The 55,947-nt window shown below is 60.8% G+C and carries 55 protein-coding genes and 3 pseudogenes (1 of these 58 running past the window's edge); 23 read left to right on the top strand and 35 right to left on the bottom strand.

Annotated features, from left to right (window positions below):
* A protein-coding gene (locus B5P46_RS19830; protein ID WP_129420202.1) for a hypothetical protein crosses the window boundary here: on the top strand, window positions 1-397 show its final stretch. It extends 416 nt beyond the left edge of the window; 397 of the gene's 813 nt are visible here — the last part of the coding sequence; the start codon falls outside the window, past its left edge; its stop codon occupies window positions 395-397.
* A gap of 242 nt (window positions 398-639) precedes the next feature.
* Here the strand turns inward: B5P46_RS19830 and B5P46_RS19820 are convergent, their stop codons facing one another.
* The gene (locus tag B5P46_RS19820; protein ID WP_129420201.1) at window positions 640-1,107 is read right to left on the bottom strand and encodes an Lrp/AsnC family transcriptional regulator; all 468 of its coding nucleotides are present in this window, start codon (window positions 1,105-1,107) and stop codon (window positions 640-642) included.
* 124 nt (window positions 1,108-1,231) lie between these two features.
* On the opposite strand from B5P46_RS19820, the gene B5P46_RS19815 reads away from it, so the two are divergent.
* From B5P46_RS19815 to B5P46_RS19805, 4 genes are all read left to right on the top strand, one after another.
* Complete coding sequence (locus B5P46_RS19815; RefSeq protein WP_129420200.1) at window positions 1,232-2,443, top strand: argininosuccinate synthase; 1,212 nt, start codon at window positions 1,232-1,234, stop codon at window positions 2,441-2,443.
* Window positions 2,444-2,762: 319 nt separating this feature from the next.
* Complete coding sequence (locus B5P46_RS34510; RefSeq protein ID WP_164986516.1) at window positions 2,763-2,936, top strand: hypothetical protein; 174 nt, start codon at window positions 2,763-2,765, stop codon at window positions 2,934-2,936.
* Between the two features lie 39 nt (window positions 2,937-2,975).
* Entirely contained in the window at window positions 2,976-3,197 is a 222-nt protein-coding gene (locus tag B5P46_RS34960; protein WP_245456199.1) for a hypothetical protein, read from the top strand.
* Between the two features lie 37 nt (window positions 3,198-3,234).
* Window positions 3,235-4,011 carry a phosphodiester glycosidase family protein gene (locus tag B5P46_RS19805; RefSeq protein ID WP_129420533.1) on the top strand — a complete coding sequence of 259 codons (777 nt, stop codon included), beginning with the start codon at window positions 3,235-3,237 and terminating at the stop codon, window positions 4,009-4,011.
* Between the two features lie 57 nt (window positions 4,012-4,068).
* On the opposite strand, the gene B5P46_RS19800 is transcribed toward B5P46_RS19805, so the two are convergent.
* From B5P46_RS19800 to B5P46_RS19790, 3 genes are all read right to left on the bottom strand, one after another.
* A complete protein-coding gene (locus B5P46_RS19800; protein ID WP_129420199.1) occupies window positions 4,069-4,665 on the bottom strand; it encodes a demethoxyubiquinone hydroxylase family protein in 597 nt (198 codons plus the stop codon).
* Window positions 4,666-4,806: 141 nt separating this feature from the next.
* Window positions 4,807-6,687, bottom strand: a complete 1,881-nt coding sequence (locus B5P46_RS19795; protein ID WP_129420198.1) for an ABC transporter ATP-binding protein — start codon at window positions 6,685-6,687, stop codon at window positions 4,807-4,809.
* A 170-nt stretch (window positions 6,688-6,857) separates the two neighbouring features.
* Complete coding sequence (locus B5P46_RS19790) at window positions 6,858-7,424, bottom strand: YybH family protein (protein ID WP_129420197.1); 567 nt, start codon at window positions 7,422-7,424, stop codon at window positions 6,858-6,860.
* Between the two features lie 89 nt (window positions 7,425-7,513).
* On the opposite strand from B5P46_RS19790, the gene B5P46_RS19785 reads away from it, so the two are divergent.
* A complete protein-coding gene (locus tag B5P46_RS19785; protein ID WP_129420196.1) occupies window positions 7,514-8,518 on the top strand; it encodes a LysR family transcriptional regulator in 1,005 nt (334 codons plus the stop codon).
* 106 nt (window positions 8,519-8,624) lie between these two features.
* On the top strand, window positions 8,625-9,026 hold the full coding sequence (locus tag B5P46_RS19780; protein ID WP_129420195.1) for a GFA family protein: 402 nt from the start codon (window positions 8,625-8,627) through the stop codon (window positions 9,024-9,026).
* An 80-nt stretch (window positions 9,027-9,106) separates the two neighbouring features.
* On the opposite strand, the gene B5P46_RS19775 is transcribed toward B5P46_RS19780, so the two are convergent.
* Window positions 9,107-9,580, bottom strand: coding sequence for a VOC family protein (locus B5P46_RS19775; protein ID WP_129420194.1), 474 nt, complete (start codon window positions 9,578-9,580; stop codon window positions 9,107-9,109).
* Between the two features lie 140 nt (window positions 9,581-9,720).
* Between B5P46_RS19775 and B5P46_RS19770 the strand changes: the two genes are divergently transcribed.
* Both B5P46_RS19770 and B5P46_RS19765 read left to right on the top strand, forming a co-directional pair.
* On the top strand, window positions 9,721-10,296 hold the full coding sequence (locus B5P46_RS19770; protein WP_129420193.1) for a nucleotidyltransferase family protein: 576 nt from the start codon (window positions 9,721-9,723) through the stop codon (window positions 10,294-10,296).
* Between the two features lie 167 nt (window positions 10,297-10,463).
* Window positions 10,464-11,065 (top strand): annotated as a pseudogene (locus tag B5P46_RS19765) (histidine phosphatase family protein).
* 234 nt (window positions 11,066-11,299) lie between these two features.
* On the opposite strand, the gene B5P46_RS19760 reads toward B5P46_RS19765, so the two are convergent.
* Together B5P46_RS19760 and B5P46_RS19755 are read right to left on the bottom strand one after the other, a co-directional pair.
* On the bottom strand, window positions 11,300-12,304 hold the full coding sequence (locus B5P46_RS19760) for a carbon-nitrogen hydrolase family protein (protein ID WP_129420192.1): 1,005 nt from the start codon (window positions 12,302-12,304) through the stop codon (window positions 11,300-11,302).
* A 220-nt stretch (window positions 12,305-12,524) separates the two neighbouring features.
* Window positions 12,525-12,917, bottom strand: a complete 393-nt coding sequence (locus B5P46_RS19755; protein ID WP_432431479.1) for a VOC family protein — start codon at window positions 12,915-12,917, stop codon at window positions 12,525-12,527.
* Window positions 12,918-13,108: 191 nt separating this feature from the next.
* On the opposite strand from B5P46_RS19755, the gene B5P46_RS19750 reads away from it, so the two are divergent.
* Both B5P46_RS19750 and dapB read left to right on the top strand, forming a co-directional pair.
* A complete protein-coding gene (locus B5P46_RS19750) occupies window positions 13,109-13,324 on the top strand; it encodes a hypothetical protein (RefSeq protein WP_018074418.1) in 216 nt (71 codons plus the stop codon).
* Window positions 13,325-13,454: 130 nt separating this feature from the next.
* A complete protein-coding gene (gene dapB / locus B5P46_RS19745; protein ID WP_129420190.1) occupies window positions 13,455-14,225 on the top strand; it encodes a 4-hydroxy-tetrahydrodipicolinate reductase in 771 nt (256 codons plus the stop codon).
* A 9-nt stretch (window positions 14,226-14,234) separates the two neighbouring features.
* Here the strand turns inward: dapB and B5P46_RS19740 are convergent, their stop codons facing one another.
* From B5P46_RS19740 to B5P46_RS19730, 3 genes are all read right to left on the bottom strand, one after another.
* Window positions 14,235-15,155, bottom strand: a complete 921-nt coding sequence (locus tag B5P46_RS19740) for an ornithine cyclodeaminase family protein (RefSeq protein ID WP_129420189.1) — start codon at window positions 15,153-15,155, stop codon at window positions 14,235-14,237.
* 99 nt (window positions 15,156-15,254) lie between these two features.
* Complete coding sequence (locus B5P46_RS19735; protein WP_129420188.1) at window positions 15,255-15,761, bottom strand: GNAT family N-acetyltransferase; 507 nt, start codon at window positions 15,759-15,761, stop codon at window positions 15,255-15,257.
* A 132-nt stretch (window positions 15,762-15,893) separates the two neighbouring features.
* Window positions 15,894-16,364 (bottom strand): hypothetical protein, encoded by a 471-nt coding sequence (locus tag B5P46_RS19730; protein ID WP_129420187.1) that lies wholly within the window; start codon window positions 16,362-16,364, stop codon window positions 15,894-15,896.
* 298 nt (window positions 16,365-16,662) lie between these two features.
* On the opposite strand from B5P46_RS19730, the gene B5P46_RS19725 reads away from it, so the two are divergent.
* The gene (locus B5P46_RS19725; RefSeq protein WP_129420186.1) at window positions 16,663-18,066 is read left to right on the top strand and encodes a pyridoxal phosphate-dependent decarboxylase family protein; all 1,404 of its coding nucleotides are present in this window, start codon (window positions 16,663-16,665) and stop codon (window positions 18,064-18,066) included.
* 77 nt (window positions 18,067-18,143) lie between these two features.
* Complete coding sequence (locus tag B5P46_RS19720) at window positions 18,144-18,464, top strand: low molecular weight protein tyrosine phosphatase family protein (RefSeq protein WP_129420185.1); 321 nt, start codon at window positions 18,144-18,146, stop codon at window positions 18,462-18,464.
* Between the two features lie 106 nt (window positions 18,465-18,570).
* Here the strand turns inward: B5P46_RS19720 and B5P46_RS19715 are convergent, their stop codons facing one another.
* Window positions 18,571-19,047, bottom strand: coding sequence for a GNAT family N-acetyltransferase (locus B5P46_RS19715; RefSeq protein ID WP_129420184.1), 477 nt, complete (start codon window positions 19,045-19,047; stop codon window positions 18,571-18,573).
* Between the two features lie 154 nt (window positions 19,048-19,201).
* Between B5P46_RS19715 and B5P46_RS19710 the strand changes: the two genes are divergently transcribed.
* A complete protein-coding gene (locus B5P46_RS19710; RefSeq protein ID WP_129420183.1) occupies window positions 19,202-19,987 on the top strand; it encodes a class I SAM-dependent methyltransferase in 786 nt (261 codons plus the stop codon).
* A gap of 243 nt (window positions 19,988-20,230) precedes the next feature.
* Here the strand turns inward: B5P46_RS19710 and B5P46_RS19705 are convergent, their stop codons facing one another.
* Together B5P46_RS19705 and B5P46_RS19700 are read right to left on the bottom strand one after the other, a co-directional pair.
* Window positions 20,231-20,653, bottom strand: coding sequence for a TIGR02594 family protein (locus tag B5P46_RS19705; protein WP_129420182.1), 423 nt, complete (start codon window positions 20,651-20,653; stop codon window positions 20,231-20,233).
* Between the two features lie 500 nt (window positions 20,654-21,153).
* A complete protein-coding gene (locus tag B5P46_RS19700; RefSeq protein WP_129420181.1) occupies window positions 21,154-22,329 on the bottom strand; it encodes an MFS transporter in 1,176 nt (391 codons plus the stop codon).
* A gap of 433 nt (window positions 22,330-22,762) precedes the next feature.
* Here B5P46_RS19700 and B5P46_RS19695 point away from each other — a divergent pair, with 433 nt between their 5' ends.
* Window positions 22,763-23,185 carry a hypothetical protein gene (locus B5P46_RS19695; protein WP_129420180.1) on the top strand — a complete coding sequence of 141 codons (423 nt, stop codon included), beginning with the start codon at window positions 22,763-22,765 and terminating at the stop codon, window positions 23,183-23,185.
* 186 nt (window positions 23,186-23,371) lie between these two features.
* Entirely contained in the window at window positions 23,372-25,273 is a 1,902-nt protein-coding gene (locus tag B5P46_RS19690; protein ID WP_129420179.1) for a potassium transporter Kup, read from the top strand.
* 74 nt (window positions 25,274-25,347) lie between these two features.
* Here B5P46_RS19690 and B5P46_RS19685 read toward each other — a convergent pair whose 3' ends face one another.
* Complete coding sequence (locus B5P46_RS19685; RefSeq protein ID WP_129420178.1) at window positions 25,348-26,928, bottom strand: Na+/H+ antiporter; 1,581 nt, start codon at window positions 26,926-26,928, stop codon at window positions 25,348-25,350.
* Window positions 26,929-27,272: 344 nt separating this feature from the next.
* On the opposite strand from B5P46_RS19685, the gene B5P46_RS19680 reads away from it, so the two are divergent.
* The gene (locus tag B5P46_RS19680) at window positions 27,273-28,049 is read left to right on the top strand and encodes a protocatechuate 3,4-dioxygenase (protein ID WP_129420177.1); all 777 of its coding nucleotides are present in this window, start codon (window positions 27,273-27,275) and stop codon (window positions 28,047-28,049) included.
* Window positions 28,050-28,148: 99 nt separating this feature from the next.
* On the opposite strand, the gene B5P46_RS19675 is transcribed toward B5P46_RS19680, so the two are convergent.
* The 3 genes from B5P46_RS19675 to B5P46_RS19665 form a co-directional block, all read right to left on the bottom strand.
* Window positions 28,149-28,925 (bottom strand): molybdopterin-binding protein, encoded by a 777-nt coding sequence (locus B5P46_RS19675; protein WP_129420176.1) that lies wholly within the window; start codon window positions 28,923-28,925, stop codon window positions 28,149-28,151.
* Window positions 28,922-29,764 carry a cytochrome b/b6 domain-containing protein gene (locus B5P46_RS19670; protein WP_129420175.1) on the bottom strand — a complete coding sequence of 281 codons (843 nt, stop codon included), beginning with the start codon at window positions 29,762-29,764 and terminating at the stop codon, window positions 28,922-28,924. Before B5P46_RS19670 ends, B5P46_RS19675 begins: the two co-directional genes overlap by 4 nt.
* Window positions 29,765-29,850: 86 nt before the next feature.
* Window positions 29,851-30,120 (bottom strand): pentapeptide MXKDX repeat protein, encoded by a 270-nt coding sequence (locus B5P46_RS19665; RefSeq protein ID WP_018485766.1) that lies wholly within the window; start codon window positions 30,118-30,120, stop codon window positions 29,851-29,853.
* Window positions 30,121-30,354: 234 nt separating this feature from the next.
* On the opposite strand from B5P46_RS19665, the gene B5P46_RS19660 reads away from it, so the two are divergent.
* The 3 genes from B5P46_RS19660 (at window position 30,355) to B5P46_RS19650 (ending at window position 31,961) form a co-directional block, all read left to right on the top strand.
* Window positions 30,355-30,903, top strand: a complete 549-nt coding sequence (locus tag B5P46_RS19660; RefSeq protein ID WP_129420174.1) for a sigma-70 family RNA polymerase sigma factor — start codon at window positions 30,355-30,357, stop codon at window positions 30,901-30,903.
* Entirely contained in the window at window positions 30,900-31,544 is a 645-nt protein-coding gene (locus B5P46_RS19655) for an NrsF family protein (protein WP_129420173.1), read from the top strand. Before B5P46_RS19660 ends, B5P46_RS19655 begins: the two co-directional genes overlap by 4 nt.
* A 135-nt stretch (window positions 31,545-31,679) precedes the next feature.
* Complete coding sequence (locus tag B5P46_RS19650; RefSeq protein ID WP_129420172.1) at window positions 31,680-31,961, top strand: nodulation protein; 282 nt, start codon at window positions 31,680-31,682, stop codon at window positions 31,959-31,961.
* A gap of 66 nt (window positions 31,962-32,027) precedes the next feature.
* On the opposite strand, the gene B5P46_RS19645 is transcribed toward B5P46_RS19650, so the two are convergent.
* From B5P46_RS19645 to B5P46_RS19610, 8 genes are all read right to left on the bottom strand, one after another.
* Window positions 32,028-33,521, bottom strand: a complete 1,494-nt coding sequence (locus tag B5P46_RS19645; protein WP_129420171.1) for a right-handed parallel beta-helix repeat-containing protein — start codon at window positions 33,519-33,521, stop codon at window positions 32,028-32,030.
* A 443-nt stretch (window positions 33,522-33,964) separates the two neighbouring features.
* Window positions 33,965-35,452: a right-handed parallel beta-helix repeat-containing protein gene (locus B5P46_RS19640; RefSeq protein ID WP_129420170.1), complete on the bottom strand. Its 1,488-nt coding sequence runs from the start codon at window positions 35,450-35,452 to the stop codon at window positions 33,965-33,967.
* Window positions 35,453-35,919: 467 nt separating this feature from the next.
* Window positions 35,920-37,131 carry an ABC transporter permease gene (locus B5P46_RS19635; protein ID WP_129420169.1) on the bottom strand — a complete coding sequence of 404 codons (1,212 nt, stop codon included), beginning with the start codon at window positions 37,129-37,131 and terminating at the stop codon, window positions 35,920-35,922.
* Window positions 37,132-37,135: 4 nt separating this feature from the next.
* Window positions 37,136-38,275 carry an ABC transporter permease gene (locus B5P46_RS19630; RefSeq protein WP_129420168.1) on the bottom strand — a complete coding sequence of 380 codons (1,140 nt, stop codon included), beginning with the start codon at window positions 38,273-38,275 and terminating at the stop codon, window positions 37,136-37,138.
* Window positions 38,272-38,970, bottom strand: coding sequence for an ABC transporter ATP-binding protein (locus B5P46_RS19625; RefSeq protein WP_129420167.1), 699 nt, complete (start codon window positions 38,968-38,970; stop codon window positions 38,272-38,274). The genes B5P46_RS19630 and B5P46_RS19625 overlap by 4 nt, the downstream gene beginning before the upstream one ends.
* Window positions 38,967-40,106 (bottom strand): efflux RND transporter periplasmic adaptor subunit, encoded by a 1,140-nt coding sequence (locus tag B5P46_RS19620; protein WP_245456197.1) that lies wholly within the window; start codon window positions 40,104-40,106, stop codon window positions 38,967-38,969. The genes B5P46_RS19625 and B5P46_RS19620 overlap by 4 nt, the downstream gene beginning before the upstream one ends.
* A 301-nt stretch (window positions 40,107-40,407) precedes the next feature.
* Window positions 40,408-41,481 (bottom strand): helix-turn-helix domain-containing protein, encoded by a 1,074-nt coding sequence (locus B5P46_RS19615; protein ID WP_129420166.1) that lies wholly within the window; start codon window positions 41,479-41,481, stop codon window positions 40,408-40,410.
* Between the two features lie 250 nt (window positions 41,482-41,731).
* Complete coding sequence (locus B5P46_RS19610) at window positions 41,732-42,712, bottom strand: SDR family oxidoreductase (protein ID WP_129420165.1); 981 nt, start codon at window positions 42,710-42,712, stop codon at window positions 41,732-41,734.
* Between the two features lie 266 nt (window positions 42,713-42,978).
* Here B5P46_RS19610 and B5P46_RS34505 point away from each other — a divergent pair, with 266 nt between their 5' ends.
* Together B5P46_RS34505 and B5P46_RS19605 are read left to right on the top strand one after the other, a co-directional pair.
* Complete coding sequence (locus B5P46_RS34505) at window positions 42,979-43,155, top strand: hypothetical protein (protein ID WP_003540910.1); 177 nt, start codon at window positions 42,979-42,981, stop codon at window positions 43,153-43,155.
* Between the two features lie 8 nt (window positions 43,156-43,163).
* Entirely contained in the window at window positions 43,164-43,538 is a 375-nt protein-coding gene (locus B5P46_RS19605) for a VOC family protein (protein WP_129420164.1), read from the top strand.
* A gap of 25 nt (window positions 43,539-43,563) precedes the next feature.
* On the opposite strand, the gene B5P46_RS19600 is transcribed toward B5P46_RS19605, so the two are convergent.
* The 6 genes and pseudogenes from B5P46_RS19600 to B5P46_RS19580 all read right to left on the bottom strand — a co-directional run bounded on the left by B5P46_RS19600 (window position 43,564) and on the right by B5P46_RS19580 (window position 50,623).
* On the bottom strand, window positions 43,564-44,145 hold the full coding sequence (locus tag B5P46_RS19600; RefSeq protein ID WP_129420163.1) for a dienelactone hydrolase family protein: 582 nt from the start codon (window positions 44,143-44,145) through the stop codon (window positions 43,564-43,566).
* 156 nt (window positions 44,146-44,301) lie between these two features.
* A pseudogene (locus B5P46_RS19595) lies at window positions 44,302-45,823 on the bottom strand (FAD-dependent monooxygenase).
* A 244-nt stretch (window positions 45,824-46,067) separates the two neighbouring features.
* Window positions 46,068-46,691 carry an NUDIX hydrolase gene (locus tag B5P46_RS19590; protein WP_129420162.1) on the bottom strand — a complete coding sequence of 208 codons (624 nt, stop codon included), beginning with the start codon at window positions 46,689-46,691 and terminating at the stop codon, window positions 46,068-46,070.
* A 245-nt stretch (window positions 46,692-46,936) separates the two neighbouring features.
* Complete coding sequence (locus tag B5P46_RS19585; protein ID WP_129420161.1) at window positions 46,937-48,922, bottom strand: primary-amine oxidase; 1,986 nt, start codon at window positions 48,920-48,922, stop codon at window positions 46,937-46,939.
* 76 nt (window positions 48,923-48,998) lie between these two features.
* On the bottom strand, window positions 48,999-49,172 hold the full coding sequence (locus tag B5P46_RS34500; protein ID WP_164986515.1) for a hypothetical protein: 174 nt from the start codon (window positions 49,170-49,172) through the stop codon (window positions 48,999-49,001).
* Window positions 49,169-50,623 (bottom strand): annotated as a pseudogene (locus tag B5P46_RS19580) (APC family permease). Before B5P46_RS19580 ends, B5P46_RS34500 begins: the two are co-directional and overlap by 4 nt.
* Window positions 50,624-50,745: 122 nt before the next feature.
* Between B5P46_RS19580 and B5P46_RS19575 the strand changes: the two are divergent.
* A complete protein-coding gene (locus tag B5P46_RS19575) occupies window positions 50,746-51,783 on the top strand; it encodes an AraC family transcriptional regulator (protein ID WP_129420160.1) in 1,038 nt (345 codons plus the stop codon).
* 548 nt (window positions 51,784-52,331) lie between these two features.
* On the opposite strand, the gene B5P46_RS19570 is transcribed toward B5P46_RS19575, so the two are convergent.
* The 4 genes from B5P46_RS19570 to ctaD are packed head-to-tail and all read right to left on the bottom strand — an operon-like array spanning window position 52,332 to window position 55,930.
* Window positions 52,332-52,697 (bottom strand): cytochrome C oxidase subunit IV family protein, encoded by a 366-nt coding sequence (locus tag B5P46_RS19570; protein WP_129420159.1) that lies wholly within the window; start codon window positions 52,695-52,697, stop codon window positions 52,332-52,334.
* Between the two features lie 7 nt (window positions 52,698-52,704).
* Window positions 52,705-53,424, bottom strand: a complete 720-nt coding sequence (locus tag B5P46_RS19565; protein ID WP_129420158.1) for a heme-copper oxidase subunit III family protein — start codon at window positions 53,422-53,424, stop codon at window positions 52,705-52,707.
* 11 nt (window positions 53,425-53,435) lie between these two features.
* Window positions 53,436-54,155 carry a cytochrome c oxidase subunit 3 gene (locus tag B5P46_RS19560; RefSeq protein WP_129420157.1) on the bottom strand — a complete coding sequence of 240 codons (720 nt, stop codon included), beginning with the start codon at window positions 54,153-54,155 and terminating at the stop codon, window positions 53,436-53,438.
* Window positions 54,152-55,930 carry a cytochrome c oxidase subunit I gene (gene ctaD / locus B5P46_RS19555; protein ID WP_129420156.1) on the bottom strand — a complete coding sequence of 593 codons (1,779 nt, stop codon included), beginning with the start codon at window positions 55,928-55,930 and terminating at the stop codon, window positions 54,152-54,154. Before ctaD ends, B5P46_RS19560 begins: the two co-directional genes overlap by 4 nt.
* Window positions 55,931-55,947: the final 17 nt, after the last annotated feature.

Below are 55,947 nucleotides of genomic sequence, written 5' to 3'. Positions count from 1 at the left end.
GCATGCCGACGGGAAAAAGCTCGACTTCGCCTATTATTACAAGGACACGGACGGCGCCTTCCTGAATGGCGCCACCCGCTCCCCGATCGGCTATTTCGCCTTCGAGCAACCTGTCCCCGGCGACGAACTACCATGCGAAGGGCGCAACGACTGGCTCACCACCCGTTGGAACTTCGATGCGCTGCAGCCTCTGTTTCCGGCCTATCGGATCGAGGAACAGCGCACATCGGCGGCGATCGGCTGGTTGACGAGCGAAGGCGTGACGCGCTTCGGCCTGCAGAAGATCTTCATCGAGCCGCATCTGAAGAACGCGCTCGGCATCACCGACAGCCATATCCGCTTTCAAGGCTGCCGCGCCGCCCGCCACGACGACCATATTCATATCCAGGTCGACTAATGGCCCGCCTCTGAGGAGCGTCGCCGTGCGAAATAGATCGCCATCGTCATGTTGCGTTCGATGCGGCACTGCGGTCAGTTGGAATAGGTTGCTTATAGCCTGCGGAGGGCAGCTGGATCGAGCGTCAGCGTCCACGAGAAAAATTGCGGCTCGTCGGCAATGAAGCCGGTGGCGGCCAGTTCCCCGACACGGGCGCCAGAACCGGAACGCCTCTCCTCTGGGATATGGATCGAGCCACGACGCTATCTCAACGGCAGCTCGAAGCTTCGCTTCAGCGTTTCCATCGGCACGTCGGTCTTGACGCTGAGAACGCTCGGAATGCGCGTCAGGTGATCGGCCTGAAAACGCCAATAGCTGTGCAGATCGGCGGTGACGATCCGAAGCACGGCGTCGCATTCCCCTGTCGTCAGGTAGCATTCCATCACCTCGGGAAACCGCCTGACGGCTTCAGCGAACCGAAGCGTGACCTCGGCGTCCTGGGTCTTGAACCAGACGCGGGCAAAAACGGTGAGCCCCGCCCCGACCTTTGCAGGGTCCAGCACGGCGACGTAGCGATCGATGATCCCGGCCTCTTCCAAGAGCCGCACGCGACGCAGGCATGGCGAAGGCGACAGCCCTACTTCCTTCGCCAGATCGACATTCGAAATACGCCCGTCACGCTGAAGCACACGCAGAATATGGCGATCGATCGGGTCCAGGATAATTGGCATTAGATAGCTCCGATTGATGTCACAATGGCATGATATGCTAAACTTTCGCAATTTTACGGATGCTTCGCAAGCTCATTGCGCAGGACTTGGCCTATCGTTCCAGCATCGAGATGGAGATGGGTTGATGACGAAGATAGAGAAAATTGTGCTTTCTTATTCGGGCGGGCTGGATACCTCGATCATCCTCAAATGGTTGCAGGAAACCTACAGATGCGAGGTGGTGACTTTCACCGCCGATCTCGGCCAGGGCGAGGAGCTAGAGCCGGCTCGTGCCAAGGCGGAGATGTCAGGCGTCAAGGACATCCGCATCGTCGATCTGCGTGAGGAGTTCGTCAACGATTTCGTCTTTCCGATGCTGCGGGCCAACGCGCTCTATGAGGGGCAATATCTGCTGGGCAGTTCCATCGCACGGCCGCTGATCGCCAAGCATCTGGTCGGCGTAGCCCGGGAGGTTGGCGCGGATGCCGTTGCCCACGGCGCGACAGGCAAGGGCAATGATCAGGTCCGGTTTGAGCTGGCCGTCAATGCACTCTACCCATCGCTTAAGGTCATTGCTCCCTGGCGCCAATGGAACGTCCGCTCCCGCACGCAGCTTCTGGAATATGCCGAGAAGCATCATATCCCGGTGCCGAGCGACAAGCGGGGCGAGGCGCCGTTCTCGATCGACGCCAACCTGCTGCACACCTCGACCGAAGGTAAGATTCTCGAAAATCCGGCGGAGGTCGCGCCCGATCATGTCTATCAGCGCACGGTTGATCCGCTCGAAGCTCCCGACACGCCCGAGATCATTACCGTCGGTTTCGAGAGGGGCGATCCGGTTTCGGTGAATGGCAAGTCCATGACACCGGCCGCTTTGCTGACCGAACTCAATGGACTGGGCGGCCGGCATGGCATCGGGCGGCTCGATCTGGTCGAAAACCGCTTCATCGGCATGAAGTCGAGGGGAATATACGAAACGCCGGGAGGGACGATCCTGCTCACGGCGCATCGCGGCATTGAATCGATCACGCTCGATAGGGCCGCCGCCCATCTGAAGGATGAGATCATGCCCCGCTACGCCGAACTCATCTATAACGGCTTCTGGTTCGCGCCCGAGCGGGAAATGCTGCAAGCCTTGATCGACCAAAGCCAAGCCTTCGTCAGCGGCGAAGTGACGGTAAGGCTCTACAAGGGAAGCGCTTCGGTCATCTCGCGGACCTCTCCCTGGTCACTCTATTCAGCCGACCTCGTCACCTTCGAGGATAGCGCAGTCGCTTACGATCATCATGATGCCGAAGGTTTCATCAGGCTTAACGGCTTGCGGCTCAAGAGCTGGGCAGCCCGCAACGGCAGATGACCGGCCGATCTTACGTCGGCCAGCGCACTTAACGCTCGGCGGATACCGGACGAAACGAGCCGGTTCGGATACTCATAAACTGCGAGGGTCAGATGGGCCGATAGGTCAATGCCCACATTCACGGCACCTTCCCTCGTGGCTGACTGAAGCAGTCCCGGCATCCACGGAGAACCGCGAATCCAATTTCAAACGATTTTTAAAATAGACGCTCCACAAGCTAATCGATTTTAATTTTATCGTTAAAATTTTCTTGTTGCAGCGCAAAAGAATTTAGACATTAATTTGTGCGGATGCTCAGTTTATTCGTTGGAGAACTCGCATGACTGTGACATTTCCGCTAACAGAAAAGCGCGATGCCGAGACATTGCTGAAACACTTGACGTCGCACAATCTCAGCGTTCCGGGAAACTGCGTCGTGTCGCTGAAGGTGCACGTCGCCCAGGTTTCATCCTCTCATACGACCGCGCTCGGCACCGCCCGTACCGCCTGGTAGGGATTGATAGTCCCGCATCGCTGTCCATAATAGGACCGATTGCTGAGCCTGGGCTTCGCATCTCTGGAGGATATCGGCCCGACCGAAATGGCAGAACGCTTCTTCAGCCTGCCGGAGGGTGCGCCGGATCGCGGCGCCGGTTCCCATGTTCATATTCGCTGGGAAATAAAACATTCCCTGACCCGTCGGACGGCGGCATTCGAGCTGATCTCAGCCGTTGAAGACGACCCGCCCATCAAACCATTGCAATCCCATAAATAAACGCTTCATTGGCGATATGAAAGCGGACGTAGCACCAATGACCTATATCAAACACGGCATACTCGCCGCCGCCATCATGCTGGCAGCAACGATGACATCCTTGCATCAAGCGCATGCTGAACAATGCGAACAGCAAACCTTCGAAGAGGCGAAATACGTCGTCTGCACGCTGGAACCGGGCAAAGCCGACCTGCGATTGTTCTGGACGAACGCCGATGGCGCGCCATACCGCGCTTTTTCAAGCCTAGCCGGAGCCGTTCGCGCCGAGGGGCGAACGCTGACTTTCGCCGTTAACGCCGGGATGTATCGTGCCGATTTTTCGCCCATGGGACTCTATGTCGAGAACGGCAGGGAATTGAAACCCGCCAATACGACAGAGGCCAAAAGCTCCTCGGGCCAGGTACCGAATTTCTATAAGAAGCCAAACGGCGTATTCTTTCTGGGTGAGGCAGGCGCCGGGATACTCCCAACCCATGAATTTCTGAAGCGTCGGGCCAAGGTGCGGTTCGCCACCCAATCCGGTCCGATGCTTGTCATCGCCAACAAATTGAACCCGATCTTCATCGTCGGCTCGACAGACCGGACCCGCCGCAGCGGTGTCGGAACCTGCGAGCGCGGCGCGGTTCGCTTCGCGATCAGCGAAGACGGGGTGAATTTCCACGATTTCGCACGGCTCTTCCGCGACCATCTGAAATGCCCAGACGCCTTGTTTCTCGATGGCGGACGAGGCGTCGGAATTTACAATCCGGCAATGGGCCGCAACGACTGGTCTTGGCACGGCGGCTACGGCCCTATCTTCGGGCTCGTCGAATAGCGCACTCGCATTTGGCCAAAGGCCCGACAGCAGCAAGTTACCGTTTGCGCGGCAAGACTAGCCCCTCCCCGCACGCGCCATTTCGGCGCGCATCCAGCTCGAGTCGCCCCAGGTCGAGAGCCAGATCATCAGGTCGGTAAGGGCGCCGACGACGGGCAGGAGCAGGGCGTGGCTGAGGCCCCGCCCTTTCTGGCTGCTTTCGGCCGTCCTGAGATGCGCCAGTTCCTGTTCCTGGATCGACGCGATGAGGGCGTGAAGCTCGGGATCGCGCTTTGCAAGGAAAACCAACTGGTCTTCGAGATGGCGATGGACCGTGCTTTCGACTGCCTCGGTGCAAATCCAGATCATGTTGCGCCCGGCAAGCGCCGTCAGGAAGCCGAGCACAGAACCGCCGAGGCTCCAGAATGCCATGACACGACAGGGCTTGGCGCTCCTTGCAGGCATCGCCTCGCGAAACAGGCGGCAATGGTCGATCTCGTCCCGACGCATCTCTTCAAGCGCCGGCACGATGTCGGGAAACAGCCGCCGAGCCACCAGGATCTGAGCGCCATAGATCCTGATAGCGCCGAACTCGCCCGCATGGTTGACCTTCAGAATGCGACGGATGGTGACATCGGGGTCGCGCCTGCCCGACCTGCTCGACGGATTGATCATGACCACCCTGCTCCCGGTTCCCTTGCGCGCAATAGGCAGGACAGCCGCCGCCATCGTCAAGGGGGTGCGGCGATGGAGAAGGTCCCGTTCGCCTGCTCCTAGTCCGCTGATGTTATCCCGGTTTACGTGAGGACCCGCCGCTCAGGCCGCAGGCGAGGTCGGCAAGAGTTCGTCGATCTCTTCGGGAATGAAGCCGCCGGTCTGGCGTTTCCATAGGCGCGCAAACAAGCCGTCGCGTTCGACCAGTTCGTCCGGCCTGCCCTCCTCCACGATGCGCCCGTGGTCGAGCACAACGATCCGGTCCATCCTGGCGATAGTCGACAGCCGGTGGGCGATGGCGATCACCGTCTTTCCTTCCATGACCAGGTTGAGCCTTTCCTGGATGGCGGCTTCGGATTCGCTGTCGAGGGCGGAGGTCGCCTCGTCTAGCACCAGGATCGGCGCGTCCTTCAGGAGAACGCGGGCGATGGCCACGCGCTGGCGCTGGCCGCCGGACAGTTTGATGCCGCGGTCGCCGACGAAGGCCTCATAGCCCCTGCGGCCTTCGCTGTCGGAAAGATCGGCGATGAAGACATCGGCGCTTGCCATCTTCGCCACCGCTTCAATCTCGTCCTTCGTCGCCTCCGGCCGGCCGTAACGGATATTGTCGCCGACCGAACGGTGCAGCAGCGCGACGTCCTGCGCGATGACCCCGATGGCACGGCGCAGGCTCGCCTGGGTGACGGCGCGGATATCCTGCCCGTCGATGAAGATCGCGCCGTCCTTGATCTCATAAAAGCGCAGAAGCAGGTTGGCGAGCGTGGTCTTGCCGGCTCCGGAGAGGCCGACGAGGCCGACCTTTTCACCAGGCAGGACCGTCAGCGACAGATCATCGATGACAGGCTTGCCGGACTTGTAGGCGAAGCCGACATTTTCGAAACGGATTTCACCACGCTCGACCACGAGGTTCTTCGCATCCGTCCGATCGGTGATGGTGGGCGGTGTCGTCATAACAGGCATGGCATCCTTGATGGTGCCGATTGCCTGGAAGATCTGTTGGCCCATCTGCAGGAAGACGAAGATCTGCGACGACAGCCGGTTGAGAATGTAGACCGCTCCGACGAATTCGCCGATCGTGAGAAAGCCTTTGACGAGCCCGGAAAATCCAGTCGCCAGCATGGTCAGCCACAGCAGCGTGTTGAGAACCACGACCGTCAATTCCGACGAACGATAGATGCGCTGTTCGCTGTGCTGCGTCTGCACAGCCTTTCCTATGATGCGGCGGATCGCGCCTGCCTCGCTATCTTCAGCCGCAAACTGCTTGATCATCTGCATGTTGGTATAGAGATCGGTGATGGCGCCGGCGACCAGGCTGCGCTGCTTCGCAGTGCGGCGCGAGCGCTCGACGAAGGTCGGCACGATCCTGGCGGTGAATACGACATTGAGCACGATCCAGATGACGACAGGCAGGGCAAGCTGCCACGCGAGCGCACTCAGCAGGATCACGGAGCCCACCAGCTGCATCAGGAAGCGTGGGATGGACTGGAAGGCCGCGAGGATCTGCTGCTGGACGGCGGAAGAGACCTGCTGCAGCCGTGAGGAAACCTGGCCGGCATAGAGATCATGGAAGAAGGCAAGGTCCTGCCGCTCGACAGCCTTATGGCCCTGCCACTGAATGGCAGCCGGCATGCCGATGCCGAGCGTGTGCGATTTCAGCGTATTGAGCATGAAGGACATGATCGGCATGACCGGAAAAATCAGGAAGCCGAGAATGGTCAGCAGCAGCCATTCATCGCGCAGGAAGGCGGGAGCGCCGTGTTGTGTGACACCATCGACGATGACCGAAAGTCCCCAGACGATCGTCAGGTTGATCGCCTCGAACACCATGGAGCAAAATGCCAGCGCAATCAGCACACCCCGAAACATCGAGATGAAATGCAGGAGTACCGCCACCGGCCCCTTCGACGGTAGTGGCCGGTAGGGGATATCGAGCGGCCGGATCAGGCTTTCGAAAGGACGATAGATCGCATCTGAAATCGACATGGGCCACTCGGATTAAAATCGGGAGGAGGCGTGGACTCAGCTACGCAAGGTCGCAGAAAACCATCTCCAGACTGCAATCTCAATTATAAATTTCAGAAAATCTATGAAAGGGGCGTTGCCGCGAGAGCCGAGCCCACGGCAAGGCGATCGTTTTCAAATCCGGACGGACATCATTCGCCTCGCGCCAAGGCTGCGGCCTGTTCCAGCGAGATCTTCCCAACCAGGGGGTCGGCATGACGGTGGGCAAGCCGCCAGTCCGATCCACGCCGGCGATAGACCTGCGTGACGCGCAGCGACCAGTTCTGGTCCGGCAGGCCGCCAACCTCACCATGCTGTCGCTCGATCATCACCAGTACGATCAGATCGCCGCTGACATAGGACTTTTCCACCTCCAGGGTTCCGCCGCCGTTGCGAAAGTACCGGGCGAGTTCGGCCAGATGCTCGGGACTGTCGTCGAAGCCATGGCTGGCCGAGCCGCCGAATGGCTGCATCAGGGTGAAGTCCTCGTCGAGCCGGATGAGGCGTGCCCACCTCGTCATGTCGCCGGCCATGAAAGCCGCTGCCTGTTGTTCTGTGCGGCTGATGAGGCTTGGCAATGCCGCATCGGATCCCGGGGCGGCATGCGCGACGCGCCCTGTTGCAGCGATCGCCATCGTCAGGGCGGCTCGCCGGGATATGGTTGTGGCCTCGCGCACGGGTTGGTCGCCGCGCGCCGTTTTGTTTTTGAAAGAGGACATTGGATCTTCCCTTCGGTAGCCGGCAATACCGGAATGATGGTTATTTCCCACTTTCATGATGATGAATCCAATGATACGATTTCAGCGATATGCTGAACCAAATTGATCTATCCAGAATCGATCTCAACCTGCTCGTGCTGTTCGAGACTGTCATTGAGGAACGCCATGTCGGGCGTTCGGGGCAGCGGTTGAACCTCTCGCCTTCGGCCATCAGTCACGGCCTTGGTCGGCTGCGCATGCTGCTGGGCGACCCGCTGTTTCTCAAAACACCGAAGGGTGTCGTTCCGACAGACCGGGCCGAGCAACTTGCCGCACCCATCGCCGATATATTGGCACGTGTTCGCAGCGTGGTGGCGACAGCGGAGCCATTCGACCCAGCCCGCTCTCAGCGACGATTTACGATCGGGGCGCCCGATGGCGTTTCATCTGTGTTTTTGCCGCCATTGCTCGATCTATTGGCCAAGTCTGCTCCCGGCATCGCAATCAGCGTCCGGCAATTGCTGCCTAGACAGGGCGAGCCATCGCCTGATCTGGCTTGGCGCGATGCGTTGGCCGCGTTGGAAGCCCGCGACATAGACATCGCCATCATTCCTCAGGCCGAGTTTCCGGTCCGCTTTGCAAGCCTGCTGCTCTACGAGGAGGATTTTGTCATCGCTGCGCGTCAGGGCCACCGTTTTCTGAGAGATCAGACACTGGCCACCTACTGCGCCATGCAGCACCTTGTGGTCTCGCATCTGGGCGATACACATGGCTTTGTCGACAATGTGTTGGCCAGCCATGGATGCTCCAGGCAAGTTGCGCTGACGGTCCCGAACTTCATGTTCGCACTCGCCGTGCTTGCGGAAACCGACTTTATCTCGGCCTTGCCACGCCGCTTCGTCGAGATGCATGCCGCGCGGTTCGGCGTCATCAGCGTCAATCCTCCCCTGCCACTCGGACGCTTCGCCATCAACGCGACCGCACCGAAGGCGGCAATGCGTGACGAAGGCGTGGCCTGGCTCGTAAGGCTCCTGCAGGCATCCATCGACAACGCGATAGATAAAAGCCGCGCTGACAGCGGAAGTCGTCCGGCTCCCATAAAGGCGGGCACTTGAGCCGCCGATAGCATAAGACCTGGCACCTGGATCGCCCAATTGCGGTCATCGCGCGATTGAGGCAGGATGCCGTCCTTGAAGAGAGAGCAGGATCGAACCGACGCTCATGCTGACGGGCTCATGTCATTGCGGCAAGGCAAGCTGGAAACTCGAAGGTGATCCGGGCTCGATTACCGCCTGCAACTGCACGCTCTGCCGACGCTACGGCACGCTGTGGGCCTATGACTACGAAGGAGAGCGCATCGCTCTCACCGGTGAAACCGCCTCCTACACCCGCGCCGACAGGGACGAGCCGTCTCTCGAAATATTGTTCTGCCCTTCCTGCGCCTGTGTCTTGAGTTGGCGCGGCTTGCGGCTTCGAAACGATGGCCGCAGGCGCATGGCTGTCAATATCCGGCTTGCGCCGCCGGATATCGTTCAGGATCTGGCTATCGATCATTTCGATGGCCTGGATACGTTTGAAGACCTTCCGTCCAAGGGGCGCTGCGTACGCGATCTCTGGTTCTGAGCCGACCCGCGAAGACGCCACCGGGCCGGATCGCACCGGATACGAGCTCCTGGTAAAAGATCGTTCTGCGCGAAGCTGCCTCAGCCGCGCCGGGCGGCCTCGATCACCGCGACGTCGATCTTCCTCATGGTCATCATTGCGTCAAAAGCACGCTTTGCCTGGCCACCACCTGCCGCCAGCGCTTCGGAGAGGATGCGCGGCGTAATCTGCCAGGACACACCCCACTTGTCCTTGCACCAGCCGCACTCACTTTCCTGGCCGCCATTGCCGACGATGGCGTTCCAGTAACGATCGGTTTCTTGCTGATCGTCGGTTGCGATCTGAAAGGAGAAGGCTTCGTTGTGTTTGAACACAGGACCGCCGTTCAGGCCGATGCAGGGAATACCCGCCACGGTGAATTCCACGACCAGGACGTCTCCCTGCTTGCCGTCAGGATAATCTCCCGGTGCCCGAATAACGGCACCCACGGCGCTGTCGGGAAAAGTCTCGGCATAGAAGCGGGCAGCCGCCTCAGCGTCTTTGTCGTACCATACGCAGATCGTGTTCTTTGCCATTGCGCAGTCCTCTCGCTCTTCGTTTCGCATTGCCCACTGAAATAAGAGGCAAACCGTCTTTCTCCAGGCCAGGGAAGCGATTTCACGCGAACGATTGCGAAAAGAGAATCGACTATAGTCGCAGAGAGGAAGGGATAAGCGTGACCATCACCACTGAACAATTTCTTGCCCGCATTCGGCTTAATCCGGTCAACCATCTGCTCCTGGAGAAATTGCCGGCTCTGGGCCTGCCGCAATGTATGCTGACGGCTGGCTGCCTCTTTCAGACGGTATGGAACTTGAAGACCGGAAATGATCCAGAGCACGGCATCAAAGATTATGACATTTTTTATTTTGACGACCACGATCTCTCATGGGAAGCCGAGGACAAAGTGATCCGTCGTGGCAAGGCTTTGCTGGGTGACCTCGCAGACAAAGTTGACATAAAGAACCAGGCTCGCGTCCACCTCTGGTATGGCGAGAAGTTTGGCAAAGACTTCCCTGCCTTCAAATGCACTGAAGACGGCGTTGATCGTTATCTTATCTCCTGTACTCGGCTGGGAGTGAGAGTTCATGACGGCAGCCTCTACGCACCCGATCACCTCGACGACATGTGGCACGGCATCCTCAGGATGAACCCGCTCAACGCTCAGCCCGAATTGTTCGCCCGGAAATGCAAGCAATATCAGCAACGCTGGCCGTGGCTGCGTGTCGAGCCCGAGGCTTCAGTCGATTGAGGTCCAGTGAGTTCCTTGCTAGCTTTGAGCCAGTAGAAAAAGATCGGGTTCGCCTATATCGCTCCAATTGCGGTCATCATTGAACTGTCGCATGACCTAGCTGCTACAACCGCACCTCGGGCGGTAGCTCAGCTAATTGTTTCATCAATTCATTTAGGACAACGCCACTGATTTACCTGCTTCGCCACGGCGAGACCATTTGGAACACCTAGGTCGGTTCCAGGGCCAAAAAGATTCACCGCTTACAGAGCGCGGTATCGAACAGGCCGAACAGATGGCGAAGCTTCTGAAAAAGGAAATTGCAGGAAGCGAACAATCGTTCCAATTCCTTGTCAGCCCTCTCGGCAGAACGCAGGAGACCGCGGCTCGCATCGAACGGGTGTTGCCACTGGCGGCCCGTCCGGAATCGCGGCTAATGGAGGTGACCGTTGGTTCTTGGGACGGCATGACCAAGTTCGAGATCGACAACGAGTTTCCAGGAATGCTGGACGGGTCCAACGCTTTTGATTGGTATTTCAAATCTCCAGACGGGGAGAGCTTCGATGCCGCCTGTGCGCGAGCAAAGGACTGGATCGTAGGCATACATGGACCGACAGTTGCGATTTCTCACGGGCTGTTTGGCAGATTGGTGCGTGGTGTATATGCCGGCCTTTCACAGCAGGAAATGTTGGAATTGCCCGTTCCCCAAGACGGGTTTTATTGTCTTTGCGACGGTGAGTTCAGTCTGGTAAGCGGTTCGGCTGATATGATATCCGACGTCGTCGCTTAGGAAGGGTTCATCCCTGAGTGCCGGCCCGGCCGCCAATGCTGACTTATAGCGCGGCTCAAATGCCAGAGGTTGACGCCTCGACTTGCGAACATCGACTCTCAGGCCCCTCAGAGTGAGGCTCTTTTGGTGCTGCATCACCGGTGGAGTCGAGCCCCCGGTGATAAAACTTAACGCGGCTAAGCCACAGCAAAATCACTGGGCAAGCGCGTTGCATGGACGATGTTCGATACGGCTTTAAAACATATCCCGCCGGTCACTGCGCGGATCGCCGGCCACGCGATGCGGCTCGTAGAGGCCGCCCAGCGCTTTGCGCCGCCACGGCCGGGCAATATCGCCGTGATTGTCGTCGATATCGGCGAGCGATATCGCGGCCGTTCCATCCGCAGGGCATTGCGCTGCCCACCGGCCACCAGGCGCGACGATCCCGGAAGACACCGGATCGGCTAAACCGGGATGTGCCAGTATGGAGAAACTCACCCAGTACCTGTTGCTCGCCGCATACCCCTGCACCTCGGCGGCGAAGGAGGTATCATTGGCCGGCGTCCCCCCAGTGGACGAAAACAGCACGCAGTGGACATCGAGCCGCTCGTATTCGGTGAAAATTTCAGGAAAGTTGCACTCCATGCCGAGCGCACAGCCGAAACGGATGCCGTCGACCTCGAAGGTCACGGGGATCGAACCCGGCGTGTACATGAAGGAGATCTTGGTGTTGGACAGCAGCCGCTCGTCGTAACGCGTCACCAGGTCGCCGCGGTCGGAGACGACATAGAGGCTGTTGTGCGGTCGGTGCGGCACCGTCAGCGGATGCACCGAGCCGATGACAGTCCAGAGGCCGAGTTCGCGCGCCAGCTTGCGCGTTGCATCCAACTCCTCACGCAACACGGCCCATTCGAACCGCCGCCAATCGGACGGCCCGATCTCTCTCGGCCCGATTTCCGACATGATGCGCTTGTTCGGCGATGATGTCGTCCCTTCGGGAAAGTGGACGAGCCGCGCGCCCGCCTCTCGCGCCTGCCGCATCAGCAGGCGCATCTCTTCGCCGCTCCGGCGAAGCTTATCTGTATCGCGGGGATCGTCTGCATGCGTGGTCTGGGCCACGGCGAGACGCAAGCGTCTTGCCTCAGGCAGTGCATCGTTCGTCGATCTGGGAAGAACATGCATACGGGCGGCGGTGTAGGATTCACCCGTCTTGGCGGCGCGCGCACGCACCCGCCGTTTGAAATTTCCATTCTCAGTCATATCAGGGCCTCTCACGTTCCGGACGGCGTTCCCCAGCAACAGGCCCGAAACATCAGGACCAAGGATCACGACCCGAGACGAAAGTCCCTTTGCCTCCGGTTGAAGACCCTGCTGGGGAAGGTCCTGGGAGGTTCGGCGTTAGGCCACGCCGACACAAAGATGCCGAGGCGACCGCGATTCGTCAATTCGGGGAATGGCCGGAATCGGCCGGAGCCGAGGCCTACTTCGGGCGGTCCACCTTATCCACTCGCCATGGCGGATCGGTGCGGTTCGATCCGGCGAAATAAAGGATGATGCGGTTGCCGCCGGGGTCGAACAGCTCGGCTTCACGCCAGAGCCAACTCTTGTCCTCCGGCCCGGTGACGAAACGAAGACCAGCCTCGCTGAGGCTGCCGACCGCCTCGTCCAGGTTCTCGCACTCGAAATACACCGTGGTTCCGCCACCGCCACTTTCGCCCTGATGCAGAGAGAAGGTGCTGTCGCCGTCCGGGCAGACGAAGCGTGCATACCTGGGACGAGCGTCGACGATGGGCCTGAGACCGAGAGCGCAGTAGAAGTTCCAGCCTGCATCAAGGTCAGGCATCGTGACGGTTACCTGGTTCTGGCGCGTGATCTATCCTCTCAGCTGAGTTCGCCCAAAATTGTCCGGCGGCTTGGCACCACGACATTCATAAAACAAAGACCTGAAGCCGCCGGATGAATCAAATACTAAGCGCCGCAGTTTTAGTGTCATCGACACAAAACTCGTGTCAGACTGCGCAAGCCACGCACACGCCTGCGCGACGATCGAGAAGGCCCGAAACCATGCACAAGTTCACCGTATCAATCACCCGAGAGATCGAGGCCGATACCGCCGAGGAGGCCGCCTTGCTCATGTACCAGGAACTATCAACCGGACCGATCCCTGACCGCTACTCCGTCACCGACGAGACGAAGGTGGCCACGGAGGTGAAGCTGGACCGGGAAAAGGCCGACGAATTCGCCAGTATCGATCACACCGCTGACCCCGGCAACTGGTAAGCCTCAGCCGGCCATTGGAGAGCCCTGCTTTGCCCCGGGAGCGCAAGTGCGGTAGTTGCAGATACCATTCGCCGGCGTAATGCCGATGCAAACAGCCGTCCGTCGGAATATCGCGAGCCAAGGAAAGACCGTGATTTCACCAATCAAAATAGCCGTCGCCGGCGCGAGCGGCCGCATGGGTCGTGCCATCCTGCCGCTGCTGGCGGCCGATCCGGATTTTGCGTTCGTCGGCGGCATCGGCCGCGAGGGCTCCGCAGGCGCCGGGTTGATCGATCGTTCGGCCGCGATCGGAGCGGCCGACGTGATCCTGGATTTCACGACGGGACGTGCGGCCGCCGAACTTGCCGGTTTGTGCGCGTCGGCCGGTGGACCAGCCCTAGTGATCGGGGCAACGGGTTTTGAGCCGGATGAACTGGAACGGATCGCAGAGGCCGCCCGCACGATTCCGATCTTGCGCTCCGGCAATTTCTCCATCGGCGTCAACATGCTGGTCGGCCTCGTCGCCCAGGCCGCCCGCGCCCTTCCCGCGAATGGCTGGGATATCGAAATCCTCGAAGCCCATCACAACAGGAAGATTGACGCGCCGTCCGGTACGGCGCTGATGCTCGGCGAAGCCGCCGCCGAGGGCCGCGGGGTTTCCCTCGCATCCGTCGAGCGGCGCGGGCGTGACGGCATCACCGGTGAGCGCCCGACCGGCGAAATCGGCTTCGCCGTCTTGCGCGCAGGCGGGATCGTCGGAGAACACAGCGTCCTGTTTGCTGCCGCCGAGGAAGCCGTGACGCTCTCCCATTCGGCTCTCGATCGCGGCATGTTCGCCCGCGGCGCGCTCGCCGCCGCCCGCTGGATCGCAGGACGCGCACCCGGCGAATACGCCATGGGGGATGTGCTGGGGCTGGCCTGAGAAACTGGCTCACAGCATATCGAGGATTGCCGAGGCGACGACGACCTCGGTTGCAGCCAACCCGACGGAGCAAAACAGGGTCGTATCGCCAGGCGATCCTCGCCCTGCCGCTTTCCCGGCAATGATATCGGCAAGGTCGGCCATGCGATGTTCATTGCCGGAGCCGGCCAGGAAAAACGGCGAAGCATAGGCGCGCGCCTGTTCGGGAGAGTCCGTCGCGATCACGGCCGCGACATCGGCGAGATCCAGGCCGAGTTCGTATCCCTCCTGCGTTTTCGGGCCGACGGTGTTGATGTGCACGCCGCGCTTCAAATCCCTGGCATGAATGACGGGCGTTCGGCTCGTCGTCGCACAGATGACGATGTCGGCGTCATCGACGGCTTCAGAGGCGCTGCCGGCAGGCTCCACTTCTATACCCAAGGTGTGCTGCATCTCGTCTGCAAAGGCGGCGCGATTTTTCTCGTCGCGGCTATAGACGCGGGCGCGGTCCAGTTTTCGAACGGCGGCGGCCGCGGCAAGCTGGGTTCGTGCTTGCGCTCCGCTGCCGAGGATCCCGACGATGCTGGCGTCAAGTGCGCTGAGATGCCGGATGGCGAGCCCTCCGATCGCACCGGTTCTGAGGTTGCCGAGACGCTCTCCGAGAATAATGCCCTTGAGCTTCGCGTCGTCGGCCGACCACACTGCGACGATCTGCGAATGCTCCGCCCCGTCGAATGTTTCATAGACCCGGAAGCCCGCGAGCGGTTTGTCGCCGAGGATGCCGCCGACGGTAAAGACGAGATCGCCTCGATCGGGAAACGAAACATGGTGCCGGGGTGGAGAGATCAGTCGATTGCCGGCCCTCGCGAGAAAAGCGGTCTCGAGCGCATCGATCGCGACCGCCATCAGCGCGCTGCCGACCAGATCCTCGTCTTTCAGAATTTTCGTCACAGCCAAACCTCCAGCCCATGCCGGCATGCTGCAACCCCAACCCCACTTGAGGTCAATAGGCCAGGCAAGCCGACATGCGCTGAAACATCGGCCTGAGACCTAACCGACCAGACGGCGAGCCATCATGACGTCGTCGATCTCCCTGCCCTCCTCCAGAACCCCGCCGGGAATCCTGCCGATCTCGGAAAATCCTTCCCGCTGATAGAACCGGATTGCCGCCGGATTCTCCGCGCTGACGAAGAGTTCCAGTTGCAGGATGCCGATATCGCGCGCGTGATCGGCGGCAGCACTGAGCAGTCTCGCGGCAAGCCCCGTTCCGCGCAGGCTCCTTCTGACGTAGACCATGATGATCGTCGCGCGATGGGCCATCTTGCTCGACCGCTGTCGAAGCAGGCCCGTTATGCCAACGGGTTCGCCATCCTGAAAGGCGATGAAAACCGGCTCGTTCAGGCGATTGCGCCACTCCTCGAGAGAAAGAGCCTCCCAGTCCTCGTAGCGGCTTGCAAAGAGGGACGGTTCGGTGTGAAGCGCTTCCAGACGGATGCGCCGAAAAGCCTCCACTTCGTCTGCTTGGATATGCCTGATCGTCGTGCCGCTTCCATCCATCTGAACCTCCTGCAAGATGAGAGGTACTCTCAATACAGATGGTCCCAACCGTCAACCGGTGTCAGCAAGCTTCGTACTTCAGCCCATGCTCGGCGTTACGAGATCGAACGGAATCCATCATCTCAGCGCCGATCACTGCGCCGGGCTCCCCAGCCGGCCACCCTTCCGGACGACCGGTTCGCCGGTCGGACCAACCACCGATTGATCGGGCGGCCTCGTAGCCGGTTCGCCGGTTGGCCCGACCACCGGTTCGCGGGCTGGCCCGTCGACCGGCTGGCCGGTGGATCGGACAACCAAGGGATCGGCTGGCTGGACGGCGGATTGATCGGTTGTTCGCCTGGGCACCGGCTCGCCGGTTGGCGCCGGCATCGGCTTGCCGGTTGCCGCGTTCAACGGCTCACCGGTTGGTCGGACCGATTGCTCGGTTGGCCCGCCAACTGGCTCATCAGTTGAGCCGACCACCGATTGATCGGTTGGCTTGTCGCTCGTGAACGGTACAACTTCATGGATAATGAAGAGAAGAACTATCCCGACCAACGTGCATGTCAGCGCGTAGAGAAGGAAATATTTCAGTGCATATCCCTCGCTGATTGGCAGCGCCAACTTGACAATGGCGCAAATGATATTGCCACATCATTGAACGATACTTGAAGCGAAGGCAATCATTTTCAACAAGAGCCGCAAATTTGAGAAATGGACAACACTGGATAAGGTAATTATTGTATATATTTAGGAAGCCTCTCGCCGATGCTCAATTTGTCTTGAGGTCTCGGCAAGCACGAGAAGGCCCCGGAGCCCCGATCTGGGCCTCCCGGGCGAAGACAGCGTCGGCGATTGCTTGGCGCCAGCAGCCTGCTTTTGAGGGCAGCCCCTCAGGATCGGCGGCGGCAGGGGGATTCGCATGTCGGCAATCGCATCTCTGTTTCAGGAAGCCGCCCGGCTTGCGGCCGCGTTCCGGCAGGCAGCACGCGCCCGCCATATGCCCACCCACGACTACGCCGCCTCGCTTGCCTGTTTCGACGAGCCGCTGCCGGCGGCCGGTTCCGATATGCTTGATGTCATCAGGCGTCTTTCGGACGGCGCCGAACCCGGGCTGCATGCAACCACTGGGCCGCGCTTTTTCGGCTGGGTCATCGGCGGCTCCCATCCGGTCGGGGTCGCGGCCGATTTCCTCACCAGCGCCTGGGGCCAGAATGCCGGAAACCATGCCGCCGCCCCGGCCGCAGCCGCCGTCGAGACCGTCGCGGCGAGATGGCTTCTCGATCTCCTGAAGCTGCCGGCCGAAAGCTCGGTCGGCTTCGTCACCGGCGCGACGGTGGCGAACTTCACCTGCCTTGCCGCCGCCCGCGGCGAGGTGCTGCGTCAGGTGGGCTGGGATGCCGACGCAAAGGGCCTGTTCGGGGCGCCGGAGATTACCGTGCTGATCGGCGACGACGCCCACACGACCGTCTTCTCCGCGCTTCAGTTCCTCGGCCTCGGCCATGATCGCGTGCTGCGCCTGCCCACCGACGCCATGGGCCGGATCGACCCGACGGCATTCGTGGGGGCGCTCGATTCCATCGGCGGTCCCTTGATCGCCGTTCTTCAAGCTGGGCAGATCAATACCGGGGCTTTCGACAATTTTGGCAGGATCATCCCGCCGCTGAAGGCGAAAGGCGCCTGGGTGCATGTCGATGGCGCCTTCGGCCTCTGGGCGCAGGCGTCAGCGAAGACCAGCCACCTCAGCCGCGGCATCGAAGCGGCCGACAGCTGGGCGACAGACGGCCACAAATGGCTGCAGACGCCCTATGATTGCGGCTATGCGATCGTCCGCAACGAGCTCGCCCATCGCCGCGCCATGACGATCGCCGCGAGCTACCTGCCGCTCGCCGGCGAAGGCGAACGCGATCCTTCCCACTACGTGCCCGAGCTTTCGAGAAGAGCGCGCGGCTTTGCCACCTGGGCGATGCTGAAACATCTCGGCCGCGACGGCATCGCCGCCTTGATCGACCAGTGTTGCGCCTCAGCGCGGCTGGTGGCCGATCTCCTGTCGCAACAACCGGGCATCGCCACTCTGAACGAGGTGACGCTGAACCAGCTCGTCATCCGCTTCGGAACTGACCTGCCCTCCGAAGAAGGCGACGCGCTGACGCGAAAGACGATCGCAAAGATCCAGGCGGACGGCATCATCTTCGCCGGCGGCGCCAAATGGCGCGGCCGTGACGTCCTGCGCCTCTCCGTCACCAATTTCCAAACGACGTCAGATGAGGCCCAACTCGCCGCCCAAAGCATCATCGCCGCGTTCAAGAGTGTGAACCTGCGGTGACGCATCAACTCCCTTGGTGCGCCCGGACACGGAATTGTGCTATCGCGGGCCTCGCTCACCCCAAGAGAGATCGAAACGTGAAAAACGTCCTGTTCGTCTGTAGTCAGAACAAGCTTCGCAGCCCGACGGCCGAACAGGTCTTCGCGGGCTGGCCGGAGATCGAGGTCTCCTCGGCCGGCACGAACAACGATGCCGAAATCCCACTATCGAACGAGCTCATCGAATGGGCCGATATCGTCTTCGTCATGGAGAAAGCTCACCGTACGAAAGTCCAGAGCCGGCATCGCTCAGCCCTCAAGGGCAAACGGTTGATATGCCTTGATATTCCTGACGACTATGATTTCATGGACCCCGTGCTCGTGCAGCTACTGAAGGTCAAGGTACCCCGGCATCTCTAAACTCGGTCACGCGACCGCAAAATCGCCGCCCGCACAAGGCGGGCAATTCTTCCGTCCGTCCCGCTTTGCGCCAGTGGTGGCACTTGCGGCCAAGCTGCGGGACCGGTCAAACTTGTTGAGAGACATATTCCGGAAACTCGGCCGCACCGCGACTTAGGGCTTTCACCATCAGCAGGCCGTCGTCGAAGTAGCCGTTTCTCGCGTAGAACTGGTGCGTACGCTCCCTTCCCAGCACCATGGCAATACGGATCACCGCGCATTCAATCCGCTCCGCCTCCGCCTCGATCCACGCCATCATCTTGCCACCGATGCCTTGACTGCGCTGGGCGCTGTCTACCACTACATTGTCCGCCTCGACATACTTGCCGCACCACAACTGAGTGCCGGTCCAGAAACCCGACGCACCCACCATCCGTTCGTCGATGTAGGCTGCTATGCAGCGATAGTTGCCCTGTGCAAACATGGCTGAAAGTCGTTGGCAAACCACGGCCTCACTCAGGCGACTAACCTGGCTGTACAGCGGGAAAATTGTCATCGTCTGATCGAGGCCGACCAGCTCACGGATGATCACTTCGTCGGACACAGCAGCCCCCTATCCTCTCGATCGCATGATAGTGCACGCGAACTTGGTCATGATCCATAGGCGTGAACAACTTACAGTGGACGGCCTGTCTTCCCATTGTCACCCGCACCGCCTATAGCTCCCCGCCCATCCAGATCGAGCAAGGAGCAGAGCCATGAACGCCAATGATGTCGCCGCCCATTGGGAGAGCAATGCCGAGACCTGGACGCTCTATAGCCGCGCCGGTTACGACAAGTATCGCGACGCGCTGAACACGCCGGCCTTTCTGAAGATGCTGCCGCCGGTCGTGGGCCTTGCCGGGCTCGATCTCGGCTGCGGCGAAGGTTCCAACACCCGCGCCGTCGCTCGCCTCGGCGCCCGCATGATCGGTCTCGACATCGCCCCGACCTTCATTCGTTATGCCCGCGAGACCGAGGCGCAAGCGCCGCTCGGCATTGATTACGTGCTCGGCGACGGCCAAGGCATCGATTTCCCGGAGGCGAGTTTCGATTTCGTCACCGCCTTCATGTCGATGATGGACATGGCCGATCAGCGCCAGGTGCTGAAGCGCATCCACCGCGTCCTGAAGCCCGGCGGCTTCCTGCAGTTTTCGATCCTGCATCCCTGCTTCGTGCCGCCGACGCGGCGCAATATCCGCAATCAGGCCGGCGAGCCCGTCGCCGTTGAGATTGCCGATTATTTCGACGAGAGCGACGGCCGGGTCGAGCGCTGGATTTTCTCCTCCATCCCCGAGGAAGAACGGGCGACGCTGACGCCCTTTGCCATTCCGCGTTTTCACCGGACGCTGTCGACCTGGGTGTCGATGATCGTCGAAGCGGGGCTGACGATCGAAGCTTTCGGCGAGCCCATGGCGTCAGTCGAGGTGGCGCTCGCCGAGCCAATGGTCGCCGATACCCGCATCGCGCCGATCTTCCTCCACGTCAGGGCGCGCAAGACCTGAAAGCCGACTTGCCGGGCGGCTGCCGTCGAGGTTGGAACGATTTTTGAGAAGCCAAACTTTTTCCGGGAAAGCCCGAAACATCTGCGGCAAAAACTGCCTGCCTGCTTTATAGAAAGTTAGCCCCTTAAAAACCTCTATATCAACGTCAAGATATTGAATTCAATCATCTTTTGTAGACAAGAGGTTTTTAAGGAGCGATACTTCACCTTTTTCAGAAGCGATGCCTGCTCCCTTAGGCCGGCATCATCGTCGCACGGCGACGACCGAACTGGCGCGATATCTGGATAGCTGGACTCGGTTGGATTGGTTGCCGCCGAACAGGTAGACGTACTGCCGGCGCTGATCGATGTGATCGAACAGGCTCACATGAAAGCGCCGGCCGGTGCGGATCACCACGACATCCCCTCGCCTGGCGGAGCGGACGCCGACCGGCTTACCGAACTTCCTCCAGGACGCCGCCAAGTTGGGGTTGGGCGGCGGTTGCCGCGAAGATCGCTTGGCGACAAAGGCCAGGAACGCCCCGCACCACGATACCCTGCGCGGATTGATGCTGAGGAAGGAGATGGAGCGTTCGTGCATGCTTTTGTATCGGGACGCCGTAACGAGCATGTCTGCCTCACAGGGCACGGCAAGCGCCGTGAGGACGATGACGAGAATAACCTTCATAGTTACCCACCATTGTTTGTATAATGTTGAAATTCCGAAATGTGGCGAAGAATAAAACAGGCGCGGCAACGTAGATGCGAATTATGGCGTGATTTAGAAACAACTAATACTGGCATTTTGGCGGCAGAAATTTGTCCGAAGCGAGGCGCGAAGCTCCGTAGGCGAGCCTGCCTTTTGGCCGGACACGACCATCGAAACCCCGCAAAACATATGTTTTGCTGGGCCGAAAGGCTGGAAGTTTCGCCATCCCAACTAGGTCTATTCAGACGAGATGGACTGCGTTCGCAATGCTTGAGCAGCAAAACCATTCGCCAAGAGTTGACGACAGTGCGCGGAATTAGCTCCTCACCTATACGAGCTATATTTCCGATGGCCGCTAATAATACTTCGACGTGATGGGAAATACATCGCTCTCACCCAATTCACCAGCAAAAGCCGGAGGTTGCCCCTCCGGTTGCGGACGTGAATGAGCTTAGGACAGCGGAGGCCGGCGTGGCGTGTCAACCGTGTGGTTGCGCCGGTTCGGGTTGGCCTGTGACCGGGGCAGGATCCGCGGCAAGTGCCCTGGTGACCAGCAGTGCTGCGGCGAGAACAGGCACGACCGCCCAGTACGAAAAGCGGATGCCGAAGTGTTCGGCAACGAAACCGAGCAGTGGCGGCCCGGCGAAAAACACAAGGAACGTCGTCTGCCCGAGCGCTGCAACGTTGACGGGTGCGGGTCGATCCGTGCGTCGGGCCGCAGCCGAGATGGCAAGCGGATAGACCGAAGAACAGCCGATACCCGTCAGGCCAAAGCCTGCGAGCGCGACAACAGGATGTGTCGCCGTCGCAACCATGACAACACCGACGGCCGCGATCCCAAGGAGAGTGATTGCGACCGGCCGCGGATTGAAGCGGTCGATGACGGGGTCCATGCCGAGCCGTCCGATGGCGATGAGCAAGGAGAAAATGGTCACGCTGAGCCCGCCAACGAAGGGTTCGACCGCGAATACGTCGCGCATATAGATCGCCGACCAATCGACGCTTGCGCCTTCGGCAAGAAGCGGAGCTGCGCCTATCAGGCAAAGGGGCAGCAGCCCGATCGTCGGAAAAGCGATATGCGGACTATCTCCCGGGTGCGCGTCCTGCCGCTGGGGCGCGTTCTCGATCCTGGCGAAAACGATCGACCCCGCAACCAAGACGGTCACGAGGGTGATGAAGCTATGCAGTTCGATGGAGACAGCGGCCTGCCGCATGCCGGCGGCAACAAGGGCGGTGATGCAGAAGCCGAGGCTCCACATGCCGTGAGCCCGGCTCATGATGCGGTACCCGAGCAACGCCTCATGGCGATCGGTTTCGATATTGGCGTTGATCTCGAATGCGCCGGTGAAAATGCCGGCAATGAAGAACAACGGCACCGCCAGAAGAGCTGAAGGCATCCAGGGGATCAGCGCGAAAAACAGCGCCGCACCGAAGACGGTGACGAAGGCCGTGGTGCGCGCACCGAGCCTCTCGATGAGCCTCACCGAGAACGTCAACCCGCAGAGAACCCCGGAGGACATGACAGCGAGCAAAAGGCCCAGCTCTCCCTCTGTCAGGCTGAACTTGATTTGAAGGTCGGGCAACCGCGAGACAAACGCCCCCAGCGAAAGGGCCACGGCAAACTGAATGAAGAAAATGCGGTGGTGCGGCTTCATCTCGACACTCTGCTCCGATTGGGGCGAGATCGAAGCGGAGCGATCCCGCGGATAGCCGGACTTTCCGACGAAATGGCGCTAGAACAGGGTGATTTTAGGCCGGGTCGGCCTAAAATCTGAATCCTGTTCTACATTATATAGTTAGAGCATGATGTCGTCCGAAAACCGCTCACACTTTTCGGCATCATGCTCTAGCTCAAAAAGCCGCGCTCTCAGGATTGTCAACCACCCTTGCTGACAGTCTCTGTCAGCATGATACAGCCGCCGCTGATTTCACGCATGGTTGGCGGCCGCTGGTATTTCTGTAACGCGCAGCTGCTCGGTCCACGTCCACCTCCCCTCCCTCACAAAATTCGCACTCACCTCAATTTACTTGCCGTTCTGCAATCGGCATATGTTTGTGCCCATGGGCAAGTCGCACGAGAGGGGAACTATGGCGTCGACGCATATAAACAATACGGGTGCACGTGCCGGCTGGAAGGGCTTTGTCGGGCTGCTCGTCGGCGCGGTGATCGGCTTTGCCTTTATGCCGGACATTGCGCAGGCGGAATCCTTTTCGAAGCTTGAAAAGCAGGGTTATGCCGTCGGCAAACTCACCAAAGGCAAGGCCGGCGGCTACGGCTGGGTCGTTTCGAACAGCAGTAAGCGGTTCTTCTGCCGGCTGAATGCCAGCCTGGCTTATGTCAGCAAAAAGGAGATGGTGAGCATCACGTCGTCAGGACGCCTCATCAAGGTGGACCGTGCCACGTTCGAGGCAACGATCGGCGGCCCTGATCCGTCGATACCGCAATGGAGCGATCTTCAATCCGGCCACGTCAAGCCTGATGACGTTGGGAGCTGCGCGTCTGTTCGCTGATTGACGCAGAGTATCACGGGGAGCGCGACAAGGTTTGGAGTTTGCGCGCTCCCCGAATACACAACGCTCCCACGCCCACATCCGCCTCCACCCCCCACAAAAAATTCACACCCACATCAATTTACTTGCCGTTCTGCAATGCGGCATATGTTTGTGTCCATGGCCAAGTGGCATGAGCGGGGAACCATGACGTCAACACATGCAGACAATACGGGTGAAGGTGCTGGCCGAAAAGGCTTCGTCGGACTGGTCATCGGCGCGGTCGGCGTCGTCTATGGCGATATCGGCACCAGCCCGCTCTATGCCCTTCGCGAGGCGCTGAGGCCGTTTGCCGCCGATGGCGTACACGAAGCCGAGGTCATCGGTCTCATTTCGCTGATGATCTGGACGCTGACGATCATCGTGACCTTCAAATATGTGCTCTTCCTTCTCAGGGCGGACAATGACGGCGAAGGCGGCACGCTCTCGCTTCTCGCCCTCCTGATGAAGAAGATGGGGCGAAACGTGCCCGTGCTCTTCTTCGCCGGCCTGATCGGAGCAGCCCTCTTCATCGGCGATGCGATGATCACGCCGGCCCTGTCCGTCATGTCGGCGCTCGAAGGCCTGAAGCTGGTCACGCCGGCCTTTGCCGAATACGTCCCGCTTGCGTCGGCTGCGATCATGATCGTTCTCTTTGCCGTCCAGTCCCGGGGAACGGCCGCCGTCTCGATGTTTTTCGGGCCGATCACGGTCTTGTGGTTTCTGGCCATGGCAGCAGGCGGCCTGATCCATATCGGCGACGACTGGAGGATTCTTACCGCCCTCAATCCGATCAACGCGCTCTCGTTCCTCGCTCATGCCGGCACCGTCGGCCTCATCGTGCTCGGCGCCGTGTTTCTCACGGTGACGGGTGCCGAAGCACTCTATGCCGATCTCGGGCATTTCGGGCGCCGCCCGATCCAGATGGCATGGTTCGTGCTCGTCTTTCCGGCATTGCTCCTGAATTATCTCGGCCAAGGCGCGCTGGTTCTTAGCCATCCCGAAGCGGCCACCAATCCGTTCTTTCTGATGTATCCCGATTGGGCGTTGCTGCCGGTGGTTCTCCTGGCGACGATGGCAACGATCATCGCCAGCCAGGCGGTGATAACGGGCGCATTTTCGCTGGCCCGACAAGCGGTTCATCTCGGCTTCCTGCCGAGACTGCGCATCAAGTTCACGTCGGAGACCAACACCGGCCAGATCTACGTGCCGGCCGTCAATCTTCTCCTGCTGGTCGGCGTCTTGATGCTGATCTTTTCCTTCGGCGACTCCGAGTCGCTGGCGACGGCCTATGGCATCTCCGTGACCGGAACCATGGTAATCTCCACCATGCTGGTCTTCCAGTTCCTCCGGGCCGTCTGGGGCTACTCCCTCGTGCTCGCCACCCTCCTGCTGCTGCCGCTCTTCATCATCGAAGTCCTGTTCCTGGCGGCCAACCTTTTAAAGATCCACGATGGCGGCTGGGTTCCGGTCGCCTTGGCGCTGGCGATCATGATCCTGATGTGGACATGGACCCGAGGACAGGCCTATCTGAAGCGACTGCGGGCCAACAACGAGATCCCGCTCGATTCCTTCATCCGGTCGATCGAACGAAAGTCGGAGCATTCGCCGGTCACTGTTCCGGGAACGGCAGTCTTCCTGACCAGCGTCCCGGATCGCACGCCGAATGTTCTGCTCCACAATCTCAAGCACAATCACGTGCTCCACGAACAGAATGTCATCCTGACCGTCTGGACCGAGGACGAACCTTATGTTCCCGATAGCCGCCGCATCAGGATCAGCCAGCTCTCGCCGCGTTTCGTGCGCCTCGACATCACCTTCGGCTTCATGGACGACCCTGATGTCACCCGGGCGCTGGCTCTCTGCCGTGAGGGCGGCTTCAAGTTCGAGATCATGAGGACCTCCTTCTATCTCGGCCGCCGGAACCTCGTCAGGACGCCGAATACCGGGCTGCCCGCCTGGCAGGAGCGCATATTCATGGCGCTGGAAGGCTTGGCCATCGATCCCTCCGATTACTTCAACCTGCCGTCCAACCGCGTCGTCGAACTTGGCGAGCAGATTGCCATTTAAGGGCAGAACGCCGCTCGTCGGCGGCGTATCGTAATGCGTTGACGATGATATCGAAGGGCGCGAGGCGCTGAACCTCACGCCTTGGCCGAGATCGCGCTCAGTTCCTCGAGATCGAGATCCCGTTCCAGCTCGTCTAACGTTTCGTCGTCAATGTCGCCGGCGCGATGGAGGCGAATGAGTTCGCGGCGCCCTGATGCAACCGCTTCGAGAACGACGTCGAAATGAGCATGGAGCACCGGCACGTAATGCTCGGTTCTCTCGGCATAATCGACGATCGCTGTCGCCCTGCGCTGGTAGCGCTCCAGCAATTGCGGGTGGATGAGCGTTCCCTCTGCGTCATATGCCAGGTTTTGGACGATCCCGAGCTGCACCTGTGCCATGGCGGCTTCGGCTTGGCTCATTGTGAGGCGCGCTCTTTCCGTCTCCGGCGCCAGCCGCGCCCAGGCGATCACCCGCCTCAATGTCGTGCCCTGCACGAGCACTGTTCCGAGAATGACGGCAAAGGATGTGGCGAGGATGAAGTCACGGCCCGGGAACCCCTCGGGCAGGCTGAGCGCCAGGGCGAGCGTGATCACGCCGCGCACGCCTGCCCAGCTGAGAACCGTCGCGCCGCCAGCGCCGAGCGGCTGAGCTCGCGTCATCCCCAGGGCTGCACAGAACCTGATGACGAGATCGGAGGCAAAAACCCAGGCAAAACGCGCCACCACAAGTGTGACGAGGATCGCCAGCATCGGTAGTCCCATCGTCGCGATCACGGTGGTCAAGCCGCCGCCGCGTTCGACCACATCCCGCAGCGAGAGGCCGATCAGGGTGAAAACCGAAGCTTCCATCAGGAAGATCATCACGGTCCAGAACGACGTGCCGCGCATGCGCGTTGCGGCTGAAAATACGGTGTGCTGGTGCCAGGACGCGATCAGGCCGGTGGTGACGGTGGCGATGACGCCGGAAACATGCAGCAGCTCTCCGAGCAGATAGGAAATCCAGCCGAGCAGCACCGTGGCTGCGATGATCAGATATTCGTCGCCGAGACGCCGGATGAACTTGACCCATGCCGTTCCCACAACGACGCCGACGACGGCGCCGCCGAGCGCCAGCACGAGGAAGCTGCCGACTGCCTCCCCCGCGCTGAAGGCTCCCGTTGCGGCGGCGGCAACGGCAAAACGGAAAAGAACCAGGCCGGTCGCATCGTTGAGCAGGCTCTCGCCTTCCAAAAGAATCTGCAGCCGCCGCGGCAGCCTGACTCGCTCGAGCACGGCGCGCGCCGAGACCGCGTCCGGGGGTGCAACGATCGCGCCAAGGGCCGCGCAGGCTGCCCAGGGAAGCGATGGAAAGATAAGATGGGCCACGACGGCCACCACCGCACAGGTGAACAACACAGCGCCGATGGCCAGCGAGGCGATGCCGATCATATGGCGCCGCAACCGCGCGAGCGCGATGGCCCAGGCGCCGTCCATTAGGAGCGGCGGCAGGAAGATGACCAGCACCAGCTCCGGATCGACTGATATCGCCGGCAACCCCGGCACAAACGCCAGCAAGGCGCCACCCGTCAGCAGCGCGACGGACGGCGGCAATCCGAGCCTGTGGGCCGCATAGTGCAGCGCGATGATCGCAAGAAACATCGCGATGACGAGCTCGAACAAGTGGGTTGGTTCCATATGCCTCTGCCCTGGCTCGGAAACGAATTTTGGATACCTACTGCATAGTTCAAAGCGGAATCGATTCTAGGATAAAATTATCCGGCAATTCAATGCTTTACAGCAGCTTTTACGCGAATGGAGCCCAATGGGCGCCTTGGAGCAACCGTCCATCTGCTAACATCGGCAGAATACGCTTTCTCGTCAATCCGCCTGCAAACAGGAATGGCCGCTTCGGGACCCACCTGCCGTCTCGACGGGCATCTGATGCAGATGATTTCGTTGCCGCCGATCATTGCCGAGATTTAATTGGAATTTCCGGTCTACCCTCCTTAAATCCTGCGTCTTGAGGCAAAGGAAGACAGATGAAAAGGCGGACCCTTGTGCTTGGAGGTGCGGCCATTGTCGCATCATCCGTGGTTGCGGTGGCGATCTGGCCGCGGCGGCATGTCGTTGTTGCCGCCAGGACATTCGACTGGAATGGAACGGATTTCGTAAGCGGCGGCACAAAGTCGGTTACCTTGGAAAAGCTGCCCGAGGCGCTCTTCCGTACCCGTCCGAATTGCGTTGTGACCGTCGCCCAGACCCTTGGCCCCTGCCATGTCAACAATGTCCCGGCCCGTCAGGACATTTCGGAAGGAAAGGCCGGGCTGCCTATGCGGTTGGCCGTTCGGATCGTCCACGCGGCCGATTGCCGGCCGGTCGAAAATGCCGATATCGAAATCTGGCATACCGATCACCGCGGCATCTATTCCGGCCGCGAGGCTGCGGAGATGTGCACCTTCGGCGATGCCGAGGCGATCAGCGGTCTTGCCTTCCGCGGCCGCCAGCTGACGGATGCCAAGGGGCAGGCAAGCTTTTTGACGGCCTATCCCGGATGGTACAAGGGCCGCACGCCGCATGTTCATTGCCGCATCCTCGTCGAGGGCAAGGAGCTTCTCGTCAGCCAGATCTATTTCGACGATGTGCTGAGCGATATCATCTATGGTGAGCATCCCGACTATCTCGGGCGCCCTGCCCGCAATACGCGCAACGACGAGGACGGCCTCATCCCGGAGGATGCGGCCGACTACATGTTCGATTTCGAAAAGCTCGATAGCGGCGTGCTATCCGCTACCATCACCATCGGCCTCTCTGCCTGAGCGCGGCAGCGGCGGAGTTCCGCACACTCGGTCACGACGACCTCTCCGGCCGTGGAACCCGACACGAGGAAAGCGTCAAGGTCGGCATGTCGTCAGGGACTATATGCCCGCATACCATTCATAACCGCGATCCTCCCAGAAGCCGCCATTGCCGCCGTAAAGCTGGCCGAGATCGGCGACGGCTTCGATGCCGGTCAGGTATTTTGCCTGCTTGTAACCGAGCTGGCGCTCGACCCGGAGCCGGAGCGGCGCGCCGTGGGCAACTTCGAGATTGCGGCCGTTCATGGTGTGGGCAAGGATCGTCTGGGGGTGAAACGCATCGACGAGATCGATGCTTTCGTAATACCAACCGCTGCCGTCGAGCGTCTTTTCATATTCGTCGGCGCAGTGGAAGACGATGTAGCGGGCTTCGGGTTTCAGGCCCGCCGCCTGCAGCAGCGCGCCGAGCGGCACGCCGGTCCATTTGCCGATCGCGCTCCAGCCCTCGACGCAGTCATGCCTTGTGATCTGCGTGCGGGCCGGCAGGGCTTTCAGCTCGGCCAGCGACAATTGCATCGGCTTGTCGACCAGCCCGCCGACCTCGAGTTTCCAGCCCGAAAACCGCTGGTTCATCCAGTCCATATAGCGGGCATTGTCGGGCATGCTCGTGCCGTTGGCGCGGAAGGTCGGCGAGATATCGGCTTCGGTGAATTCGCGGGCGAGCGCGTCGTCGCCGAGCAGGAAGCGCTGCGTCTTCATGCTGAGGCCTTCGGCGATCTTCAACACCGATTTCGTCCGATCGTTTTCGACAAGGGCATCGCAGCCGGCGAGCCCCAGCGCTGATGCCGTCATGGTCGCGCCGATCAGGAAGCGACGCCTGGTGATGATGCGGCTCATGACTTTCCTCCCTGCCCGATGTCGTAATAGCCGGTGACCATCGAACGCAAATTGTTGAACACGCCCGAGACCAGCACCATCGCCACATGCACGGCGACGAAGGCGACGAGCGAGAAGGCGGTCAGGAAATGCAGCGTGCGGGCCGATTGCCGGCCGCCGAACAGATCGAGCAGCCAGGGCGCGACCGCGTTGAAGCCCGGCGACATGGTAAGCCCCGTTCCGATCATCAGCGGCAACAGCACGAAGATCACGGCGACATAGGCGAGTTTCTGCAGTGTATTATAGTGGCGGGCCTCGGCCCCCTTGGGAAAGCGCAGCCGGGCGTGGCTGACGATCTCATGGCCGAGATGCGAAGGCTTCAGCTCTTCGGCCGCCGGCAGCAGATCGCGGCGGAAATGCCGGCTGACGAAACCATAGGCGAGATAGATGAAGCCATTGATGACGAACAGCCAGGCAAAGAAGAAATGCCAGCGCCGGCCCGATGCCAGATCCTGGTAGCTCGGCAAGGTCAGCCAGTTCGGAAAGCCGCGCACCGCGGCCTCGCCGTCGACATTCGAAACCCCGAGAATGCCCGTCGTATCGAAGCTCAATCCGCCCAAGTGCGTCACGCCCTTCAGCGCATCGCCTTCCTGTACCGCCCCCATGGAAATGAAGGACGGATCGTTGTCGGCGCCGTACTGGCCCCAATAGAGCGCCGGATGGGCGTTGAATATCTGCAGGCCGCTGTACAGCAGCACCGTCATGCACAGCACGTTTACCCAGTGCGACAGGCGCACCAGCAGGCCATGGCGGTAGAAGAGCGTGCGTCCGCTCGCCATGCCGGCATCGGTCGTGGCCATTGTAGTTCCTCCGGATCGACATGAAAGGTCTTCGCGAGAAAGGACGCGGCCGCCGGCCAAATAGTTTCAGCGGCCGCGGCTAAAGCTTACTTCATCGCATCACAGGCCTTCATCATCGTGTCCTTCTTCATCGTGTCCTTCTCCATGCCGGCATTGTGCATGCAGTCGGCCTTGGTGCTGCCGGTCGCCATTGCGTCCTTCGACATCGCATCCTTGGACATCGCATCCTTCGACATCGTGTCGGTCTTCATGCTGTCTTTCTTCATGGCATCGCTGCTTTGGGCGCTGGCGGCGCCGGCAAGCGACAGGCCGATGACGAAGGTGCAGGCAGCAAGGCTGGAAAGGATCTTGGTCATGAGGGTCTCCTCGGATCGATTGACATGTCCGCCGGCACCCGCCGACGGCTCACAGTCCTGAATTCGATCCCCTTGCGAAGGCGGTTACAGCCTCACGCTTATGTGATAGCGCTACAGCACGCGCGTCTTTTAGAGACGCGCAAAGGACGCTGTACACTTTGAATTGCCGCCGGAAGATTTTTTGAACCCGCCTGTAACCAAAGCGTCATCCACCCGAATGATATTGCAGACGACATGACGAGCGCCCATTCGGAACAAGCACTGAAGATGCTGATGCTTCTTTCCCTCGACGGGGACGAGGCAGCCTATCGGCGTCTGCTCGTGACGTTGCGAACCCTGCTCGTCGGTTATTACGGCGGGCGGATCGGCACTACCGCGAAATCCGACACGGAAGATCTCGTGCAGGAGACGTTGCTGGCGCTGCATTCGCGCCGGGCGACCTATGACAGGGAGCGGCCGTTCACCGCGTGGTTCTTCTCGATTGCCCGCTACAAGCTGATCGACCATCACCGGAAGCATGGCGGCCGGTACAAGGCGGAAATGGAGCTGGACGAGGAGATCGAAGACGATTTCAGGGAGGATGCGATTGCAGCGCGCATGGATGTCGAACGGCTGTTGAACGGCCTGCCGCAGCACCAGCAGGAGCTGATCCGTCAGGTCAAGCTCGAGGGGCAGTCGGTGGCCGATACGGCAAGCCGCACCGGACAGTCGGAATCGGCGGTCAAGGTCGGCGTTCACAGAGGCATCAAGGCGCTGGCGGCAAGATTGCGAGGTGGAAAGTGAGAGAGACTGAGGACGTGATCGACAGCCTTGTCCGGGATCTGAAGCCGGTGCCGAGACATGCGCTCGAACGCCGCTTCGTGCTCGCCGTCCTACCCGCCCTGGCGATCTCACTCTTGCTGATGCTCATCGTTTTCGGCCTTCGCACCGATATGGCAGAGGCGCTGATGCTGCCGGTCTTCTGGATCAAGTCCGCCTACAACGCCCTGCTCGCAATCGCCGCCTTCGCAGCCGCTTACCGCCTGTCCCGGCCGGATGGCTCGGAAGGCCGCTTTTTCGGGATTGCCGCGGCCATCGTACTCGCCCTCGCCGTCATGGCGGTCATTCAGCTCGCTTTGTCGCCGGCCGCAAGCTACCCCGTGCTGGTGCTCGGCTCCTCCGCCCTACATTGCCCGCTGCTGATCTTTGCCTTTGCCATGCCGATCCTGATCGCAAATACCTGGGTTCTCCGTGGCGGCGCCCCGAGCAACCTCGGCATCACAGGCTTCATCGCCGGTATTGCCGCCGGCGCATCCGGCGCCTGGGTCTATTCCTGGTTCTGCACGGAAAACGGCCTGCCCTTCGTGACCCTCTGGTATTCGCTCGGCATCCTCTTGACCGGTGCAATCGGCGCGCTGCTCGGCCCCCGCCTCCTGCGCTGGTAGCACCGGCTGTTTGCGGCACTGCGCCACTAATCCTTCATCCGGCATGAAACCAGATGCAGCATTCCTGCGTACTAGTGAGGGGATGAGTCTTGCGTACCCCTGAATAGGAAAACACAGGCAGCGAGGAATGACGGCATGGTCAGGAAAGAAGGCGTAGCCTACCTCACCCGGCAAGCCGCGGAACAGGGGCTGGCCAGGCTGATGATGAGGCTGCCTGCGACGCGGGCAACGATCAGAGCAGTTGCGGCGAGCCAGCCTCATCTTTATGAATTATGTGGCGCCTACGGCGAAGCCTGCGTCGTCCTCGATCGCATGCGCCGGGATAGATCGGCCGATCCCGCAATCATCACCGAATATGAAATCATCTGCGCGGAAATCGAAGTCGACGTCATCAGGATCCTGCTCGGCGATCAATGAGACTTCGCAAGTGCCGGGCGGACTGCCGCCGCGATGATGCAACGCCATTTGCTGCCGGCATCCCCATCAGCTCAGCAGGTCATCCACATGGATGGAGACGATCAACGTATCCGTGTCGAAATGCAGCGAAGTCCCATCGGAGATCTTGTAGTGGAAGGTGTCGCTCACGTCTCCGCTGAGTCCGGCGAGCTTTGCCGCATCGGCCGTATAGGTGTAATCGCCGTCACTGTCGACATGGATGGTGCCGTATTGGCCGGTCAGCGTCACGCCGTCCTTGTCGACGAATTCGCCCTCGAAGCGGCGAAGCAGCAGGGTTCCATTGGCCGAGCTGTCGTTTTCGAGGAGATTGCCGTAATGGGCGCCATCCAGATCGGAGGAGATTTTCAGGCTGTCATGCGTTGCGACAAGCGCAGGCGCCGTGTCCGTGTGCGTCGTATCGCCGACCGCGAGACTATCGCTGCTCGCAAGCATCGTCGCCTGGGCCTCGTCGAGCGTCGTGTTGTTGCTGACGGGAAAGGTGTTCGCGGCGATGATGGCGGGAGATATGCTGTAGGGCCTGATATCGCTGGCGATGACATTGTCGTGGAAGGAGCCGGATGCCGGCCTGTCGACCTTCAGCGCTGCCTGAGACAGGTCGTCGAAGACGTTGTTGTGGATCTCGATACCCTCGCGAACATAACTGGTCGTGCCGGCGGCACTGACCACCACGCCCCATGCGCCGTCATGGATATAGTTGCCCGATATATCGTAGTCCCGCGTATTGCCCTGGTCGCCGAGACCGATGGCGTAGGACCAGCTGTAGCCGCCATAGCCTGAAATATCGTTGTCGTGGATAGCGACGTTGGTGCCGGCTTGTGCGCCGATCCCGAAGCCACCACCGATAATCGCGTTGTCCTCGACCAAGGCATTTACGGACCGAACGAGCGCGATGACGCCCTTCGGCGTAGCGGCGCCTGTCTGGTCGAGGTAATTGCCGCTGATCACGATATTGCTGCTGTCGTTCATCTGGACGGCATCTGCCGCGGTGCCGTGGGCGTTGGTGACGGTGTTGTTGAGAAAATTGACGCCGTTGACTTTTTCGATCCAGACGCCGTCGCCGTTCACGTCGTTGATCGTGCTGTTTTCGATGGTGATGTTCGAGCCGGTCCGGAAGGTGATCGAACCCGACTTGCCCGCCAGTCCGGTGTGATCGACCTCGACGTTTCGGACCGTCCAGTTCGAAACACTGCCGCCATAGATGGCCGCGCCGCCGGTGTCGGAGATCTTGATGTTCTCGATGACGATGTTCGATGCATAGAGGCTGTGGATGCCGTCGTTGGGGCTATGGATGACCGGCGCATCGCCGACACCATAACTGCCGATCGTAATCGGAGCCGCAACGCTGCCGGAGTATTTAAGGTCAAGCTGATCGTTGAACACGCTTCCGGCGGCGAGCAGCACGCTGTCGCCCGGCTGCAGTTTCAAGTTTTCCACCGCCCAGAACGACGAAAACGGCGTATCCTCGCTCGTTCCATTGTTGCTGTTGGAGCCTATCGCTGGATTCACATAATAGATTGCCATATCGCCTTGTTCTCGAAATGCCGCGCAGCCGTCTGAATCGGCTGCGACGCGTGGATCGGATGCGGTCGGGGCTAAAGGCCATGTCTAAAGGCCTTCGATATTGCCCTCACGACGGTTGGCAGACCCTGTGGGCCTGCCTTGGTCTCGAGAACGCCTGGCGGAGGCGGTATCCTGGAAATGACAACTTATACGAAAACAATCTACTAAATAACGACCGAAAGGTGAATGAACGATAATCGTACCCTCGGCGACGTATGGTCGCAGAGGTGAGACGTCCTGTTTCAGGTCAGTCGCAAGCCGGAAAGGTTGAGGCCGCATTGCAGCCCCTTACCCTCACCCGGCGGCAGCCGGATGAGGGACACTGCGGAGCCATTTGATGGCAAGAGCAACGCTTCCTCGGAAGGAACGCCTCCCGGCATAGCGCCGCTCCCGGCAGCCTCACCTCAGCTCAGCAAGCCATCCAGGTGGATGAAGACGGTCAGCGTATCCCCGTCGCTATGATGCGAGGTTCCATCGTTGATCCCGTAGCTGAACGACTCGCTCACATGTCCGCTATGGTCAGGGAGTTTCGTTTCATCGAGAGTGTAGGCATAGTTGCCTTCCCGGTCCACGTGGATCTCACCGTATTCGCCGGTCAGCGTCAGGCCGTGCTTGCCGACGGTTTCGTCCCCGAAGCGGCGCAGCACCAGGGTGTCATTGTCCGAGCTGTCGTTTTCGAGGAGATTGCCGCGATGGGCGTCGCCCGTATCGGTAAAGATCTTCAAATTGTCATGGACGGCGACAACCGCCGGATCCGCGGAGGCCTCCGTGACTGCCGCGGTCTTCGCAACCGGGCTTGCCAGCGCGGTCTCGACATTGGCGACCGTATGGTTGCCTTTGACGGTGAAGGTATGCGCGTCGGCAATGGCCGGCGATATGCTGGTGGCCTTGGTGCCGGTCTCGATCGTATTGTTGGTGAAGGAGCCGGATGCCGGCCTGTCGACCTTCAGCGCCGCCTGTGAGAGGTCGTCGAAGACGTTGTCGTGAACCTTGATATTCGTGCGGCTATAGCTGGCACCGATGGGCCCGCTGACGGCAACGCCCCACGCGCCGTCATGAATATGGTTGCCTGAAATATCATAGTCCCGCGCATTGCCCTGGTCGCCGAGACCGACGGCGAAGGACCAGCTGTAACCGTGATATCCGGATATGTCATTGTCGCGGATGGCAACGTTCTTGCCCGCCTGCGCGCTGATGCCGAAGCCGCCGCCGGTGAGCACATTGTCCTCGACCACGACATTCGTGTCCCGCACCAGCGCGATCACGCCCTTGGGGCTGCTGGCATGCGTCTGGTCGAGATGATTGCCCTTGATCAGAATATTGCTGCTGTCATTCATCTGCACGGCATCGGCCGTCGAGCCGCTCGCGCTGGTGACGGTGTTGTTGAGAAGCTTGACGCCGGCGACCTTTTCGATCCAGAAGCCGTCGCCTTTGACGCCCGATATCTTGCTGTCTTCGACCGTCACGTTCTTGCTGCTCCGGAAGGTGACGGCGCCTGCGTTTTCCGACAATCCCGTCTTGGCGATCTCGACGTCGCGGACCGTCCAGTTCGTGACACTGCCGCCATAGATGCCCGCACCGCCGGTATTCGATATCTTCAGGTTCTCGATGACGATGTTCGAGGCATAGAGACTGTGGATGCCGTCGCCGCTGCTGTGGATGACGGGTGCCGCACCCGTCCCGTAACTGCCGATCTTGATCGGCGCACTCTCGCTGCCGGAATATTTGACATCGAACTGCTCGTTGAACACGCTCCCCTTGGCAAGGAGCACGCTGTCGCCGGGTTTCAGCTTCAAGGATTCCACTTTGGACAAAGTCTCAAAAGCCGATTTCTGGCCCGTTCCGCTGTTGCGGTCGGAGCCAGTTGCTGAGTTCACATAGTAGACTGTCATATCGCCATGTTGCCCTGTTCGTCGGATCGCTATGTCGCCGCCGGGATCGACCAGGATCGGCCGATCGGATGCGGCGGGGGCAACCGGCCACGGCAAGAAGGCGATAAGATGTTGTCAATGGGGCAGAGGGCGGGCTCGCGGGCCTTATTCCACAGGCAATCGCGCAGGGTCTGATACGATGCCGGAAAGCTGCAACCTGTCCGAAAAACTTTTGGCACTGTAATTGCATAAATCCGAGGCTTCGCATCGTTCCTTGACGGCTGGCGGCACGGCACTCCGACTAACCGCAGCGGCCAAGCCCCGTCCTTCGAGGCCCCTGCGGGGCACCTCAGGATGAGGCTGGAGAGAGGTCGCACCTCGGAATGCGGTTAGACAGCAAGGCACACCGATCAGCCCTCATCCTGAGGTGCGCAGGCCAAAGGCCGGAGCCTCGAAGGACGAGGGCGGGTGATGACCGCGGCGCGATTTCACCCCCTCGCCTGTAACGCAGCCCTCAGCGGCAACCGCGTCGCCGCAAGCGCCGGCAGCGCGCCGCCGATGATGCCGATCGCAAGACCCAGCAAACCCGCAGTCAGGATGACGTCAGGGGTGACGTCGAGCTGGAAGGCCATCTTGGTGTTGTTGGCGCCCATCGTGCTTGCCTGCCAGCCGTCGAAGGCAAGACGTGAGGCGAGGATGCCGAACGCCGCACCCGCGACGGAAAGCAGCACGGCCTCGATCCAGGTCGCGGCAAAGGCCGGCAGGCGGCCGAAACCGAGCAGCCGCAGTGTAGCGATCTCGACGGTCCGGTCGGAGACTGAGCTCATCATCGTATTCAGCGCCCCGGCCGTGGCGCCGACCGCCATCAAAAGCGCAATCGGCCAGCCGAACAGGCGGATAAGGCTCTCAATGCGCTCGGCCTGCGCGGCATAGAGATCGGCCTCGGAGACGGCAGAGAGCGGCGGACCGGAGAGACCGGACAGGCGCGCACGCAACGTCGCCAATGCGCTCGCGGCATCGTTCCCGCCATCGAGCCGCACCCGCAGGCTCTGCACTTGCCCAAGCCGGTCGAAGGCCGATTGCACCGCTTCCAGATCCGCCCAGATCTCGGATTCGAAGGCGCTGCCGACTGAGGTGAAATGGCCGGCGACCCTCCAGTCGACCGCGCCGAGGCGCACCGTCTCACCGACGGCAAAGCCGGAGAAAGTCTGAGCGATGCGGGCCCCAACGACGATCTCGCGGGCGCCGGGCGAAAACAGCCGACCTTCAGAAAGCCGGGCGCGCTCGCGCAAGCCCGGGCCTGCCACGTCCATGCCCCTCAGCGACAACGTCTGGTCGGCACCGTCGCTTGCCCTGATATCGACGGGAACGACGGTCTCGCGCGATAGCATCAGCCCGCCCGCACCGTCGCCGGCAATCCCCGTGTCGCCGCTCACGGCGGCAAGGGTGCGGATCGCCTCGGCCGGCACATCCGAGCCGGTCTCCTGGTTGGTGCCGCCGCCGAGAATGACGGCGACATCGGGCGAGCCTGCCCCGGCAAGCGCGGCCTCGAAGCCGCGCGCCATCGCCAGGAAGCCTGCGAGCACCGCCACGACGAGGGCGACCGAGAGCACCATCGACAACGAGATCGCCAACCGCCGCGGCAGGCTGCCGAGGTTGACTCTGATCATGAGAAAGATCTGCTTGAGCGTTGATGACATTCGACTATCTCGTTCTGAAGGCGTTGACGATGGGCAGGCGAATGGCGCTGAAGGCGGGCAACAGGCCGGTCATGAGGCCGAGACCGGCAATGATGGCGACGGATTTCAGCAGCACCTCGGCGCTGAAGACGAGACCGAATGCCGGCCCGATCGAAAGCGTCGCGAGCTTGGCGAGAATGAGCCCGCCCGCGCCGCCGACGGCGAAGATGAACAGCGTCTCGCCGAGGATGAGCGCCATGATCCGCCCGCCGGAAAAGCCGAGCACTTTCATGACGCCGATTTCGAAGCGGCGTTCCCTCACGGCAAAGAGCATGGTGTTCACAGCGATCATCAGGATCGTCACGAAGGCGGCGCCGACCACGAGGCCGACGATCAGACCGACATCGGCGAATTGCCGGAGAAAGGCCTCGAGGAACTGCTTTTCCGATTGCGTCCTGGTCTGAGCCGCCGAATTGGCGAAGAGCGCGTCGATTCGCGCCGCAAGCAGGCCTGATGAAACGCCCTCGCGCGGGCGCACCACGAAGGCGTCGACCGTATCCTTGTCGCGGGCGCGGGCCGCGTTGATCGTGTCGTAGCGAGCGAGCATAAAATAGGTGTCGGTGCTGGCATCGGCCCCCTCGAAGATACCCGCGATCACGAAGCTCCAATCACGGCTGCCGTCCTCCTTCATGACCTGGCTGGTGACGCCGATGCGCTGGCCGACCGACCAGCCCTGCGCCTCCGCCAACGCCCTGCCAACCAGCACCCGGTCGCCGCCCTCCTCCAGCGCCGCGATCAGCTCCGGCGTCAGCCCGAGCTCCTTGCCATTGGCGGCGGCAATCGTGCTCGGATCGACGGCGCTGACGACAACCACATTCTTCGCGACTTCGACGAAACCGCGCATGCGCGCGGTATAGGCGACGGCGGCGACATCGCCATCGTCCGCGATCCTGTTCAGATAGGCGAAGGGCAGCGGCAGCCCCCGGCCCGATTTGTTGAAGACGCCGAGCAGATTGTCGCTGGCCCCTGCCGCCCCCTGGCTGCCGCTGACGAAGCTCGCCGTCAGCCCATAGATCAGGAAGGCGATGCCGACGGAAAACATCAGCAGCACGGCGCGCAGCCGTTTGCGCCAGGCATTGCGCCGCATCAGTTCGAAGAAGGTCATCGGCCTGCCCCCTCGGCGAATTCGCCCTTGTTGAGATGCAGCGTGCGCCGAGCGAAGGAGGCGGCCTCGGGATCATGCGTGACCATGATGATGGTCTTCTGAAGCTCGCGATTGAGAAAGCCCAGCATCTCGAGGATATCATTGGCCGATTTCCGGTCGAGATCGCCGGTCGGTTCGTCGCAGAGTAAAAGGTCGGGATCGCCGACGATGGCGCGGGCGATGCCGACGCGCTGCTGCTGCCCGCCGGACATGCTGGATGGAAACTGCCGCTGCCGCCCGGAGAGCCCGACCAGATCCATGACGGTCTCAACGCGCGCCCGCCGCTCCTTGCGCTTGAGCGGCTTCAACAGCAGCGGCAGCTCGATATTCTCGCCCGCATTCAGCATCGGCAGCAGGTTGTAGAACTGGAAGACGATGCCCATGCTGTGTGCGCGCCAGGCGGCTCTGGCGCCTTCGCCCATCTGCTCGAGATGGCTGCGGCCGATCCTGATCTCCCCTCCGTCGGGGCTGTCAATGCCGCCGAGCATGTTGAGCAGCGTCGATTTCCCCGAACCCGACGGCCCCATGACAGCGACGAAATCGCCGCGTGCAATGGAAAGGTCGAGCCCGGAAAAGATCGGGATCGTCTCCGCGCCGATCCTGAATGCCTTCCTGACACCGCGAAGCGCGATATAGGGTTCTTGAGTGTCGGTCATCGCTCTGCTCCTTGCTGATGGTCTGTGCTAACCCCGGCCTCACCCACCAGAAGGCGGATGCGCGCGGCCATGGCGGGACGCATGTCTGACGGCGGCGAGGAGAGTGCCAGGCGTAGCGTCACTGTCCCCTTCTCCCGCGAAATCATTGGCGCGATCTTCGATACTTCGACCGCAAAGGGCCGGTCGGGAAAGCCGTCGAGCACCGCCTCGCCACGCAAGCCCGACCGCATCAACGCGATATTCGCCTCGGCCACGTCGGCATCGATGACCATGGTTGCCATATCCGCAATCGCAAGCAGGCTTTCATTCTCCCGGACGCTGTCCTCTCTCGACAGCACGGTGTCGCCAACATGTGCGGTAAGCCGCGTGACGGTGCCTGATATCGGCGCCCGGACGGTCAGCGCTTCCACCTGCTCGCGCGCCCTGTCGATATCGAGATCCGCCTTGGCCACGTCCTGCCGTGCCTGCAGGGCGGCATTTTCGGCAGTGTCGAACGCCGTCTTCGCCTCCTCCAGCGTCTGCGCCGACATCGCATCGCGCCCGGCCAGCCGCTCGGTGCGCGTGAGGGAAGACCGCGCCTGCACCAATTCAATAGTCTTCGCCGCCAGCGCCAACTCCGCCGATTGCCGGACGATCTCGGCTCCCTGAAGCGCAAAGCGGGCGCCGGCATCATCGAGCCGCACCAGCACCTGGCCTGTGACGATCCTGTCGCCCGCCTCGACCTCGACGGCAACGATCCGGCCCTCATATTTGGAGAAGATGGTGGCGATATCGGGTGCCACGACGTAGCCGGAACCGGTGACTTCCCGGGACGGCAATGCCCTGTCCGCTGGATTATTGGAGGGCAGAGCCCGGATAGGACCGGCGGCGGGCACGTCGGTTCCATTGACGGATATCGCGGCCTCGTCCTTGCCTATGAGACCCGCAAGCACAGTCTCGATGCGCTCCAGCGTATCGGGCCGATAGAGAAGCGCCACCGCCAGCGATGCCGTCGCGACAAGGGCCAGCATTGCTCCTGGGATCACCCGCCGCCGGGTCTGACGATCCGGCGGTTCCGTCTTGAAGGCCGCGGGCTCGATCGAAAGCGATCTCAGCTTGGCGGCAAGGTCTCGGTCATGTTCTGATGTCGTGTTCATGCAGCAATCATCGCCGACCCGGCTCAGATCGCGACCTCAAACGCGTTTTAGGTGGTGCTTGATCGCGATTGTGTACGTGACGCGGAAAGTCACCCGGGTCAGCCCTCATGGTGAGGGTGAGAAGCGGAGCAATCGATCCAGTGAATCGATTGCAGTGACGAACGAAGGGCCGTCTCGAACCACGAGGGCGGGTGATTGCGTGGGTGCAGACTGGCTGGATGAAGCGCCGGTGGCCAGCCCCGTCCTTCGAGGCCCCTACGGGGCGCCTCAGGATGAGGCTGGAAAGAGGACAGGCGTCATTTCAGGGCGAAGCCGAAGAGACGCCTGATCCGCCCTTCCTCTCACGCCAGGCAAGCGGCGTCATATCCGTGACGCGGCGGAATTCGCGGTTGAAGTTGGACTTGGTCTGAAAGCCGACCTCGAACATCACCTCGGTCACCGATTTCTGGGTCGCGGCAAGCAGCCGACAGGCCTCGCCGATCCTGTAGTCATTGACATATTGCGAGACGTTCTTGTCCATCGCCCGGTTGATCGCCGCCGAGATCTGGCGGGCGGGAATGCCGGCCTTGCGGGCCAGCCGGTCGAGATTGAGATTGGCGTCGCGATAGAGTTTTTTTGCCTCCATCAGCGCATCGACCGTGGCGATCGTCTCCTTGTCTTCGGTCGTTTCGGACTTCAGCACCGCCTCCACCGTCTCGGCCGGCGCCCGGCTTCGGCTGGCGGCGGCTGCCGCAATACCGAGGATGACGAGAACCGCGAGATTGCTGACGCTGATCAGCGTCAGCGCATGCTCGCCATGCGCCCATGTGAAATCGAAAAAGACGAAGATATCGACCGAAGCCGACAGGCACAGCGCCGCCGCCGCGAAGATGATTGCCCGATAGGCCGGCACCGCTCCCTCGAAGGGCGCAAGCCGAAGCGCATCGGCGCCCGGCCGCATCAGAAGCAGGATCGCCAGGGCATAACCGACGAAGACAAGCACCAGCGCGATATCGATCACATCCCGCCAGACCACCATCAACAAGAGGATGACGGCAGCGGGCACGGCATGCAGCGCAATCCGCGCCGCCAGCGGCCGCCGGCTTGTCCTCACCAGCCTGGAAACCCCGGCATAGGCAAGCGGCGGCACCATCGCCGCGGTGACAGGCATGATCACGCCCACCGCCTGCACCCCGTAGCCCCAGCGCAGGCCGGAGAGGGCGGATTGCAGCACGGCGAGCAGAATCAGTGCCAGAAACGGCAGGTTGGGCTGCGCCTCCTCGTCGCGCCTGAGGACGGCAACGAAGAGGATGAGCAGCAGAAGAGCAACGACGAAGGGAAGAGGAATGAACAGCATGGCCTGGTAGGATCGGAGTGGCGAATAGATGGCCATCATTGCCGAGATCCTCACCCGGCGCGACCTCCATCATGTTTTAGGACGCGTTTTAGGCTGGGATTTTTTTATGAGCGATATGCCGTGCCATCCCTCATCCGACGGTCCGGGGCCGCCGTGCAGATTCTCCGTCGAGGGCAAGTGGCGACGATCATTGTGGCGAACCGTGCGCCGGTTGGCATTCCGCAATGGCGCGCCCCGACAGGCGAACGCGGATCATAAAATACCCTGCACGCGCTCTACGAGGGCCTGCCTAGCCGAGAGCGCTTTGCGCAGCGCAAATCCGATCGACCAAAGTATCGAGATCGCCCCTTGGCGGGCGGTTCTTGGCCAGGCGCTGCTTGAGATGCATGATCGGCTCCGCCAAAATTTCATCAAGGCTCTCGGCGCAGGTGAAGTCGCCCACCACGCTTTTGACCTTTGAATTGTCAAAGATCGCCGACCATGCCTTGTCGCCCCGCAGCGGCCCAACCCACTCCGGATTGTACCGGACCAGGGTGTCCGTCGGCACGTGTACGATCCTGGCCTCCACGCCCAACAATCTGGCGATCGTCTTCTGAATATCATCCCAGATATGGGCGCGGTCGGAGGTGATGTGGAAGATCTCGTTCAACGCCGCCGGCTTGCCGAAAAGCCCGACAAAGGGCACCGCGAAATCAACCGAGCGGGTCAGTGTCCAGGGCGTGTGGCCATCGCCCGCCACGATGGTGGGCTCGCCGTCCAGCATGCGTCTGGCCATGACGTCGCTGTCGCCCATCATGATCGGCAGGCCGGTGCGAACGGTGTGACTGGGACGGACGATGGTCCAGGCGAGATTCTCGGAATTCTTGAGCAGCGTCTCGCAGGCAATCTTGTCCTGGCTATAGCGCCAGTAGGGATTGATCGCCGGTGTCTGCTCGGTAATCACATAGTGGCGCGGCGGCTTTTCATAGACCGAAGCCGAAGAGATGAAGATGTACTGGCCGCAGTGCCCGGCAAACACATCGATGTCACGCGCGACTTGATCGGGCGTAAAGGCAATGAACTGGCACACGACGTCATAATTGGCCTTGGCCAAGTCTGCATAGGTGGGCGCCGCGAGATCGCCGACGATCGAGGTAACCCCCGCAGGCAGTGGCTCGCCTCTCAAGCTGCGGTTATAGACGCTGACATCGTGGCCCTGAACCACGGCGCGCTCGACGCATGGATATGAAATCTGGCCGGTACCGCCAACGAAAAGGATTTTCAAAGCCATGTGAAGGACCTCGGTGTCGGATGTAGCGGGGATATGCGGTCAGTCTTCATAGCGCGAAAGAAATCGGTCGTCTCCTGCAAAACACGTGCACCGGCTCACGTCGTTTGGGTCGACCTGTCCCGTAAACCAACGTGGTGGCATTCCGCATAAACCGATCGGACGACGTGAGGTTCGGCCGCAACCAGCCATTGCCGATACCGCGAAGATCTCTATCTCAAGCCAATAATGCCCCTTCTGTTTGAGATCAGCACAAGACGGAGGCTTTCTTGAAGGATTATCTGCCCTATGCAGCCGGGGTGCTGGCAGGATTATTGGTCGCCTTCCTCATGTCTGGCCTGTTGGCGCTGACGGAGACACCGCAGCTCGTGCTTTTCGCATTGCTGCCGGCCGTCGGTGGCGCTCTCGTCGAACGCGTTTGCCGTCGCCGGCCCAACAATTCTTGAAGGGTTCCATGGCAAGGCTGAAAGAAATCGTCATCGATTGCGACATTCCCTCGCGTGTCGCCCGGTTTTGGGCGGAGGCGCTCGATGGCTACGACGTGATGCCATATGACGACGACGAACTGGCCCGTCTTGCCGCTCTCGGATTGACACCCGAGACTGACCCGACCGTGATGGTCGAAGGTCCTGGAACCCGCCTTTGCTTTCACCTTCGTCAGGGGGAGCGTCCGGCCCGCAACCGACTTCATCTCGATATTGCCACCCCCGATCGGGCCAGGGAGGTAGAACGGCTTTTATCCCTCGGAGCGAGCTTCGTCCGCGAAGCGGATGGCTACACGGTCTTGAATGATCCCGAAGGCAACAATTTCTGCGTGGCGTCCGAATAGTCCGATCCGGGCCGGAATGTCTGGATCAGACGCGATTCAGGAACTCGATCACGCGGAGGGTGAGCAGCGCGGTCGCATCCGCATCATAGGACGGCAGCGAGCTGTCGGCGAAGTAGTGCTGATCGCCTGGGTACAGGAAAAGCTCCGCGTCCTCGACCTTTTCCACGATCTCGCGGGCGGCGTCGATGTCGCCCTCGCCGACAAAAATCGGGTCGTTGTCCATGCCGTGGATCTGCACCGCGACGCCGTCTGGCCAGGGTCCGAAGGCCCACTCGCCGCTGATCGGCAGGCAGGAGTAGAAGAGCAGAGCCCCGCGGGCGCCTGGCCGCGTCTGCGCCAGCTTCTGCGCCGGCAGCACACCGAAGGAGAACCCGGCATAGACGAGCCCGACAGGCAAGTCGTCGGCGAGGCGCACGCCGCGCTCCCGCATGGCGTCGAATCCGATCTCGCCGATATAGGCGATCCCCGCTTCGATGCTTGGGAATGTGCGCCCGTCAAACAGATCAGGCGTGTGCACGATGTGACCGGCTGCCCTGATATCGTCGGCAAACGAACGCACACCCGGGGTCAGCCCCTGCGCGTGATGGAACAACAGGATCTCAGCCATAAGGAGCCTCCGGGCGGAACGGTCGGGCGCATCGCCACTCTACAGCGTCGCCGCCTTGCCGGGAAGAGTGCGGACACGTTGCCGAAGCAACGTCTGCAAACCTGCCGAAAACCGATAGGCGGGAATTCCAAACCTCAATGGCGGGGCGGCATAGTTTCAGGCTTTGCCGAACCACTGCGATGCGGCCTGCGCGGCTTCCTCATTGTCAGGCACAGCCTCACCAGCCCACGCCACGAAGCCGTCGGGGCGCACGAGCAGCGCGCTCAGCCCCAGCCGATCCCTGGCGTCACTGACGACATAGGTGATCCCATTCCAGCGGCTTGCCAGCGCTTGCAGCGGTGCACCGGCGTCAAAGTCCAAAAGCAGGCCTTTGCCCTCCCTGAGATGATCGCCGAGCTTCGTGCCGTCGACCAGCTCGAAATCGGGAGCGCTGCGACCGACCAGCGGGTGATTGCCGCCAAGATCGTAGCGGAGAGACACACCCCAGACGCGCTCGGCAAAGTATGTCGCACCGTCACGCGTGTCGATCAGGTCGCGGATGATGGCTTCGAGCGCGCGCGAACTCCGGCTCGGCCGCATCAAAGCGACCTGGGCGCGCGACCAGTCGAGGATCTCAGCTCCCCACCGGATGCCGTTCGGAGAAATAGCTGTCGAGCAGGCCGTCCGGCGCATCGCCGCGGATCGTCGCCGCGAGCTTCCAGCCAAGGTTCATCGCGTCGCCGAGCCCGAGGTTCAGGCCCTGGCCGCCCAAGGGGGAATGGATGTGCGCCGCGTCACCCGCAAGCACCACCCTGCCCTTGCGGTAAGCCGTCGCCTGATAGGCGCGATCCGTCCAGGTGGTGGCAAGCTCAAGGCCCGTCACCGTGACATCGGTGCCGGAAACATGCCGCAACACCGATTGCACATGCTCCGGCGTGATCGGCTGCGTTCGGTGAAACGCGCCCCCGTCGAAATCGACCATCGCGATGGTGCCGGGCTTTTGGTAGGTATACATGCCTGTCGGCGTGTAACGGCGGCCCGGGACGAGCTTCTCCGCATCGGCCATCTCGACCTGAACGGAATAGCCGGTGAACTCGGGATCGGTGCCAACGAATTCAAAGCCGCCTGCCCTGCGCACGGTGCTTCGCCCGCCGTCACAACCGATGAGCCATCGTCCGCGAAAGATCTCGCCACCCGCGCGCACGGTCACGCCTCCGCCCGACTGGTCGAAGCCATCGACACCGAGCCCGCGCCGGATCTCGACACCCATCGCGCTTGCGCGAGCGGCCAGGACGAATTCGAGGTGCTCCATCTCGACCGCCATGCTGGTACAGGCCGGACCTGGCAGGCGATAGGGCCACGTCGAGGTGTCGATGGTGTCGTGAAAGAACTGAATGCCGGCGAAATGGCCGCCCGGGCGACGCGGCTGCTGCATCCAATGCGCTGAAGTCGATTGATTTTTTTCGCGCTGCGGCGCCATGATGTCATCCAGCAGCCCGCGACGGTAGAAGGCTTCGATGGTCGGCGCGGAAAGGCCGCGCATGCCGAACGGCAGCCGCTTCAACGGCGAATACGGGTCTTCGGCCTGCTCCAGCACCAACACCGAGAGGCCGGCCAGCCGCAGCTCGCAGGCCAGAAACAGACCGACAGGGCCTGCACCAGCAATCACAACATCATGAATCATAAGAAAATCGGGCATGAACTACTCCTTATGGTCGTTCGACCGGAGCAGTTCGTCGTTTTGAGAACCACACGGACGAACAATGGGACGCTTGAGCAGCGTCCGTGTTCGTCGTGGAGAACTCATGCACGAGGCAAGGAACAGAGCTTTCGTTTCCGAAAGGACTTGGGCCAACCACACCAAGTCATGCCTTTTCCGACATCGGCAACATAGCCGCGGGGCACTCGATCGGCAACAGAAGATATGCTCTGTGCGAAAACAGCTAATCGAACGTGGCAAACCGTTGGGCACCATTTTGGAATGCAAAAGCGGAATGAATATCGCTTTCCAGGACGCGCCCTCGCGACAGATCGGGGAGATCGGCAGGTGCGAAGAAACCGACTTCCGATGTTTCGATGCCCGCCTTCATCGTCATCTCTCCCGACCGCTCGCAAAGGAAGAACAGTTTATAGAAATCTCTCGCATCAGGGTCATATGCGGCCTTCGCCTTGTGTCGCACGCTGTACAAGTGGGTGGCAGAAACCTGAAGGCCCGCTTCTTCATGTATTTCGGTGACGACATTTTCCGATGCTGATCGTCCAGTATCCGCAAACCCACCGGGCAAAGTCCATCGGCCGTCGCTCTTTTCCCGCACCAGAAGGATTTTACCTCCTTCGATCAACGCCCCGCGAACGTCGACCTTCGGCGTGGCATAGCCTTTGGCAAAATCAGATACGAGACCAGGGATGCGCGTGATCGGCACATTGGCAAGGTCGGCCAGCATCGCGTGTGCGATGTCCGCTACCTCTTGGTATCGTTCACGATCGAATTCGTCCTTACAAAAGTAGAGCCCGGTTGAAGCGATCGCTTGGAGACGTTTTGCGCGAGATAGCCATAAACTTTCCATTGCTTGATCTCCATCAAACTGTCCACCCGAGGCGTACCGCGTGTGGACAACCGCCAGACCCTAAGGCCCCGCCCCAAAGAACGCCGCGAACGCTCGCGCATCAGGAGTCAGCCCCTGTGCGTGGTGGAACAACGAGACCGCAGCCATACGGATCCTCCGGGTGGGGCCGCCGGACGCACATTCGGCCACTCTACAGCGCCATCGTCGCATCAGGAAGACTGCGGACACGCCACGGAAGCCAAGCTCTACATGTGGCAGCAGGAACCGTTTCCGGTGTTATCAGGCGGTTGCAGGCGATTGTCGACGCTCTGGCTGTTTCCTTCCGGCGGCAGGTCCATGGCGATGTTGGATGCGAAGAAGCCGTTCGGTTTCAGCGTGAAGCCGGCATATTCCACGGGCATGATCGGAAAATCCTCGGGCTTGCAGACATGGGTATGGCCGAAGGAATGCCAGAGCACGACATCGGCATTCTCGATTTCGCGGTTCTGCTTGACATAACCCGGCAGGCCATCGCCGCCGGCATGCACGTTCGGATAATCGCCGCTCGCATATTTTTCGCTGGCATCGAAGGCCGTGACCCAGATGTGTTTCTTGGCGAAGCCGCCGCGCTGGGCAACGGTCGAATCCGGCTGGGCAAGCATAACAGGCGACGGCATGACGACAATCTTGTAGCCCGGCGCCTTGCCGACGCTGTTCTTTATGTTGGGGTTGGAGACTTTCCAGTAGCGACCGGTATCGCCATTGGCGAGCGCCGGGGAATCAAGTTCGCGCTTCAGCACACGGCTCCTAGTATCGAACACATTGCCGTAGGGATTGTCTTCACCCCAGGGACGCGGCACGAACTCATGCTCGGTTACGGTATTGCCGCCACCATCGACATCCATGTGCAGGCGCGCATTGAAGAAATGCTGGTGGGTCGGACCGCCGAGATTGTCATCGACCATGCCGCCCCATGGATAGGTTTCGCCAGTCGCGACCGCCGCCGTCTGGATGATGCCGGTGAGCTTGGCTTCGAGCTGGATCGTGCCGTCTTGGTAGAGATACCAGTAAAAGCCGTAATCGTAGTTGCCGACGGTTGCGAAGAAGGAGATGACGAGGCGGCGCGAACGGCGCACTTCGAAAATGCCGTTGCGGAATTCGTAATGCTTCCAGAGGATGCCGTAATCCTCCTCATGCATGCAGATGGCATTCTTCATGATGAAAGGCTGGCCGAAATCATCTGCCGCCGGCAGGTCGAAATAGTGAATATGGCCGAGGCAGTCGCAGCCGAGTTCGAGGCAATTGGCCAGGCGTCCGAGACCATATTCGCCAGCATCGAAGGCACTCTTCCAATAGTGGTTCGCGGTCGGATCGGCGTAGGGCACGACCATTTCAGTGACACTGGCGCGAAAGACGACGGGCCGTAGCCTGCCCTGATCCTTGATGCCGAGTTCATGCAGAACGAGCCCCTCGCGTGGGGTGAAACCGACACGGAAACTCCAGTTCTGCCATTCGACTTTCCAGCCATCGACAGCAAAGCTCGGCCCTTGCGGCTGAACGATATGCAGCGGCTTGAGATCGGGCCGCCGCTCCGGGAAGGTTTCGCGGCCATAATTGTGCTTCTTCCTCGGGACCGGAATGATCTTCTCATCGTCGACGAGATCGACCACCTGGTTGGTGATCAGGTCGACCACCGCCACCACGCCCTCGATCGGATGCGCATAGCCGTTGTCACGGATATCCTCGCGCCAATAGGACACGGCGCGGACGATGCGCTTTCCCTTCTCGAACTCGCGGCCAAAATAGCCCGAGGAAAAAGGATCGATCTGGATGAGCGGAATATCCTCGTCGGTAATGCCACGCTTCTTGACGGCAGCGATCCAGCGCGGATCGGATTTGACGGTGCCTTCAACGGTTTCGAATTCGCACAGCATGACCGGCGGTTGGCCATACGGCAGTTCATCGAGAGGCAGTCTTAAATAGGAGGACACTTTGCCGACGCTCACGTCTACGATGCCCTCGAAGGTTTCGCCATTGCTGATATCCATTGCCAGGATAAAGGCGAGCCGCGGCAACCTCTCGCCCAGGCGATGGGCGGCAAGATCCGCCTTGGTCGGCTCCTCCAGCCGGATGATCGGGAAGCGGAAGGTGGCTGCGAGTTTCTGTGTCTCCTTGAGTATGGCAACAGCACAGGCGATCTCCGCAAGGCTCAGAGGATCGAGCGGATGGGTGACTGCGACAACGGCGTCCATGGACATACCTCTTTGATTTTGGGCCTTTTGGTTTTGGGAGAGACGACGCACCATGGCGCGTCGCAAGCTGCGGTGATCAGGATCGACTGGAGCAGATCTGCGTCTCGATCATCATCTGGTCTGCATGAATGCAGAACAGCGAGCAGAAGGCGTGTGCCTCGACGGCAACCAGCAATGTTGCGCCGGCAAGGATCGCGACCGCGAGAACCAGAAGGCGATCGACGGGTGCAAGTTCGGCAACGGCACTCATTCGAAGACCTTTCCGAGGGAGGCGTAGAGAGCGGGCTTGGATCTCTTGATCCGGATCGCAAACAGCGCGCCAAGAATGCCCACCAGCACCATGGCGTAGGGGAAAGCCTTGACGATCAGGCTTTCGCTGCCGGAAAGGAGTGAAAGATTGGAACTGACCAGCACCAGCGAGCCCATGAGGCCGAGGAGCGCCAGCACTGGCGCGATCATCGTGGTCCAGGCGCTATTGCTGTTCGGCGTCTTGCGGAAGAACATGATGACCGCGACGGAAACCAGCACCTGCACCAGCAGAATGCCGATACCTGCAAGCGCTGACATCCATGAGAACACGACGGTGTAGGGATCCGCGCCGAAGGTTACGAATAGGGCAAGAACGACGGCTGCGATCAGACTTTGCAGAAGACCCGCAGCATAGGGTGAGCCATGTTTGGCGTGAACCTTGCCAAGCACCTTGGCGGCCAACCTTCACGGCCAAGAGCGAAGAAATAGCGGTTGAGCGTATTGTGGAAGGACAGGATGCAGGCAAACAGGCTGGTGATCAGCAGCACGTTCATCACCTGGCTCGACCATGGACCGAGCACGGAATTGGCGGCAGTGAAGTAGAAGCTGTCGAGGCTGGCAGCAGCAGAGGCCTGCACCTTGCCCTGACCATAGAATTGCACGATTGCCCAGGTGGAGAAGGCATAGAAGAGAGTGATGAGCAGCACGGCAACATAGGTGGCGCGGGGAATGGTCTTTTCCGGATCTTCGGCTTCCTCGCCGAAAATGGCCGTAGCTTCGAAGCCGATGAAGGAACTAACCGATGACGAAGACCAGCGCCCCGCCGAGACCGGGCGCAAAGACCGACGATGGCGCAAAGGAGGAGAAGCTGATGCCTTCCGGTCCGCCGCCTGAAAAGACGATGGCAAGATCCAGAACCAGCAATATGGCTATTTCGGCAATCATGCAGACGCCGAGGATCGCGCCTGAGAAGGCGATGTTGCGCCGACCGCAGACCAGCACGACGACCAGTGCCGCGAAGGCGAAGGTCCACCACGGCAGGACCAGCCCGAGCGGCGCTATGGCATTGGCCATGAAGAAACCGAACAGGCCATAGATGGCGATCTGAACCGCGCTATAGGTGACCAGCGCCATGAAGGCACCACCCATACCGGCCGGCTTGCCAATACCGTGGGTGATATAGGTGTAGAAGGCTCCTGCCCCGCCCACATGCCGGCTCATGGCGGTGAAGCCGACCGAGAAGAGCAGGTAGAGCATGCCGGCAAGCACGAAAGCGCCGGGAACGCCTGCGCCATTGCCGAAGGCAAAGGCGGCCGGCGAAGCGCCGACGACAGCCGTCAGCGGCGCGGCCGCGGCAACGACGAAGAACACGATATGGGCGAGGCCCACCGAGTCCCTGGCCAGACGACGCTCCGGCGATGATGGTGCGGCCATGCTTACTTCCAATGTCATGGAGAAACCCCTCTTTGCTTGTTTGTTGCCAAGAGGGTAAGCGCGGCGATCTGGCCTCGAAATTGCAATTTATGCCAATGAATCGATAATTCGCGCCACGAAGGTCACTGGAGACGCTGAAAATGGCAGTTGCATCGCATTTGATCAGCCGCATGCCCGCAGTTGCTTCAATTCGAGCCTCCGTCTTGATCCCGCTGGTGCAACAAATCGATAAAAGATCCGGGAAAACCGACCTTCTTCTGGCTTCGCACGGCATTCTGCGCTCACAACTGGAAGATCCCTACGCTGTCCTGCCCATGGCGCGTTATGTCGCGCTGTTCGAAGATGCCGCGACGATAACAGGCGAACCGGCACTGGGAGCCCGCATGGGCACCGGCTTCAAACCCGCCGACATCGGCCCCATCGGCATGCTCTTCGCACTCTCGCCGACCATTCGCAGCGCTTTCGAGCGGCTGTCGAAATATGTCAACGCGGTGCAAGGCGCGACCAGTTCAGGCGTGTTCGAGGAGAATGGCGATTTTGTCTGGAGCTACCGGATCGTCGATCCCAGCATGTGGCCGCGCCGGCAGGACAGCGAATTCACGATTGCCGCCTCCTGTCAGCTCGTCCGTTCGTGCTTCCGCCGTGGCTGGCGGCCGATCGAAATACAGCTCGAGCATCACGCCCCGCGCGACGCCGGTGTGCTGGAACGCATCTGTGGCGCGCCCATCCTGTTCGGCCAATCCGGCAACCGGATCGTCATGAACAAGGCGGAGGCTGACCGTGTGCACCGTGCGGAAGACAAAAGCCTGGTCGAAATCCTGGAGCGGCATATCGGCGATCTGGTCAACGAGCCAGCGGCCGGCGATGCCGTCAAGGAAAAGGTCCAGGCCCTGATCGGCATCTATCTCGGCCGAAAGCCGATCACGGTCGCAACGCTTGCGACCGAACTGAAGATGTCGCCGCGAAGCCTGCAGCGCCGGCTGTCGGAGGAAGGCGTGTCGCTTCGCGATCTCGTTCGCCAGCACCGCCAGACACTCGCCGCCCACTATCTCGGCGACCGACATGCAGCACCGATGTCCGAGATTGCGCGTGTGCTGGGCTATGCAGACAACACGGTGCTCTGGCGTGCGCTGCGCTCCTGGGAAAAGAAGGGGAACGCCCCATCATCGAGGCGTTGAACGAAGATGCACGGCAACGGAGACCGCCCGATTGCCGCTCTACGCCCGAGCACGGCATCGCAAACGCTCCTTTCCCGGACCTGTTGCGGTCGCATTGCTTTACCGGTGTTCGATTCCGGTAGGGGCATATGACCTGCGGGCCCAGCCAAGCCGGCGCGCGATCTGGCGCACCCCATAGGCTACCTGAACCGCGAGAAACACCGCGATCAAAACTGTGCCGTAAGATACGCCGGGTTTATACCAGAGGAGCACTTCTTGCGTGCTCCAAGCCGCCAAGACGGCAAACGCGGCCCATCCTAAGATTGATGACCAGACGCGAAATTTAGACATTTGCGCTGTCCTCACTTGAGCAATCGGCTTCCTAAGCATAACCCGGCCGGGCGGCTAGATCAATTCTGCTGGGCGCTGGTCACACACCCCTGCTGGTAGGCATCGGACAGCACGGCATGGTCATAAAGCCACCCGGCCCCACGGGCGAGAGTCAGGGCTCCGTCCACCTTGTTACGCGCAAAGGACGCTGTAACACTTTGAATTGCGGCGCTGAAACTTTACGGCGTAGCACCAAAGAATGCCAGCCGGGTGAAGATCGTGTAGTCCGCTTCCGATACCATCAGCGCCACGAAAACCAGCACCAGCAGCGGCGGCAGCAGGATGGCGTAGACGAGCGCCAGCCGTTCCCAGGCCATGTGCATGAAGACGGCGACGATCAGCCCGGCCTTCAGCATCATGAACACGAGGATCAGCGTCCACCTGAGATAACCCTGGATGCCGAGATAATCGACCATGTAGGAAAAGGCGCTGAGCACGAAGAGCAGGCCCCAGACGAAGAGATAGAGCCGGATCGGGTGCTGCTGTCCGGTGTGTGTTTGTGCATGCACCGTTTGGCTTTGCGCATGCGCCGTTGTCTCGCTCATGACGACCTCACCACAGATAAAAAAACGCGAAGATGAAGACCCAGACTAGGTCGACGAAGTGCCAATAGAGGCCCATGATCTCGACGGCCTCGTAGCGGCCTTTCCGGCTGGTGAAGAAGCCGCGCCGTTCCACGTCGAAATCGCCACGCCAGACCTTGCGGGCGACGATCAGCAGGAAGATGACGCCGATCGTGACGTGGGTGCCGTGAAAACCGGTGATCATGAAGAAGGTCGATCCGAACTGTGCCGCCCCCCACGGGTTATCCCAGGGGCGCACGCCTTCGGTGATCAGCTTCGTCCATTCGAAGGCCTGCATGCCGACGAAGCCTGCGCCGAGAAGGGCTGTGAGCAGCATCAGCATCGCCGTCATGCGGCGGTCGCGGCGATAACCGAAATTGACCGCCATCGCCATGGTGCCGCTGCTCGAGATCAGCACGAAAGTCATGATCGCGATCAGGATCAGCGGAACGTCCTGGCCGCCGATATGCAGCGCGAAGACCTCGCTCGGATTGGGCCATGGGACGGGCGTCGACATGCGGGCGGTCATATAAGCGATCAGGAAACAGCCGAAGACGAAGGTATCGCTGAGCAGAAAGATCCACATCATCGCCTTGCCCCAGGAGGCGGTCTTGAAGGCACGCTGATCCGAGCTGAAATCAGCGGCGACACCGCGCAGGCCGACCGGGCTGAGGCCTGGCTCGCCTTGTGTCTGGACAGGATGTGCCATCTGCAAATCTCCTAATTCAGAAGTGTGCGGCAGAGATCGACGAAATCATTCGCCCATCCGGCAAAGAGCGCGAAGAGCAACAGCCAGACGGCGAGCATAAAATGCGAGTAGATGGCGGAAAGATCGACGCTGAGGAGCAGCCTGTCCGTAGCCACATCCGTTGAAAATGCCCTGACCGTCGTGTGCGCGAGCACGGCAAGCCCGCCGAGGATATGCAGGCCGTGCAGCCCGGTCAGCATGTAGAAGAAGCTGTTGGAAGGGTTATCGGCCAGCACGTACCCGGCCGCCGTCAGCTCCCGCCATGCCTGGATCTGTCCGACGAGGAAGAAGATGGCAAGCGCAAGTCCTGCAGCAAGCGCCGGTCGCAGCACCTCCATGCGGCCATGTCCTGCTTCTCTTTTCGCCCATTGCAGGGCAGCGCTGCTCAGGGCGAGTGTGGCAGTGTTCACCCAGAGCAGCCGCGGAACAGGCGTCGCCCACCAGTCGGTCGACGCCATGCGCATGAAATAGGCGCTGACGGCAAGGCTGAAGACGGCGCCGACGACGCCGAGAAACACGAAGAGCCCGATTTTCACCGCCGGCGCCGGTAGCCTTTGCCGCTCGGCACCGTCATGACCCGGCAGCTGCACCGACCCGGTTTCAAGCCAGGGCTTCGAGGTCAAGCGCTGCCCGGAAAGCCACCAGAAGATAATGGCGGCGATTGCGGCAAGGAAAATCAGCATGACGTTCATGCATGGACCTCCCGTGTGACGCCGCCGCCTGACGGCACCGTCTGCGGAATGAAGTCCTCGGCCGCCCCCGGCACGCTGTAGTCATAGGCCCAGCGGTAGACGACAGGTAGATCCTTGCCCCAGTTGCCATGGGCGGGCGGCGTTTGCGGCGTCTGCCATTCGAGCGTCGTTGCCCGCCACGGATTGCCGCCGGACTCCTTGCCCCGGAAAAGGCTCCAGACCAGATTGAACAGGAAGACCATCTGTCCGGCCCCGACGATCAGCGCCATGACGGTGATGAAGATATTCAGCGTATCGGCCGAAGGCGGAACGAAGGCCGTCTCTCCCATCTCGAAGTAGCGCCGCGGCACGCCGAGCAGGCCGAGATAGTGCATCGGAAAGAAGATCGCATAGGTGCCGAGGAAGGTGATCCAGAAGTGGATATGGCCGAGCACGTCGTTCAGCATGCGTCCCGTCACCTTCGGATACCAGTGATAGATCGCCCCGAAGATGACGAGGATCGGCGCCACACCCATGACCATGTGGAAATGCGCGACGACGAACATCGTATCCGACAGCGGCACGTCGACGACGACGTTGCCGAGGAACAGGCCCGTCAGGCCGCCATTGACGAAGGTGACGATGAAGGCGAGCGCAAAGAGCATCGGCAGGGTCAGGTGGATGTCGCCGCGCCACAGCGTCAACACCCAGTTATAGACCTTGATCGCCGTCGGGACGGCGATGATCAGCGTCGTCGTGGCGAAGAAGAAGCCGAAGGCCGGGTTCATGCCGCTGACATACATGTGGTGCGCCCAGACGACGAAGCTGAGCGCGCCGATGATGACGATCGCCCAGACCATCATGCGGTAGCCGAAGATGTTCTTGCGCGCATGCGTGCTGATCAGGTCCGAAACAATGCCGAAGGCAGGCAATGCGACGATATAGACCTCCGGATGCCCGAAGAACCAGAAGAGGTGCTGGAAGAGGATCGGGCTGCCGCCGCCGTGCTGCAGCTGCGTGCCCATTTCGACGATGGCAGGCATGAAGAAGCTCGTGCCGAGCAGGCGATCGAACATCATCATGACGCAGGCGACGAAAAGGGCGGGAAAGGCGAGCAACGCCATCACGGTCGCGGTGAAGATGCCCCAGACCGTGAGCGGCATGCGCATCAGTGTCATGCCGCGAGCGCGCCCCTGCAGCACTGTTACCACATAGTTCAGCCCACCCATGGTGAAGCCGATGATGAAGACGATCAGCGAGGAGAGCATCAGCAGGATACCCCAGTCCTTGCCCCCAGGCGTGCCGGAGAGAACAGCCTGTGGCGGATAGAGCGTCCAACCGGCCCCCGTCGGGCCGCCGGGGGCGAAGAAGCCCGCGGCGAGGATCAGCACTGCGAGCAGATAAATCCAATAGCTCAGCATGTTGGCGTAAGGAAACACCATATCGCGCGCGCCGACCATCAGCGGAATGAGGTAGTTGCCGAAGCCGCCGAGGAACAGCGCGGTCAGCAGATAGATCACCATGATCATGCCGTGCATGGTGATGAACTGATAATAATGATCGGCATCGATGAAAGCGAAATAGCCGGGAAAGGCGAGCTGAATGCGCATCAGCCAGGAGAGCACCAGCGCCACCAGGCCGATTGCGATCGCCGTCACCGAATATTGCACGGCGATGATCTTGGCATCCTGGCTGAACACATATTTTGTCCACCAGCTTTTCGGATGATAGAGCTCGACATCCTCGACTTCGGCAGAGGGGATGGCGCCTGCGCTGTCGGATGGAATCTCGACCATAATCTCTCTCCCCTTCG

This window comes from Rhizobium leguminosarum, from assembly GCF_004123835.1.
GTDB lineage: Bacteria > Pseudomonadota > Alphaproteobacteria > Rhizobiales > Rhizobiaceae > Rhizobium > Rhizobium leguminosarum_M.
Note: the sequence above shows the minus strand (reverse complement) of the source record. Positions and strands in the feature narration are given on the sequence as shown.

Coding starts and splice junctions, on each gene's coding strand:
- B5P46_RS19645 (WP_129420171.1), bottom strand. CDS start 33,521: ATGGCAATCTATTATGTGAATCCAGCGATAGGCTCCAACAGCAACAAT.
- B5P46_RS19560 (WP_129420157.1), bottom strand. CDS start 54,155: ATGAACGTCATGCTGATTTTCCTTGCCGCAATCGCCGCCATTATCTTC.
- B5P46_RS19710 (WP_129420183.1), top strand. CDS start 19,202: ATGAACGCCAATGATGTCGCCGCCCATTGGGAGAGCAATGCCGAGACC.
- B5P46_RS19775 (WP_129420194.1), bottom strand. CDS start 9,580: ATGGCAAAGAACACGATCTGCGTATGGTACGACAAAGACGCTGAGGCG.
- B5P46_RS19600 (WP_129420163.1), bottom strand. CDS start 44,145: ATGGCTGAGATCCTGTTGTTCCATCACGCGCAGGGGCTGACCCCGGGT.
- B5P46_RS19805 (WP_129420533.1), top strand. CDS start 3,235: ATGACCTATATCAAACACGGCATACTCGCCGCCGCCATCATGCTGGCA.
- B5P46_RS19625 (WP_129420167.1), bottom strand. CDS start 38,970: ATGACCGACACTCAAGAACCCTATATCGCGCTTCGCGGTGTCAGGAAG.
- B5P46_RS19690 (WP_129420179.1), top strand. CDS start 23,372: ATGACGTCAACACATGCAGACAATACGGGTGAAGGTGCTGGCCGAAAA.
- B5P46_RS19735 (WP_129420188.1), bottom strand. CDS start 15,761: ATGGATGGAAGCGGCACGACGATCAGGCATATCCAAGCAGACGAAGTG.
- B5P46_RS19670 (WP_129420175.1), bottom strand. CDS start 29,764: ATGGCCACGACCGATGCCGGCATGGCGAGCGGACGCACGCTCTTCTAC.
- B5P46_RS19675 (WP_129420176.1), bottom strand. CDS start 28,925: ATGAGCCGCATCATCACCAGGCGTCGCTTCCTGATCGGCGCGACCATG.
- B5P46_RS19820 (WP_129420201.1), bottom strand. CDS start 1,107: ATGCCAATTATCCTGGACCCGATCGATCGCCATATTCTGCGTGTGCTT.
- B5P46_RS19630 (WP_129420168.1), bottom strand. CDS start 38,275: ATGACCTTCTTCGAACTGATGCGGCGCAATGCCTGGCGCAAACGGCTG.
- B5P46_RS19665 (WP_018485766.1), bottom strand. CDS start 30,120: ATGACCAAGATCCTTTCCAGCCTTGCTGCCTGCACCTTCGTCATCGGC.
- B5P46_RS19605 (WP_129420164.1), top strand. CDS start 43,164: ATGGCAAGGCTGAAAGAAATCGTCATCGATTGCGACATTCCCTCGCGT.
- B5P46_RS19800 (WP_129420199.1), bottom strand. CDS start 4,665: ATGATCAATCCGTCGAGCAGGTCGGGCAGGCGCGACCCCGATGTCACC.
- B5P46_RS19700 (WP_129420181.1), bottom strand. CDS start 22,329: ATGAAGCCGCACCACCGCATTTTCTTCATTCAGTTTGCCGTGGCCCTT.
- B5P46_RS19640 (WP_129420170.1), bottom strand. CDS start 35,452: ATGACAGTCTACTATGTGAACTCAGCAACTGGCTCCGACCGCAACAGC.
- B5P46_RS19585 (WP_129420161.1), bottom strand. CDS start 48,922: ATGGACGCCGTTGTCGCAGTCACCCATCCGCTCGATCCTCTGAGCCTT.
- B5P46_RS19695 (WP_129420180.1), top strand. CDS start 22,763: ATGGCGTCGACGCATATAAACAATACGGGTGCACGTGCCGGCTGGAAG.
- B5P46_RS19590 (WP_129420162.1), bottom strand. CDS start 46,691: ATGGAAAGTTTATGGCTATCTCGCGCAAAACGTCTCCAAGCGATCGCT.
- B5P46_RS19570 (WP_129420159.1), bottom strand. CDS start 52,697: ATGAGCGAGACAACGGCGCATGCGCAAAGCCAAACGGTGCATGCACAA.
- B5P46_RS19680 (WP_129420177.1), top strand. CDS start 27,273: ATGAAAAGGCGGACCCTTGTGCTTGGAGGTGCGGCCATTGTCGCATCA.
- B5P46_RS19685 (WP_129420178.1), bottom strand. CDS start 26,928: ATGGAACCAACCCACTTGTTCGAGCTCGTCATCGCGATGTTTCTTGCG.
- B5P46_RS19760 (WP_129420192.1), bottom strand. CDS start 12,304: ATGACTGAGAATGGAAATTTCAAACGGCGGGTGCGTGCGCGCGCCGCC.
- B5P46_RS19725 (WP_129420186.1), top strand. CDS start 16,663: ATGTCGGCAATCGCATCTCTGTTTCAGGAAGCCGCCCGGCTTGCGGCC.
- B5P46_RS19790 (WP_129420197.1), bottom strand. CDS start 7,424: ATGTCCTCTTTCAAAAACAAAACGGCGCGCGGCGACCAACCCGTGCGC.
- B5P46_RS34510 (WP_164986516.1), top strand. CDS start 2,763: ATGACTGTGACATTTCCGCTAACAGAAAAGCGCGATGCCGAGACATTG.
- B5P46_RS19795 (WP_129420198.1), bottom strand. CDS start 6,687: ATGTCGATTTCAGATGCGATCTATCGTCCTTTCGAAAGCCTGATCCGG.
- B5P46_RS19615 (WP_129420166.1), bottom strand. CDS start 41,481: ATGATGGCCATCTATTCGCCACTCCGATCCTACCAGGCCATGCTGTTC.
- B5P46_RS19660 (WP_129420174.1), top strand. CDS start 30,355: ATGACGAGCGCCCATTCGGAACAAGCACTGAAGATGCTGATGCTTCTT.
- B5P46_RS19705 (WP_129420182.1), bottom strand. CDS start 20,653: ATGAAGGTTATTCTCGTCATCGTCCTCACGGCGCTTGCCGTGCCCTGT.
- B5P46_RS19620 (WP_245456197.1), bottom strand. CDS start 40,106: ATGAACACGACATCAGAACATGACCGAGACCTTGCCGCCAAGCTGAGA.
- B5P46_RS19785 (WP_129420196.1), top strand. CDS start 7,514: ATGCTGAACCAAATTGATCTATCCAGAATCGATCTCAACCTGCTCGTG.
- B5P46_RS19780 (WP_129420195.1), top strand. CDS start 8,625: ATGCTGACGGGCTCATGTCATTGCGGCAAGGCAAGCTGGAAACTCGAA.
- B5P46_RS34500 (WP_164986515.1), bottom strand. CDS start 49,172: ATGAGTGCCGTTGCCGAACTTGCACCCGTCGATCGCCTTCTGGTTCTC.
- ctaD (WP_129420156.1), bottom strand. CDS start 55,930: ATGGTCGAGATTCCATCCGACAGCGCAGGCGCCATCCCCTCTGCCGAA.
- B5P46_RS19565 (WP_129420158.1), bottom strand. CDS start 53,424: ATGGCACATCCTGTCCAGACACAAGGCGAGCCAGGCCTCAGCCCGGTC.
- B5P46_RS19575 (WP_129420160.1), top strand. CDS start 50,746: ATGGCAGTTGCATCGCATTTGATCAGCCGCATGCCCGCAGTTGCTTCA.
- B5P46_RS19650 (WP_129420172.1), top strand. CDS start 31,680: ATGGTCAGGAAAGAAGGCGTAGCCTACCTCACCCGGCAAGCCGCGGAA.
- B5P46_RS19635 (WP_129420169.1), bottom strand. CDS start 37,131: ATGTCATCAACGCTCAAGCAGATCTTTCTCATGATCAGAGTCAACCTC.
- B5P46_RS19610 (WP_129420165.1), bottom strand. CDS start 42,712: ATGGCTTTGAAAATCCTTTTCGTTGGCGGTACCGGCCAGATTTCATAT.
- B5P46_RS19750 (WP_018074418.1), top strand. CDS start 13,109: ATGCACAAGTTCACCGTATCAATCACCCGAGAGATCGAGGCCGATACC.
- B5P46_RS19815 (WP_129420200.1), top strand. CDS start 1,232: ATGACGAAGATAGAGAAAATTGTGCTTTCTTATTCGGGCGGGCTGGAT.